Annotated in this window: 51 protein-coding genes and 3 pseudogenes (1 of these 54 cut by a window edge); 34 read left to right on the plus strand and 20 right to left on the minus strand. The window is 70.1% G+C overall.

What is annotated here, in order from left to right:
• Positions 1-1,346: 1,346 nt before the first annotated feature.
• Positions 1,347-2,330, plus strand: a complete 984-nt coding sequence (locus IPK81_24640) for a phosphoglycerate dehydrogenase (protein QQS12606.1) — start codon at positions 1,347-1,349, stop codon at positions 2,328-2,330.
• Complete coding sequence (locus IPK81_24645; protein QQS12607.1) at positions 2,327-3,106, plus strand: hypothetical protein; 780 nt, start codon at positions 2,327-2,329, stop codon at positions 3,104-3,106. The genes IPK81_24640 and IPK81_24645 overlap by 4 nt, the downstream gene beginning before the upstream one ends.
• 23 nt (positions 3,107-3,129) lie before the next feature.
• Here IPK81_24645 and IPK81_24650 read toward each other — a convergent pair whose 3' ends face one another.
• Positions 3,130-3,936: an enoyl-CoA hydratase gene (locus IPK81_24650; protein ID QQS12608.1), complete on the minus strand. Its 807-nt coding sequence runs from the start codon at positions 3,934-3,936 to the stop codon at positions 3,130-3,132.
• A gap of 126 nt (positions 3,937-4,062) precedes the next feature.
• On the opposite strand from IPK81_24650, the gene IPK81_24655 reads away from it, so the two are divergent.
• The 3 genes from IPK81_24655 to rpsI all read left to right on the plus strand — a co-directional run bounded on the left by IPK81_24655 (position 4,063) and on the right by rpsI (position 5,617).
• Positions 4,063-4,488 (plus strand): PaaI family thioesterase, encoded by a 426-nt coding sequence (locus IPK81_24655; protein ID QQS12609.1) that lies wholly within the window; start codon positions 4,063-4,065, stop codon positions 4,486-4,488.
• Positions 4,489-4,652: 164 nt separating this feature from the next.
• Positions 4,653-5,117, plus strand: coding sequence for a 50S ribosomal protein L13 (rplM, locus tag IPK81_24660; protein ID QQS12610.1), 465 nt, complete (start codon positions 4,653-4,655; stop codon positions 5,115-5,117).
• 2 nt (positions 5,118-5,119) lie between these two features.
• Positions 5,120-5,617, plus strand: a complete 498-nt coding sequence (gene rpsI / locus IPK81_24665) for a 30S ribosomal protein S9 (GenBank protein QQS12611.1) — start codon at positions 5,120-5,122, stop codon at positions 5,615-5,617.
• A gap of 71 nt (positions 5,618-5,688) precedes the next feature.
• Here rpsI and IPK81_24670 read toward each other — a convergent pair whose 3' ends face one another.
• Entirely contained in the window at positions 5,689-6,228 is a 540-nt protein-coding gene (locus tag IPK81_24670) for a cysteine hydrolase (protein QQS12612.1), read from the minus strand.
• Between the two features lie 149 nt (positions 6,229-6,377).
• Between IPK81_24670 and IPK81_24675 the strand changes: the two genes are divergently transcribed.
• Complete coding sequence (locus IPK81_24675; protein QQS12613.1) at positions 6,378-9,527, plus strand: S8 family serine peptidase; 3,150 nt, start codon at positions 6,378-6,380, stop codon at positions 9,525-9,527.
• A gap of 243 nt (positions 9,528-9,770) precedes the next feature.
• Positions 9,771-10,901: a FecR domain-containing protein gene (locus IPK81_24680; protein QQS12614.1), complete on the plus strand. Its 1,131-nt coding sequence runs from the start codon at positions 9,771-9,773 to the stop codon at positions 10,899-10,901.
• A 96-nt stretch (positions 10,902-10,997) separates the two neighbouring features.
• On the opposite strand, the gene IPK81_24685 is transcribed toward IPK81_24680, so the two are convergent.
• Positions 10,998-11,435, minus strand: coding sequence for a hypothetical protein (locus IPK81_24685; GenBank protein ID QQS12615.1), 438 nt, complete (start codon positions 11,433-11,435; stop codon positions 10,998-11,000).
• 137 nt (positions 11,436-11,572) lie between these two features.
• Entirely contained in the window at positions 11,573-12,520 is a 948-nt protein-coding gene (gene argC / locus IPK81_24690; GenBank protein QQS12616.1) for an N-acetyl-gamma-glutamyl-phosphate reductase, read from the minus strand.
• A gap of 202 nt (positions 12,521-12,722) precedes the next feature.
• Between argC and IPK81_24695 the strand changes: the two genes are divergently transcribed.
• The 5 genes from IPK81_24695 to IPK81_24715 all read left to right on the plus strand — a co-directional run bounded on the left by IPK81_24695 (position 12,723) and on the right by IPK81_24715 (position 17,866).
• Entirely contained in the window at positions 12,723-13,937 is a 1,215-nt protein-coding gene (locus IPK81_24695) for an acyl-CoA dehydrogenase family protein (protein QQS12617.1), read from the plus strand.
• 92 nt (positions 13,938-14,029) lie between these two features.
• Positions 14,030-14,626: a hypothetical protein gene (locus tag IPK81_24700; protein ID QQS12618.1), complete on the plus strand. Its 597-nt coding sequence runs from the start codon at positions 14,030-14,032 to the stop codon at positions 14,624-14,626.
• A 7-nt stretch (positions 14,627-14,633) separates the two neighbouring features.
• Entirely contained in the window at positions 14,634-16,097 is a 1,464-nt protein-coding gene (locus tag IPK81_24705) for an NAD(P)/FAD-dependent oxidoreductase (protein QQS12619.1), read from the plus strand.
• 343 nt (positions 16,098-16,440) lie between these two features.
• Complete coding sequence (locus tag IPK81_24710; protein QQS12620.1) at positions 16,441-16,725, plus strand: hypothetical protein; 285 nt, start codon at positions 16,441-16,443, stop codon at positions 16,723-16,725.
• Between the two features lie 133 nt (positions 16,726-16,858).
• A complete protein-coding gene (locus IPK81_24715; GenBank protein QQS12621.1) occupies positions 16,859-17,866 on the plus strand; it encodes an aldo/keto reductase in 1,008 nt (335 codons plus the stop codon).
• Between the two features lie 285 nt (positions 17,867-18,151).
• On the opposite strand, the gene IPK81_24720 is transcribed toward IPK81_24715, so the two are convergent.
• The 9 genes from IPK81_24720 to IPK81_24760 form a co-directional block, all read right to left on the minus strand.
• The gene (locus IPK81_24720) at positions 18,152-19,279 is read right to left on the minus strand and encodes a glutathionylspermidine synthase family protein (GenBank protein ID QQS12622.1); all 1,128 of its coding nucleotides are present in this window, start codon (positions 19,277-19,279) and stop codon (positions 18,152-18,154) included.
• A gap of 28 nt (positions 19,280-19,307) precedes the next feature.
• Entirely contained in the window at positions 19,308-19,799 is a 492-nt protein-coding gene (locus IPK81_24725; protein QQS12623.1) for a hypothetical protein, read from the minus strand.
• Positions 19,800-19,822: 23 nt separating this feature from the next.
• Complete coding sequence (locus IPK81_24730; GenBank protein QQS12624.1) at positions 19,823-20,233, minus strand: DUF350 domain-containing protein; 411 nt, start codon at positions 20,231-20,233, stop codon at positions 19,823-19,825.
• Between the two features lie 327 nt (positions 20,234-20,560).
• Positions 20,561-21,556, minus strand: a complete 996-nt coding sequence (locus IPK81_24735) for a phosphotransferase (GenBank protein QQS12625.1) — start codon at positions 21,554-21,556, stop codon at positions 20,561-20,563.
• A gap of 284 nt (positions 21,557-21,840) precedes the next feature.
• Complete coding sequence (locus tag IPK81_24740) at positions 21,841-22,611, minus strand: SDR family oxidoreductase (protein QQS12626.1); 771 nt, start codon at positions 22,609-22,611, stop codon at positions 21,841-21,843.
• Positions 22,612-22,853: 242 nt separating this feature from the next.
• On the minus strand, positions 22,854-23,666 hold the full coding sequence (locus IPK81_24745; GenBank protein QQS12627.1) for an enoyl-CoA hydratase/isomerase family protein: 813 nt from the start codon (positions 23,664-23,666) through the stop codon (positions 22,854-22,856).
• A 214-nt stretch (positions 23,667-23,880) separates the two neighbouring features.
• Positions 23,881-25,137, minus strand: coding sequence for an MFS transporter (locus tag IPK81_24750; GenBank protein QQS15256.1), 1,257 nt, complete (start codon positions 25,135-25,137; stop codon positions 23,881-23,883).
• Between the two features lie 287 nt (positions 25,138-25,424).
• Complete coding sequence (locus tag IPK81_24755) at positions 25,425-26,951, minus strand: anthranilate synthase component I (GenBank protein ID QQS12628.1); 1,527 nt, start codon at positions 26,949-26,951, stop codon at positions 25,425-25,427.
• 9 nt (positions 26,952-26,960) lie between these two features.
• Entirely contained in the window at positions 26,961-28,880 is a 1,920-nt protein-coding gene (locus IPK81_24760) for a peptidyl-prolyl cis-trans isomerase (protein ID QQS12629.1), read from the minus strand.
• 405 nt (positions 28,881-29,285) lie between these two features.
• On the opposite strand from IPK81_24760, the gene IPK81_24765 reads away from it, so the two are divergent.
• The 6 genes and pseudogenes from IPK81_24765 to IPK81_24790 all read left to right on the plus strand — a co-directional run bounded on the left by IPK81_24765 (position 29,286) and on the right by IPK81_24790 (position 36,251).
• Positions 29,286-30,182: a hypothetical protein gene (locus IPK81_24765; GenBank protein ID QQS12630.1), complete on the plus strand. Its 897-nt coding sequence runs from the start codon at positions 29,286-29,288 to the stop codon at positions 30,180-30,182.
• A gap of 93 nt (positions 30,183-30,275) precedes the next feature.
• Positions 30,276-32,006, plus strand: coding sequence for a dihydroxy-acid dehydratase (locus IPK81_24770; GenBank protein ID QQS12631.1), 1,731 nt, complete (start codon positions 30,276-30,278; stop codon positions 32,004-32,006).
• 184 nt (positions 32,007-32,190) lie between these two features.
• Positions 32,191-32,460, plus strand: coding sequence for a hypothetical protein (locus IPK81_24775; protein QQS12632.1), 270 nt, complete (start codon positions 32,191-32,193; stop codon positions 32,458-32,460).
• Positions 32,461-32,707: 247 nt separating this feature from the next.
• Positions 32,708-34,020: pseudogene (locus IPK81_24780) on the plus strand (MFS transporter).
• Between the two features lie 105 nt (positions 34,021-34,125).
• Positions 34,126-34,455, plus strand: coding sequence for a hypothetical protein (locus IPK81_24785; GenBank protein QQS12633.1), 330 nt, complete (start codon positions 34,126-34,128; stop codon positions 34,453-34,455).
• Between the two features lie 113 nt (positions 34,456-34,568).
• On the plus strand, positions 34,569-36,251 hold the full coding sequence (locus IPK81_24790; protein ID QQS12634.1) for a carboxypeptidase regulatory-like domain-containing protein: 1,683 nt from the start codon (positions 34,569-34,571) through the stop codon (positions 36,249-36,251).
• Positions 36,252-36,626: 375 nt separating this feature from the next.
• Here the strand turns inward: IPK81_24790 and IPK81_24795 are convergent, their stop codons facing one another.
• Positions 36,627-36,923 carry a TfoX/Sxy family protein gene (locus IPK81_24795; GenBank protein QQS12635.1) on the minus strand — a complete coding sequence of 99 codons (297 nt, stop codon included), beginning with the start codon at positions 36,921-36,923 and terminating at the stop codon, positions 36,627-36,629.
• A 233-nt stretch (positions 36,924-37,156) separates the two neighbouring features.
• Between IPK81_24795 and IPK81_24800 the strand changes: the two genes are divergently transcribed.
• Positions 37,157-37,315, plus strand: coding sequence for a Flp family type IVb pilin (locus tag IPK81_24800; protein QQS12636.1), 159 nt, complete (start codon positions 37,157-37,159; stop codon positions 37,313-37,315).
• Positions 37,316-37,491: 176 nt separating this feature from the next.
• Here IPK81_24800 and IPK81_24805 read toward each other — a convergent pair whose 3' ends face one another.
• Entirely contained in the window at positions 37,492-38,781 is a 1,290-nt protein-coding gene (locus IPK81_24805) for an acyl-CoA dehydrogenase family protein (protein ID QQS12637.1), read from the minus strand.
• Between the two features lie 163 nt (positions 38,782-38,944).
• Between IPK81_24805 and IPK81_24810 the strand changes: the two genes are divergently transcribed.
• The 7 genes from IPK81_24810 (at position 38,945) to IPK81_24840 (ending at position 45,156) form a co-directional block, all read left to right on the plus strand.
• Complete coding sequence (locus IPK81_24810) at positions 38,945-39,778, plus strand: hypothetical protein (protein ID QQS12638.1); 834 nt, start codon at positions 38,945-38,947, stop codon at positions 39,776-39,778.
• A 367-nt stretch (positions 39,779-40,145) separates the two neighbouring features.
• Positions 40,146-41,123, plus strand: a complete 978-nt coding sequence (locus IPK81_24815) for a tripartite tricarboxylate transporter substrate binding protein (protein QQS12639.1) — start codon at positions 40,146-40,148, stop codon at positions 41,121-41,123.
• A 117-nt stretch (positions 41,124-41,240) separates the two neighbouring features.
• Complete coding sequence (locus IPK81_24820; protein ID QQS12640.1) at positions 41,241-41,750, plus strand: hypothetical protein; 510 nt, start codon at positions 41,241-41,243, stop codon at positions 41,748-41,750.
• Positions 41,751-41,920: 170 nt separating this feature from the next.
• The gene (locus tag IPK81_24825) at positions 41,921-42,688 is read left to right on the plus strand and encodes a glucose 1-dehydrogenase (GenBank protein QQS12641.1); all 768 of its coding nucleotides are present in this window, start codon (positions 41,921-41,923) and stop codon (positions 42,686-42,688) included.
• A 106-nt stretch (positions 42,689-42,794) separates the two neighbouring features.
• On the plus strand, positions 42,795-43,547 hold the full coding sequence (locus tag IPK81_24830; GenBank protein QQS12642.1) for a hypothetical protein: 753 nt from the start codon (positions 42,795-42,797) through the stop codon (positions 43,545-43,547).
• Positions 43,548-43,659: 112 nt separating this feature from the next.
• Entirely contained in the window at positions 43,660-43,905 is a 246-nt protein-coding gene (locus IPK81_24835; protein ID QQS12643.1) for a type II toxin-antitoxin system ParD family antitoxin, read from the plus strand.
• A 363-nt stretch (positions 43,906-44,268) separates the two neighbouring features.
• Entirely contained in the window at positions 44,269-45,156 is an 888-nt protein-coding gene (locus IPK81_24840) for a hypothetical protein (protein ID QQS12644.1), read from the plus strand.
• A gap of 172 nt (positions 45,157-45,328) precedes the next feature.
• Here the strand turns inward: IPK81_24840 and IPK81_24845 are convergent, their stop codons facing one another.
• From IPK81_24845 to IPK81_24855, 3 genes are all read right to left on the minus strand, one after another.
• A complete protein-coding gene (locus IPK81_24845) occupies positions 45,329-46,096 on the minus strand; it encodes a hypothetical protein (GenBank protein ID QQS12645.1) in 768 nt (255 codons plus the stop codon).
• Positions 46,097-46,470: 374 nt separating this feature from the next.
• The gene (locus tag IPK81_24850) at positions 46,471-46,734 is read right to left on the minus strand and encodes a hypothetical protein (GenBank protein QQS12646.1); all 264 of its coding nucleotides are present in this window, start codon (positions 46,732-46,734) and stop codon (positions 46,471-46,473) included.
• A 139-nt stretch (positions 46,735-46,873) separates the two neighbouring features.
• Positions 46,874-47,146, minus strand: a complete 273-nt coding sequence (locus tag IPK81_24855; protein QQS12647.1) for a hypothetical protein — start codon at positions 47,144-47,146, stop codon at positions 46,874-46,876.
• Between the two features lie 370 nt (positions 47,147-47,516).
• Here IPK81_24855 and IPK81_24860 point away from each other — a divergent pair.
• From IPK81_24860 to IPK81_24870, 3 genes and pseudogenes are all read left to right on the plus strand, one after another.
• Positions 47,517-48,277, plus strand: a pseudogene (locus IPK81_24860) (triose-phosphate isomerase).
• A gap of 202 nt (positions 48,278-48,479) precedes the next feature.
• Positions 48,480-48,821 carry a preprotein translocase subunit SecG gene (secG, locus tag IPK81_24865; GenBank protein ID QQS15257.1) on the plus strand — a complete coding sequence of 114 codons (342 nt, stop codon included), beginning with the start codon at positions 48,480-48,482 and terminating at the stop codon, positions 48,819-48,821.
• 117 nt (positions 48,822-48,938) lie between these two features.
• A pseudogene (locus IPK81_24870) lies at positions 48,939-50,568 on the plus strand (CTP synthase).
• A gap of 172 nt (positions 50,569-50,740) precedes the next feature.
• On the opposite strand, the gene IPK81_24875 reads toward IPK81_24870, so the two are convergent.
• Positions 50,741-52,342, minus strand: a complete 1,602-nt coding sequence (locus IPK81_24875; protein QQS12648.1) for a winged helix-turn-helix domain-containing protein — start codon at positions 52,340-52,342, stop codon at positions 50,741-50,743.
• 177 nt (positions 52,343-52,519) lie between these two features.
• Here IPK81_24875 and IPK81_24880 point away from each other — a divergent pair, with 177 nt between their 5' ends.
• Genes IPK81_24880 through IPK81_24895 form a run of 4 tightly spaced genes read left to right on the plus strand, consistent with a single transcriptional unit; the run spans position 52,520 to position 55,397 of the window.
• Positions 52,520-53,335 (plus strand): class I SAM-dependent methyltransferase, encoded by an 816-nt coding sequence (locus IPK81_24880; protein ID QQS12649.1) that lies wholly within the window; start codon positions 52,520-52,522, stop codon positions 53,333-53,335.
• A 14-nt stretch (positions 53,336-53,349) separates the two neighbouring features.
• Positions 53,350-54,579 carry an MFS transporter gene (locus IPK81_24885; protein QQS12650.1) on the plus strand — a complete coding sequence of 410 codons (1,230 nt, stop codon included), beginning with the start codon at positions 53,350-53,352 and terminating at the stop codon, positions 54,577-54,579.
• Positions 54,572-55,129 (plus strand): alpha/beta fold hydrolase, encoded by a 558-nt coding sequence (locus IPK81_24890; protein ID QQS12651.1) that lies wholly within the window; start codon positions 54,572-54,574, stop codon positions 55,127-55,129. Before IPK81_24885 ends, IPK81_24890 begins: the two co-directional genes overlap by 8 nt.
• Positions 55,130-55,169: 40 nt before the next feature.
• Positions 55,170-55,397: an alpha/beta hydrolase gene (locus tag IPK81_24895; GenBank protein QQS12652.1), complete on the plus strand. Its 228-nt coding sequence runs from the start codon at positions 55,170-55,172 to the stop codon at positions 55,395-55,397.
• Between the two features lie 240 nt (positions 55,398-55,637).
• Here IPK81_24895 and IPK81_24900 read toward each other — a convergent pair whose 3' ends face one another.
• Positions 55,638-56,141 carry a hypothetical protein gene (locus tag IPK81_24900; protein ID QQS12653.1) on the minus strand — a complete coding sequence of 168 codons (504 nt, stop codon included), beginning with the start codon at positions 56,139-56,141 and terminating at the stop codon, positions 55,638-55,640.
• 151 nt (positions 56,142-56,292) lie between these two features.
• On the opposite strand from IPK81_24900, the gene kdsA reads away from it, so the two are divergent.
• Positions 56,293-56,523: the beginning of a 3-deoxy-8-phosphooctulonate synthase gene (gene kdsA / locus IPK81_24905; GenBank protein ID QQS12654.1), read on the plus strand. 618 nt of this gene lie beyond the right edge of the window; only the first 231 of its 849 coding nucleotides appear in the window; its start codon is at positions 56,293-56,295; the stop codon falls past the right edge of the window.

Raw genomic sequence — 56,523 nt, forward strand, 5'->3', positions numbered from 1 at the left:
GATTCCAGACGGCTCGTGGCTGTTCGCTCTCCGGATCTTCGCGGCCTCGACCGCCGCGTCGATCCTGCTGGCGCTGCTGATCTGGTTGCTGACGCTCTACAACGCCAACGAGGTCTCGCCGCACTCGTTCTACCGCGACCGCCTGAGCAAGGCGTTCATGTTCGGCGTCGTGAACGGCGACCGGACGGAGCCGCGGGACTCGTTGAAGCTGGGGGACCTCGCGCCGCGGCCCGGCGCGCTGCTTCCCTATCCGCTGTTCAACGCGGCGCTCAACCTCGGGCCGTGGCGTCGGGCGGAGTACGACAACCGCGGCCGCGTCGCGGATTTCTTCGCGCTGACCCCGCTGCGCGCCGGCAGCGACTCGACGATGTACTGCGCCACGCGCGGCCTCGAGGCGATCAACAAGCGCATGACGCTGGCGTCCGTCGTCGCGGTGTCCGGCGCGGCGGCGGCGTCGGCGGCGGGTCGCGTCACCAATCCGGTGCTGCGTTTTCTGCTCGCCATGTTCAACGTCCGCCTCGGCTACTGGACGCCGAATCCCAGGCGCGTGGCGGCGGGCGAGTTCGCCACGGCGTCCGCCAGGCTGTTGAAGCGGGCGGACCCGGGCACCCTCTACCTGCTGAAGGAGATGACCGGGCTGGTCCACCAGGACGGCTGGCTGGTGAACCTGTCCGACGGCGGCCATGTCGAGAACCTCGGCGTCTACGAACTGCTGCGCCGCCGCTGCCGGTTGATCGTCGCGGTCGACGCCGAGCAGGACGCGGCCATGAGCTACGCCAGTTTCGGCGACGTCGTGCGCTTCGCCCAGATCGACATGGCGCTCAAGATCGAGATCGACCTCGACGGGCTGCGCCTGCGGGAGGAGGCGGACGGCTACGTCGACAAGACGCCCGTCAGCCGCCGCCACTACGCCATCGGCACCATCGAGTACCCGGAGCGGCCCGGCGATCCGCTGGAGCCGCGCGCCTTCACCGGCGTGCTGGTCTACGTGAAGACGAGCCTGTGCGCGGACGATCCGGAGGAGATCTGGAAGTACAAGGCCACGCACCCCGCGTTCCCGCACGATCCCACGGTCGCCGACCAGTTCTTCGACGAGGAGCAGTTCGAGGCCTACCGCGCGCTCGGCTACGAGGCCATCGCCAGCCTGCTGTGGGACATGAAGGACCGCGGAATCTGACATCGCCGCCGCGCCCGGACGGTCGACACCGCCGAGCCGAGGTCCTTCGCTGGCGCACGCGGTCGACGCGCGTGGCCGCGTCCATGCGTGGCGATGACCTGTGACGTAATTGCCGCGCGACCGGGCCGGGCCCATCATCGGCGCATCGGTCCACGCGGAGCGCGCGTCCATGTTGAGAGTGGCTTTCGCCGGCGGCTTCGCGGCGACCTTCGCGCCGCTGGTCCGGCCGTCGCTGAAGATCCCCTGCGAGATCGTCGTCGTCGCCGACGAGGCGGAGGCCGCCGGGAGCCTCGGCGATATCGACGTCCTCGTGACTCTGGCGTTCACGCCGGCGATGGGCGCGGCGGCCGGATCGCGCCTCAAGCTCGTGCAGTTGCCCGCGGCCGGGCTCGACCGGATCGACCGCGCGGCGCTGCCGGCCGGCGTGGCGCTGGCGAACGCCTACGGCCACGAGGCGGGCATCGCCGAGTACATCATGGGCGCCATGGTGGCGCTGACGCGCGACTTCCGGGCGCTCGACGCGGGCCTGCGGGCCGGCGACTGGCCGGGCCAGTGGGCGCCAGGCAGGCCACGTTCGCCGCTGTCGCCGGAGCTGGCCGGCGCGACCCTGGGGATCCTCGGTCACGGTCATATCGGCGCGGCGCTCGCGCCCCGGGCGCGGGCCTTCGATATGGAGGTCGTGGCGATCCGGCGCGACACCGCGCGTGGTGCCGGGGGCGGCGCGACGCTGCTGGGCGGCCTCGACCGTCTCGACGAATTGCTGCGCGCCAGCGACTACCTCGCCATCACCTTGTCGTTGAACGAGCGCACCCGCGGATTGATCGGCGCGCGCGAGCTGGCGCTGATGAAGCCGGGCGCGCGTCTGGTCAACGTCGCGCGCGCGGAGATCGTCGATGAGGCGGCGTTGTTCGACGCGCTGTCGAGCGGCCGCCTCGCCGGCGCCGCGCTCGACGTCTGGTACCGCTACCCGCGCGACGACCGGCCGACCGCGCCGGCCGCGCTGCCGTTCCACACGTTGCCGAACGTGTTGATGACGCCGCACGTCTCCGGCGCGACCGAAGGGATGGCCGCGGCGCGCGCGGCCGTCGTGGCGTCGAACATCGAACGGATCGCGCGCGGCGAACGCCCGATCAACGAAGTGACCACGCCATGAACGTTTCGGCCGCCGTCTCTCCGTCCGATGCCGCGGGCTGGTTCGCGCGCTTCAAGGCGTTCGGTCTGGCGCCGGGTCCGGACACCTACGCGGCGCTGTTCCACCCCGAGGGCGAGGTCGCCGATGCGGGCATGGCGGCGCCGACGCCGGCGTCGGCCGTGCGCGAGGCGATCGCGCACGTGCTGCGGCTGATGCCCGACCTGCGCATCGACATGCGGCGCTACCGCGGGCGCGGCGCGGCGGTGTTCGTCGAGGCGGCCAACTCGGCCACCATCAACGGCGTCGCGGTGGCGTGGGAGTCGGTCTACCGCGTGCATCTGCGTGACGGCGGGGTGTTCCGCGGCCGGCGCTTCTACGACCAGGCCGCCGTGTTCCGCGCGCTGCGGCCCGATCTGGGATGGCTGGATCGGCGTCCCGCGTCATCGGGCGCGCCGCCGCCGCGCTACGCCGACATCGTCCCCGGCGCGCCCGTCGACGCGGCGTTCACGGCGGAGACGATGATCGGATCTCCCGACCGGCATGACGGGATGGTGCCCGCCGAGCTCCGGCGGCATCTCGGCGACGCGCCGTTCGAGCTGGTCGACTGGGCGGGGGACGACGGGCTCGCCTTCGTCGAGTGGCGTCATGGCGACCTGCTCGGCGTCGACCGGCTCGATCTGGCCGACGGCGTCGTGACGTCCATGCGTCGCCACTTCGACACGCTCGGCCTGTTGGCCGCGCGGGATCCCTCGGTCGCAGCGCTGCGCGCGTCGCTGCTATCGAACGCCGCGCGCTGAGCGCGGCCGCCTGCCGGCGCGACCTACCGCCCCGTCCATTCCGGCTGCGGCCTCTTCCCGACGAAGGCGTCGATGCCGATGCGGGCGTCCTCCCGCATCATGGCGCCCGCCATGTAGGCGCTGGCGTAGGCGTAGGCCTGCGCCAGGTCCATCTCCATGTGCTTGTGGAACAGCTCCTTGCCCTGGGCCAGCACCAGCGGGCTCTTGGTCGCGATGTGCCGCGCCAACGCCATCGCCGCGGCGTCGAGCTCGGCGGCCGGCACGACGCGGCTCAGCAGCCCGTCGCGCAGCGCCGTCTCGGCGCTCACCGGCTCGCCGGTCAGCAGCATGTCCAGCGCGCGTTTGGCGCCGACGTTGCGGCCCAGCGGGACGGACGGGGTGCCGCAGAACAGGCCGATGTTGACGCCCGGCGTCGCGAACTTGGCGTCGTCCGCGGCGATCGCCAGATCGCACGCCGCCACCAGCTGGCAGCCGGCGGCCGTCGCGATTCCGCGCACTTTGGCGATGACCGGCTGGGGCAGGGCGCGGATCTTCAGCATCATCGCGCTGCAGGAGGTCACCAGCGCGTGGTGGAAGCCGTACTCCGAGCTTGAGCGCACCTCGCGCAGGTCGTGGCCGGCCGAGAAGGCGCGGCCGTTGGCCTGGATGACGACGACTCGGATCTCCTTGTCGGCGGCGAGCCGGTCGAACTCCTGGTCGAGGGCCGCGATCAGGTCGCTCGAGAGCGCGTTCATCGCCTTCGGCCGGTTCAACGTCAGCACGGCGACGCGGCCGCTGTCCTCGCGCAGCAGGACGGGCTCGTTCACTTCGGCGGTGGGGGCGGCGGTCATCGCTTCGTCCTCGGTTCGTGGGCGCGATCGGCGGGCAGCATAGCACCGCTGCGGCGCGTTGTGCGCCGGCGGAGGGGGTTCTATACGGAGCGCCGCGCGCGGGGTTGGATGATCGGGAGCGGGTCGATGCCGGTGATGGGACCGACGGAGTTGCGGGCGTTCCTCGACGAGGCGTTCCCTCAGGCCGGGCACCTCGATCTGCGCATCGAGCATGTCGACGACAGGACGATCCGCGTGCGCATGCCGACCGGTGAGCGGCACCTGCGGCCGGGCGGCACGGTATCGGGACCGACGCTGATGTGGCTGGCGGATTGCGCGACCTATCTGCTGATCCTCGCGCAGATCGGGCCGGTGGCGCTGGCGGTGACCACCAACCTCAACATCAATTTCCTGCGCAAGCCGGTGCCGGGCGACCTGGTCGGCGAGGGAAGGCTGATGAAGCTGGGCAAGCGTCTGGCGGTCGCCGAGTTCACGATCTTCAACGACGGCGATCCCGACGCGGTGGCCCATGTCACCTGCACCTATTCGATCCCGCCGGCGCGCGGCGGCTGATGCCGATGTGGGGTAAAATATTACCTATATTTCAAGTGATTGATTTAAATGACTATTTCTGGAGGTCGATGCGCGTCGACGCTTGACTTCGCGAACTCGCGCCCGTACATCAGCGCCCGTCCGGGCGGCCCCAGGCCGGCCCGTGTTTTATTTGGACGGAACAGATGGCCACCTTCAACCTCAAGCCTGCCGACGTGCGGAAGAAGTGGGTGCTGATCGACGCCGACGGCCTCGTTCTCGGCCGGCTGGCGACGATCATCGCGACCCGCCTGCGCGGCAAGCACATGCCGACCTACACCCCCCACGTCGATTGCGGCGACAACATCGTCGTGATCAACGCCGAGAAGGTGAAGGTCACCGGCGACAAGCTACGCGACAAGAAGTTCTACTGGCACACCGGCTATCCCGGCGGCATCAAGGAGGCCAGCCTCGGCCTGCGGCTCGGCGGCAAGTACCCCGAGCGGGTGATCGAGAAGGCGGTCGAGCGCATGATCTCGCGCGGCCCGCTGCAGCGCCAGCAGATGAAGAACCTCAAGATCTACGCTGGCGGCGCGCATCCGCACGAGGCGCAGCAGCCCGTCAAGCTCGACGTCCGGGCGATGAACCGCAAGAACGCGAGGACCGCGTAACCATGGCCACCGAACCTCTCTCCGCCGCCGCCGGCCTGCGCAAGGCCGCCGCGAACATCGCCGCCGCCGCCCCGGTCGAGCCGGCCGGTCCGCGCACCAAGCAGATCGACTCCAAGGGCCGCTCCTACGCCACCGGAAAGCGCAAGAACGCGATCGCGCGCGTCTGGCTGAAGCCGGGCAGCGGCAAGGTCACCGTCAACGGCAAGGACCAGGAGGTCTACTTCGCCCGTCCGACGCAGCGCATGCTGATCCAGCAGCCGTTCCTGATCGCCGGTCGCATCGGCGCCTACGACGTCGTGACGACGGTGCTGGGCGGCGGTCTGTCGGGTCAGGCCGGCGCCGTGCGCCACGGCATCTCGAAGGCGCTGACCCTGCACGAGCCGGAGCTGCGCGGTCCGCTGAAGGCCGGCGGCTTCCTCACCCGCGACAGCCGCGTGGTCGAGCGCAAGAAGTACGGCCGCGCCGGCGCCCGCCGCAGCTTCCAGTTCAGCAAGCGCTGAGCCTCGATCCCATCATCGACGCGAAGGGCGCCCGGCGACGGGCGCCCTTTTTCGTGGGCCGACGGCGCGGCTCAGGCCGGCGCCACCGCCGCGCAGGGCACGACCAACGCCGGGCCGGCCGGGGCGATGAAATCGGCCCAGAGCGCGTTGTGGTGCGCGATGATCTTCACGGCCGGCAGATGAGGGCGGTCCATCGTGGTGTGGCCGTCGCTGGGCACGACGGTCGCGTAGCGCCGCGCCAGCGCGCTGCGCACGGTGGTGTCGACGCAGTAGTCCGTGGCGCAGCCGGTGACGATCAGGCGGACGACGCCGCGCGCCGCCAAGGTCGCCGCGAGATCGGTGTCGAGGAACGCGTCGCACGCCGTCTTGCGCACGACCGGATCGTCGGGCCGGGCGTCGAGGCCGGGCAGCAGGTGCCAGCCGGGGGCGTCGGGGTGGTGCGGATCGCCCGGCGGGCCGTCGTGCTGGACGAAGACGACCACGCCGCCGGCGGTGCGCACGGCGGCGGCCAGGGCGTTGATGCGCCCGACCAGAGCGTCGGCGTCGTGTCTCGGCGTGGCGGCGGTGAACGAACCGCGTTGCATGCCGATGACGAGGAGCGCGGTGCGCATCGGCGGCCGTCCTTCCGGGGAGCGCCAGGGTAGTCCGGACGGCCCGTGAAATCCACGCCGCCGCCGCACGGCCCGCGCGACAATCCTCCCGCGGAGTGCTAAAATGAGCCTTCGCGCGCCTTCCGTGCCAACGTCGAACGAGACCACTAATGCCCGCTCCGACCGACACCCTCTACAATACCCAGTGGCACCTGTTCGGCACTTGGGGCGTCAACGCCCAGGTGGTGTGGGACGGAGCGGGCGGCGCCGCCTACACCGGCGAGGGCGTCTCGGTCGCGGTGTTCGACAGCGGCGTCGACCGTCTCCATAGCGACCTCGCGGTCAACTACGACCTCGCGCATTCCATCAGCACCAACGCCGGCGGCGGCGACGGCACGCCCGGCGGCACGGCGTTCGCGGATTTCCACGGCACCGCTGTCGCGGGCCTGATCGCGGCCGCCCGCAACGGCACCGGCGTGGTCGGCGTCGCCTACGATTCGTCGATCATCTCGATCTACCAGCAGTTCGGCGGCAGCAACGGCCCGCCCGGCGTCGACAACATCCAGGCGTTCAACCACGCCGCGCAGTACGCCGACATCATGAACAACAGCTGGGGCTACAGCGGCATCGCGTTCTTCCTCAACATCGACCCGGCTGCGATGGCGCCGGACATCGCCGCCGTGCGCGACGCCGCCGAGGACGGCCGCGGCGGGCTCGGCACGATCATGCTGCATGCCGCCGGCAACTCCCGCGCGTCCGGAGCCGACACCAACGACACCGGCTTCGGCAACAACCGCTGGGAGGTCGTGGTCGGCGCCACCGACATCAACGGCAACATCGCCAGCTTCTCGACGCCCGGCGCCTCGATCCTGGTGTCGGCGCCCGGCGTCGGCCTGCCGACCACCGACCGCACCGGCGCGATCGGCTACAGCTCCGACGACTTCGACATGGCGTTCGGCGGCACCTCGGCGGCGACGCCGGTGGCCTCGGGCGTGGTGGCGCTGATGCTGGAGGCGCGCGCCGGGCTGGGCTGGCGCGACGTGCAGGACATCCTCGCGCTGTCGGCGCGGCAGACCGGCGTGACCGCCGGCTACCAGTACAACGGCGCCTCCAACTGGAACGGCGGCGGCACGCACTGGAGCCACGATTTCGGCGCCGGCCTGATCGACGCGCGCGCCGCCGTGCGGTTGGCGGAGACCTGGATCCTGCCCGCCGCCACCTCGGCCAACGAGGTGGTGCTCGAATCGGCGGTGACCGCGTCCGGCGCGGCGATCACCGACGGCAACACGGTCAACTCGAACATCGTCTGGTCGACGGCGATGGACATCGAGCACGTCGAGGTCGACATCAATCTGACGCATACCTTCCGTGGCGATCTGGAGATCCGCCTCACCTCGCCCTCCGGCGTGACGGTGTTGCTGGCCGACAATCCGCTGGGCGGGCAGGACGCCACCGACAACATCAGCTTCACCCTGTCGAGCACGTTCTTCCGCGGCGAGAGCGGCGTCGGCACCTGGACCCTGAGCATCACCGACAACCAGGGCGGCGACGTCGGCGTCTTCACCAACTGGCAGCTCCGGATCACCGGCGACCTGGCGACGACCAGCGACGTCTACTACTACAACGACGAGTTCAACGAGATGTTCGCGCGCGACCCCGCCCACGCGGCGCAGCGCGGCACGCTCAACGACACCGATGGCGGCACCGACGTGGTCAACGCCTCCATGCTGTCGACGGCGGCGATCATCGACCTTGGCGGCGGCGCCTCCAGCATCGACGGCCACGCCCTGGCGATCGTCTCTGGCGTCATCGAGAACGCCTATGGCGGCGACGGCGGCGACACGCTGCGCGGCTCCGGCTCGGTCAACGTGCTCTACGGCCAGCGCGGCAACGACCTGATCGAGGGCATGTCGGGCAACGACGAGCTGCACGGCCACTGGGGCATCGATTCGCTCTACGGCGGCCTCGACGACGACACGCTGTTCGGCGAGACGGAGGTCGACTACCTCTACGGCGGCGACGGCAACGACCTGATGTTCGGCGGCACCGGCATCGACACGCTGAACGGCGGCTACGGCGACGATTTCTACCGCCTCGACGACGCCGACATCGTCGACGAGAACTCGCCCGGCACCGCCGGCCTCGACACCGTCTGGGTGTCGTTCACCAACTACACGCTGACCTCGGGCACCGAGGTCGGGGCCGTGAACTTCGCCGGCGCCGCGATCCTCACGGGCGAGGGCGACCGCAACACGCTGTTCGGCGACCTCAGCGCCGACACGCTGTTCGGCCTGGGCGGCAGCGACTACCTCTACGGCTTCGCCTCGGGCGACTCGCTCTACGGCGGCGCCGGCGACGACTTCCTGTTCGGCGGCACCGGCGGCGACACGCTGGTGGGCGGCGCCGACAACGACTACTACCGGCTCGACGACGGCGGCGCCGACACGGTGATCGAGGGCGCCGGCGGAGGCACCGGCAGCGCCGATCAGGTCTGGGTCGGCTTCTCCGGCCACACGCTGGCGGCCAACGTCGAATGGGGCGTCCTGAACTTCGATACCGCCGGCGACCTCACCGGCAACGCCAGCGACAACACGCTCTACGGCACCGACGGGGTGAATACGCTGAGCGGCGCCGACGGCAACGACAACCTGCTGGGCTACGCCGGCGTGGACGTGCTGTACGGCGGCAACGGCAACGACGTGCTGCAGGGCGGCCTCGACACCGACACGCTCTACGGCGGCGACGGCAACGACGCCTTCATCGGCGGCACCGGCGCCGGCAACACGTATTTCGGCGGCGTCGGCGACGATTTCTACCGCGTCGACGCGGGCGCCGACGTGGTCGACGAGACCGGCGGCTCGGGCATCGACACGGTCTGGGTGTCCGTCACCATCGACTACGTCGCGCCGGCCGGCATCGAGAACCTCGCCGCCAACATCGGCACCGCGCTGAACCTCACCGGCAACACGCTGGACAATTTCATCCAGGGCAACGACGCGGTGAACACGCTGAGCGGCGCGGCCGGCAACGACACGCTGCAGGGCTTCGGCGGCGCCGACCGGCTGGTCGGCGGGACGGGCCGCGACGTCCTCAGCGGCGGCACCGGCGCCGACATCTTCGCCTACAGCGCGGGCGACGGGAACGATGTCATCGTCGACTTCAACTTCGGCGACGGCGACCGGATCGACCTGACGGGCATCGTGTACATCGGCAACGGCGCCACCGCCGACGTGGCGCTGCTGTCGGCCGATGGTGGGGTCACCACGTTCACGATCAGCGCCAACAACGGCTACAACTGGACCGGCGCCGAGTTCATCTGAGCAGACTCACTCCGGCAGGCCGGCGAGACGCCGCGCCTCGACGTACCGCACGGAATCCTCGGATCGCCGACGGGCGTCCGCGACGGCCGCGAGCCGTTGCGGGCGGGTCCGCGCCGGCGTATACATCCATCACGCCGCTGAAAATTGTCGTGACGTAACGGCGACACGCGGTTCGACGCCCCTCTAAGGCGGAACTTGTCCGTCGATTTCGTCTACGCTTTTTGGCTGGGCCGGGGGGCCGATATGAGAATTCTCGATACCACTAGCCGCCTTGCGGGCGCGCTGGCGCTCGCCGCCGTCGCGGCCGGCATCCTTCCTGTGTCGGCGCAGGAACGCGTCGCCAACATCCGCCGGCTCGACCCGGCCGGCACGCGGCAGCCGCCGGAGGGGCCGGCGACCGTCCTGACCGTGAACGGGGCGTTGTTCCAGCGCGACCTGATCACGACCGAGGCCAAGGGCCGGGTCGAGGTGATCTTCGAGGACGGCACGCGCATGGACGTCGGCCCGCTCAGCCGCGTCACCCTCGACGACTACGTCTACAAGCCGGGTGGCGGCGGCGCGAGCGTGCTGCTGGGCGTCACCAAGGGCACGATGCGGTTCCTGTCGGGCAACGTCCGGCGCGAGGCCGTCAACATCCAGACGCCGACCGCGTCGATCGGCATCCGCGGCACCGACTTCGTGATCCACGTCGACGGCAAGGGTCAGACCCAGGTCGACGTCCATTCGGGTCACGTGCTGGTCTGGCCGTGCAACGCGCCGCGCCAGCGCGACAAGGCCTATCTGACCGAGGCCGGCTACACCATCAGCGTCGACTCGGCCTGCACCGTCTCGTCGTCGCCCGGCACCAGCAGCAGCAGCACGGCGTCGCAGTCGGCGGCGGTGTCGGCGCCGGCGGCGGCCGCGCCGGGGCCGGCTCCCGGGCCTGCGCCCGGACCCGCACCCGGACCTGCGGGCGGCGCCGGCAACGGCAACGGCAACGCCGGCAACGCCAATGGCGGCGGCAACACGGGCGGCAGCGGTCCGGGTACCGGCAATGGCGGCAGCAACAACGGCCAGGGCGCCGGCGCGGCCAACGGCGGTGGTGGCGCCGGTAACGGCGGCACCGCGAGCGCGTCCGCCGCAGGTGCTGGTGGCGCAGGCGCCGGTGGTGCTGGTGGCGCAGGCGCCGGTGCTGGCGGCGCCGGTGGTGGCGGCGCCGGTGGTGCTGGCGGCGGCGGTGGCGGCGCCGGTGGTGGCGGCGGCGGTGGCGGCGCCGGTGGTGGCGGCGGCGGTGGCGGCGGCGGTGGCGGCGGCGGTGGCGGCGGTGGCGGCGGTGGCGGCGGTGGCGGCGGCGGTGCCGGTGGCGGAGGTGGTGCGGGCGGCAGCGGGAGGTAGCCACCAACAGTGGCTCCTCGGCCCGATTGCCCGGAAGACCCTCGTCGCTCGTACTAGGGCTCGCCGGCGGTTTCGTCCGAGCGGCCGTCCGGGCCGCTAGTTCCGGATCAGGTCCTGCACCGCGTCGACGACCATGCGCGTGCCGATGGCGATCAGCAGCACGTCGTTGGCGACCTGCGCGTACTGGTAGCCGGCCGGCGCGGGGATCATGACCGCGAGCAAACCTTGGGGCAGCGCCACGTAGGCGACGGCCCCCGGCAATGGTCGACCCATCGCCCATTTCTTAGCCTGGCCCGGCGGTAGGCAGCCGTTGTTCTTCTTGGCGAGGCCGGGCGGGCAATGGCCGCCGGCGGCCTGCCGCGTGTAGTATTGGCGGATCGCCGTCTGGTTCGGCGCCGGGATCGTGATCGAGACGGTCACCGAAGGGCCGGGTGCCGCCGCGGCGGGCGGTCCGCCGCCCTTGCCGTGGGGTTGCGCGACAGCGGGCGCCACGAGCAGGGCCGCGCACAGCGCCGCCAAGACGATCGTACGCATGTCGATGACCTCCAGGGCGAATGACGTTCCGCCCCTATCTCACTCCACGGTGTGGCGCGACCATGGCGCGCGGACGCCCATGAAAAAGCCCCCGTCCGGGCGGACGGGGGCTTTCCTTTGGCGGGTGGCCGCGGCGCTCAGGCCGCGAGGTCGAGCATCACCTGCAGGTTCTGCACGGCCGCGCCCGAGGCGCCCTTGCCGAGGTTGTCGAGCCGCGCCGACAGGATGACCTGCCCGTGCTTGGCGTTGCCGTAGACACGCAGCTCCATCTTGTCGGTGTCGTTCAGCGCCTCCGGCTCGAGCCGGTCCGACGCCTTGTCGGCGCTGTCCACCGGCACGACGGAGATCCGGTCGCTGCCGGCGTAGTGCGCCGACAGGGCCGCCTCGAGATCGCGCGTCGACGGCTTGCCGACCAGCGTGTCGAGATGCAGCGGCACGTTGACGATCATGCCCTGGCGGTAGTTGCCCACCGACGGCACGAAGATCGGACGCCGGGTCAGGCCGGCGAACTTCTGCAGCTCCGGCACGTGCTTGTGCTCCAGCCGCAGGCCGTAGACCTCGAAATGGGGGGCGTTGCCGCCCTCCCAAGCCTCGATCATCGACTTGCCGCCGCCGCTGTAGCCGCTGACCGCGTGCACCACGACCGGGTAGTCGCGCGGCATGATGCCGGCGTCGACCAGCGGACGCAGCAGCGCGATCCCGCCCGAGGGGTAGCAACCGGGGTTGCTGACCTTGCGGGCGGCGCGGATCGCCGCCGGCTGGGCGCGCGTCAGCTCGGGGAAGCCGAAGGTCCAGCCCTCGGCGACGCGGTGCGCGGTGCTGGCGTCGAGCAGGCGGGGCGCCTTGTTGCCCAGCGAGTCGGCCAGCGCCACCGATTCCCGCGCCGCGTCGTCGGGCAGGCACAGGATCACCACGTCGACATCCGCCATCACGGCCCGTCGCGCCTCGGGGTCCTTTCGTCGCTCGACGGGGACGCTCTTCAGCTCCACGCCCGGCACCGCGCGCAGACGCTCGCGGATGCCGAGGCCGGTGGTACCCGCCTCGCCGTCGATGAACACCGATGCCTTCCGGACCGTCGCGGTCATGTCATGGATCCTCCTTCGCCGCCCGGAATCGGGCGCGGGCCGATAGATACGCCGGCGCGGCCCGGGGTCAAGGGGCGGCGGCCGCGCCGCTCCATTTCGCCCGGCGGTGTGTCGCCGGCGCCACACCCGGACCCGGCTTGCCGCGACGCGCGCGCTGCCCGAAAATCGCCGCCACGCCACGATCCGCCCGAGGGAGCGCGCCATGCGTCTAGGATTCACCGCCGAGGAGCTGGCCTTCCAGAAGGAGGTCCGCGACTGGATCACGGCCAACATGCCGGTCGAGGTCGCCGAGGAATCGCGCCGCAGCCGCAGCAGCCACGTCTCGCGGGAGAGGCTGATCCAGTGGCAGAAGGCGCTGGCGGGCAGGGGTTGGCTGGTGCCGAACTGGCCCAAGGAGTACGGCGGCACCGGCTGGAACTCGACCCAGAAATTCATCTTCGAGATGGAGATGGCGCGCGCCGACTCGCCTTATCTCTCCTCGTTCAGCCTCAAGATGGTGGCGCCGGTCCTGATGAAGTACGGCAGCGAGGATCAGAAGAAGCGCTTCCTGCCGCGCATCGCCAACGCCGACATGCTGTGGTGCCAGGGCTATTCCGAGCCCGGCTCAGGCAGCGACCTTGCCGCGTTGAAGACGCGGGCGGTGCGCGACGGCGACCACTACGTGGTGAACGGGCAGAAGATCTGGACCACCAACGCCCATTGGGCCGACTACATCTTCTGCCTCGTGCGCACCTCGACCGAGGGCAAGCCGCAGGAGGGCATCTCCTTCCTGCTGATCGACATGACCACGCCCGGCATCAAGGTCGAGCCGATCTACCTCGGCGACGGCACCCGCGTGCCCGGCCGCCACGAGGTCAACCAGGTGTTCTTCACCGACGTGCGCGTGCCGGTCGCGAACCGCGTCGGCGAGGAGAACAAGGGCTGGACCTACGCCAAGTTCCTGCTGGAGTTCGAGCGTGGCGGCCAGGCGCACGGCCCGCGCCTGCGCAAGGCGTTCCGCCATCTCGAGGAACTGGCGGCGCTGTGGACCAAGGACGGCAAGCCGCTGCCCGAGGACGAGTCGTGGCGCGACAAGGTCGCGGCGCTGGCGCTGGAGATCGACGCCGTCGAGATGAACGAGCTGATGTTCTACAGCTCGCTCAAGACCGGCGACGCGCCCGGCCTGATGGCCTCGGTCGTCAAGATGCGCGGCACCGAGGTCGGCCAGAAGATCACCGAGCTGGCGGTCGAGGCGGTCGGCAACTACGGCCAGCCGTTCACCGAGATGCGCAACTACGACTCCAACGTCGTGCCGGTCGGCCCCGGCTACAGCGACGACGTCACCCCGCGCTACATGAACCAGCGCAAGAGCACGATCTACGGCGGTTCCTCCGAGGTCCAGCGCAACGTGCTGGCCAAGGCGCTGCTGGGGTTGTGAGCGGAGTCGTCTAGCGCGTTCCGCCCTCTCCGCCCGCTCGCGGGGGGAGAGGGCCGGGGTGAGGTGGGCGCCCGCCGGAGAGGAGTCGCGGAATGGTGGAACTGCGGCCCTGCGGAACCCGGACCTGGGCACACCTCGTATTGCGCGGCGTCGGCCTTCTCGCGCTCGCGTCGGTGCTGTTCGCGGCGACGCCGTCGCCGGCCGACGCCTGCATGCGCTACCAGTTGGCGTACTTCGGTTATGGATCCGCCGACTTAACGGATGCCGCCCGTATAACGGTAAAACAAGTCGCGATCCGGGTGCACGACTATCCGCCAGGATGCCAGATCGTGAGGATCGTCGCGCATATCGACGGGGCCGAGGCTGCCGCCGGGTTCTCCGATCTCGACATGCGAAGGGCGCTCGCTATCCGCGCCTACTTGGAGCGCTTGGGCATCGATCAAGTTCACGTGAGGATCGGAACGCGCGCTTTCAGCAATCCATACCTGCCGACAGAGGCGGGTGTCAGGAGCCCGCATAACCGTAGGGCCGAAGTCGGGCGTGAGTCTCCGACAGGCACGTATTCAATCGCGCTACCTGGCGCCAGGACCGAGAGGTTCAATGGCACTTGCCCGGGTGCCTCGTCGATCGGCGTACGGGTGTTCCTCCGCGACGGGACGGAGTGTGTTCGCGTCGACGATGAGGAGTGACCCGCCTATGCCTCCCGAACACCTCGACGTCCTGATCGTCGGCGCCGGCCTGTCGGGGATCGGGGCGGCGTACCATCTGCAGCGCGACTGCCCGCGCCGCAGCTACGCCATCCTCGAGGGCAGGGAGCGCAGCGGCGGGACGTGGGATCTGTTCCGCTATCCCGGCGTGCGTTCGGACTCCGACATGTACACGCTGGGTTACGCCTTCAAGCCGTGGCGCGAGGCCAAGGCGATCGCCGACGGGCCGTCGATCCTGCGCTACATCCGCGAGACGGCGGCCGAGAACGGCATCGAGGCGAAGATCCGCTACCGCCACCGCGTCGTCGCGGCCTCGTGGTCGAGCGCCGATTCGCGCTGGACGGTCGAGGTCGAGCGCGGCGCCGACAAGGAGCGCGTGACTCTCACCTGCGCCTTCCTGTTCGTGTGCAGCGGCTACTACGACTACGCCCGCGGGCACGCGCCGGAATTTCCGGGCGCGGTGGATTTCAGCGGCCGCATCGTCCATCCGCAGTTCTGGCCCGAGGACCTCGACCACGTCGGCAAGCGCGTCGTCGTGATCGGCAGCGGCGCCACGGCCGTCACGGTGGTGCCTGAGATGGCGCGCACGGCGGCGCACGTCACCATGCTGCAGCGCTCGCCGACCTACGTGGTGGCGCGGCCGGCCGAGGACTCGATCGCCAACCGCCTGCGCGCGTGGCTGCCCGCGAAGCTCGCCTACGGGCTGACGCGGTGGAAGAACGTCCTGCTGGGCATGTGGTTCTACCGCCTGTGCAAGCGCAGCCCGGCGCGCGTGAAGAAGCTGATCCTCGGCGGCGTGCGCCAGGCGCTGGGCCGGGACTACGACGTCGCCACGCATTTCGCGCCGCGCTACGACCCGTGGGACCAGCGGCTCTGCCTCGTGCCCGACGGCGACCTGTTCCGCGCCATCCGCGCCGGCACCGCCTCGGTGGTGACCGACCGCGTCGAGCGTTTCACCGCCGGCGGCGTCAAGCTTGCCTCCGGCGCCGAATTGCCGGCCGACATCATCGTGACCGCGACCGGGCTGGAGCTGCTGCCGCTCGGCGGCATGGCGTTGACGGTCGATGGCGCGGCCGTCCGGCTGGGCGACACGTTCGGCTACAAGGGCATGATGTTCAGCGGCGTGCCCAACCTCGCCGCCGTGTCGGGCTACACCAACGCCTCGTGGACCCTGAAGGCCGACCTGATCTGCGGCTACGTCTGCCGGCTGCTCAACCACATGGAGCGAGGCGGCTTCAAGCAGTGCGTGCCCCGCGTCGACGATCCCGCGATGGCCGCCGAACCGTGGATCGATTTCTCCTCCGGCTACATCCAGCGCGCGCTGCACCTGTTCCCGAAGCAGGGGTCGCGCAAGCCGTGGAAGCTGCGCCAGAACTACATCCGGGACCTGATCGACCTCCGCTTCGGCTCGGTCGAGGACAAGGCCATGGTCTACTCCAACCCGCCCGCCTGAGCCCTCTATCCCGTCATCCTGAGCGGAGGCGCGCAGCGCCTTAGTCGAAGGATCTTTCCGCGTCGTAGGCAGAGACAGGATCCTTCGACTGCGCGCCTTCGGCGCTTCGCTCAGGATGACGAACAGGGTGGTGGTTAAGGGGGCATGAGGAGAGTGCATCAGCCATCCACCTCGTCGTCCCGCGCGGAGCCGCCCGGCGCCGTAGTCGAAGCGCCCTTCCGGGCCGGAAGCCGCATAGCTTTCCTTCTCCCCTCATGCGCGGGGAGAAGGGAGGACACGCGGGATTGGCGCCGCCACCGCCGCCCCGATATACCGGAGGCGCCCTGAACGAGGACCGCCGCCCATGTCCCGCGCCCAACGCCGCCGCGCCGCGCGGCTCGGAGCCCCCGTCGAGAAGCCGCGTCCGACCGGCGGGATCACGCTGCCGCCGAAGCGCTGGAGCGTGGCGCAGGCCGCCGGCTACGGCACGCTGGCCGGCGCGCCGCTGCTGGCGGTGCGCGACATGATGCGCGGCGTGCCGATCCCGACCGAGACCGCGGCGCTGCTCGGCTACGCCGCCGGCGGCGCCGTGATCGGCGCGTTCCTGTTCATGGTCGTGGCGCTGACCCGCAACGCCTTCGTGAAGTGACGCCGGCGCTGGACGAGCGCACGGCCTTGGCGGCAGGATCGCGCCGGCGCGCGTTCCGGTGGAACGGGAGCCGCGGCGCGAGGGCGCCGCGCCGCGCGCACCGGGAAGGGGACGAGGGATGCAATATCGCCGCATGGGCCGCAGCGGCCTGAAGGTCTCGGAGATCTGCCTCGGAACGATGACGTTCGGCAACGGCGCCGACGCGCCCGAGGTCTCGCGCCTGGTCGGCGCGGCGTTCGACCACGGCGTCAATTTCTTCGACACCGCCAACGCCTACAACGGCGGCGTGTCGGAGACGATGCTCGGCGACGCGCTCAAGGACCGCCGGCGCGAGGCGGTGCTCGCCACCAAGTTCTTCAATCCCATGGGGCCGGGGCCGAACGATTCCGGCATGTCCCGCGCCCACATCGTGCGCGCGCTCGAGGACAGCCTGCGCCGCCTGAAGACCGACTACGTCGACGTCTACTACATCCACCACGTCGACATCCAGACGCCGCTGGAGGAGATGCTGCGCGCGCTCGACGACCTCGTGCGCCAGGGCAAGGTGCTCTACACCGCGTGCAGCAACTACGAGGCGTGGCGCCTGATGGAGTCGCTGTGGATCAGCGACACCAGGGGCTGGACCCGGTTCGACGCCTACCAGCCGCAGTACAGCCTCGTCGTGCGCGACATCGAGCAGGAGATCGTGCCGGTGTGCGAGCTCAAAGGGCTGGGCGTGGTGGTGTGGTCGCCGCTGGCCGGCGGCTTCCTCGCCGGCCGCTACAAGCCCGGCGAGCGCCGCGTCGAGGGCTCGCGCTCGGCCACCAACTGGGCCCTGCCGTCGCGCTTCTTCGCCGCCAATTGCGACGAGACGCTGAAGGTCCTGCTGGAGGTGTCGCGCGAGCTCGGCCGGCCGGCCTCGCAGGTGGCGCTGCGCTGGGTGCTCGACCGGCCCTTCATCACCAGCGCCATCGTCGGCGCCCGCGACGCCGCCCAGCTCGGCGACACGCTGGGCGCCGCCGGCTGGACCCTGCCGGCCGACGCGCGCGCGAAACTCGACGCCGTGTCGACGCTGCCGCACCGCTACCCGCGCTCGTTCGAGGAGGACATGCACGTCCGCCGCGACGCCGCCGTGAAGATGCCCGGCGGCGCGGGGCGGTAGGGGAAGGGAAGCGGGGCTAAGCGCGGTCTCTTCCCTTCTCCCCTCGTAGGAGGGGAGAAGGTGGCGCGAAGCGCCGACGGTTCCCTTCTCCCCCGTCATCCGGGGAGAAGGTGCCCGAAGGTACGCCGCGGCAGCCGCGGCGGGGATGAGGGGCTTCACGGTCGTCGAACAAGGGCGACGGCCGGTGAGAGACGCACCGCCGCGAAGCCCCTCATCCGCCGCGAAGACGCGGCACCTTCTCCCCCTCGCCAGGGGGAGAAGGGGGAAGGCGCGCCTGCCGGACCCTCAAAAATAATGCGGCACGAAGCGGCTGGCGTTGTGGGTGATGGGCGAGGAGTCCTCGCGCACGCACATGCCGGCGGGCTGGCCGGCGACCACCCAGGAGCCGATCACCGCGTGGTAGCCGTCGAAGCGCGGCAGCTCGTGGTACTTCTGGTAGATGAAGCCCTCGGCGCCGTAGGTGCCGCCGGCCTTCTGGCCCAGCCCCGGTCCGATCAGCTCGACGTTCGAGCCCTCGCGGCTGAAGAACGGCTTCTTGACGATGCGCGATTCCGGCCGCGGGTCGGGCTCGAAATGCGCCTCCAGCAGGTTGGGATGGTTCGGGAACAGCTCCCACAGCAGCGGCAGCACGGCCTTGTTGCTGAGGATCATCTTCCACGCCGGCTCGATGAAGGCCGTGGTGTCGGTCAGCACGTGCCGGCCGAACTGCTCGCGCGCCATCCACTCCCAGGGATAGAGCTTGTGCATCACCTGGATCGGCATCTCCTGCATGTCGGTGAAGCGCAGCCCGTTCCAGCCGATCTCCGCCACGGTCAGCGCCTTGGTCGCGAGCCCGGCCTGGGCGCAGGTGTCGCGCAGGTACTCCGACGTGGCGTAGTCCTCGGGCTGGTCCTCGAAGCGCGAGAAATGCACGGTGGCGCCGGGCGGCAGCTTGTCGCGGATCGCCTTCCAGGCGTCGATCAGCTTCTCGTGCGCGCTGTTGAACTGGTCGGCGCCCTTCACGACCTCCTGCACCCAGTGCCACTGCGCCACCGCAGTCTCGAGCAGCGCCGTCGGCGTGTCGGCGTTGTACTCCAGCAGCTTCGGCGGATTGCGGCCGTCGTAGGCGAGGTCGAAGCGGCCCAGCAGGGTGGGATCGCCGCGCCGCCAGACGCGCGAGATGTAGGCGCCGAACTCGGCGGGGATCGCGAGCTTCTCCCACAGTCCCTTGCTCACGACGTGCTCGACCGCCGCGAGGCACAGCCTGTGCAGCTCGGCGGTGGCGTCGTCGAGCTCGTCGACCTCGCGCGACGTGAAGCGGTAGCGGACCTCCTCGGCCCAGTACCGGATCCCGTCCATGTGGTGGAAGTCGACGCCGACCTCCTCGAGCTTGCGCTGCCAATCCAGACGCTGCGGCGAGGACTCGCGGATCATGAAGGCACTCCGGACCGGCGCGGCGGGACTAGCTGGAGGAGGACGAGCCGTGCGACGAGGCCGACGAGCCGAAACCGCCGCGCGAGCTGGTGCTGGTCGACCCCGATGTCGAGGACGAGCTCGAGCCCGAGCCCGGCGTGCCGGAGCGGAAGCCGCTGGTCCCCGGATCGGTCGAGCCGGACGGGCTGCGCGTCGTCGTGGTCGAGGGTGACGACCAGCCCCACCAGCCGCTGGAACCGCCGTAGGAGCGGTAGGAGGAGCTGCTCGACGACGACGTGGTCGGACAGCCCGGCGTGCCGGCAGGAAGCTGCGGGCAGGGCACGCCGTTGACCATCGCCGGCGGGCTGTAGAAGGGGTTGCGCATGCCCATCAGCGTCTGCGAGTTGCGCATGGCGCTGGAATTGGGGATGGCGGCGCAGGAGTAGAGCGCGGCGGCGCCGGCGGCGCCAACGAGGCCGAGCTTCACCGTGCGCGACATGCGCGAACCGGTCGGCGGCTGCTGCTGGACAGGTTCGTCCATGGCGGTGCTCCTCGGATCCGGCGTCAGTAGGTCAGGCAGGCGGCGTTGAGCAGCCCGAAGCCCAGCGACAGCGCGGCGGCGAACACCGCCGAGGCCATCACGCCCTCCTCGATGTGCTTGATCAGGTCCCCGATCAGCAGGCGCACCGAGACGTGGACCACGACCTGCACGATCAGCGCGACCAGCGCCCAGAGCAGGAAGTCGAGCACGTTGGTGGAGTGGGCCATGACGTTGGCCACCGGCATGCAGAAGCCGATGAAGGCGCCGCCGAAACTGACGGCCGCCGCCGCGTTGCCCTCGCGGATCAGCTTCATCTCGTGCCACGGCGTGATCCGGGAATAGATCCACAGGAACGCCAGCGCCGACACCGTGGCCGCGACCGCGTGCTGCGCGAAATTCGGCAGTCCGCGCACCAGTCCAAGCAGCTCTTCCATCCGCTCCTCCTCGCGGCGCCGCCTTGTTCCCGGCCACGCCTGTCACCGCTGCGATGATGCCACAAAATGAGCGGGCGCTCTAGCGGCGATCCGGGCGCCCCGCCGCCGCGTCGCCGCCGCCATCGATCTCCCGCAACCGCTCGACCTCCGATGTCATCCCGAGCGGAGGCGCGCAGCGCCGCGGTCGAAGGATCGTGTCGCGGCGCCGGACGCGCAAAGATCCTTCGACTGCGCGCCTACGGCGCTCCGCTCAGGATGACCTGGGAAGGCAGCGGCGCGCGGTCGTGGCGCGAGGGCGACAGCTCACGCCGCGCCGGAGCGTCCCAGCTACTCCGCCGCGTCCAGCCCCGGCGGTTCGGCGCCGGTGAGGAACGCGGCGAGGTACATCTTGCCCATGACGTGCCACGCCGCGCCGGGCGCGAAGGTGCGATCGGCGCGTCCGTGCTGGAACGCCGCGACGGTCGGCGCCGACAGGTCGGAGTCGCCGCGCGCGCCATGGGCGACGGCCGAGCCGCTGAGGAACACCCCGGCGAAGTACAGCCGCGTCAGCGCCCGCACGGTGGCGAGCCGGTCGAGCGTGGCGGCGTCCGGCGCGCGGCCGAGCCAGCCAAGCAGCAGTTCCGCCGCCAGCGCCGGTCCCATGCCGTGCGTGTCCAGCGCGATCGCGACATCGACCAGCGGATCGTTGCGGTAGGCCGATTCCCAGTCGATCAGCCACAGGCGTTCGCCGTCGAACAGCACATTGCCGGGGGTCGGGTCGTTGTGGCTGGAGACGCGCGGCGGCGCGCCGGCGTCGTAGGCGGCGGTGATCCGTTCGAGGTGCGCGACATGGGGATCGAGCACGCCGTCGGCGAACAGGCCCGTCCGCCGGACATGCGCGAACAACCGCGCGACGATGGCGGGATACGTGACGAAATGCGGGAACGCGTCGGTCGTCTGGAGTCGCGCCAGGAGCTCCCCGAGCGCCCGTGCCAGAGCCGGTGGCCCACCCGGAAAGGTGGCGAGTGGCCGTCGTTCGATGAAGTCGGTCACGACCACGCGCGACGTCTCGTCGACGTGATGGACCCGGGGCGCCAGACCGGCCGCCGCCGCGATGCGCAACGACTCGTACTGGTGGGGATTGCGCAGCGGGCTCGGCACGCCCTCGACGCGGGCCATGTAGGCGCGGCCGCCGATCTCGACGCGGAACGGAAACGCCCCCGACACGCCGCCCGCCAGCGGCGTGGCCGACTCGACGCGCGCCGCGCCGAACGCCGCGCGCAGCGCCGCGCGCAGGGCGTCGCGGCGGGCGGGGGAGAGGGCGTCGAATTCGTCCATCGCCATCGACACTCGGCCTCCGCGCGCCGTGGTGTCGCCGCCACGACACATTGGTGCGCTGCGGCGCCAAGCTGTCATCCCGAGCGCAGCGAGGGATTCAGGGACGGCGCCTGGATCCCTCGCCGCGCTCGGGATGACAGGGGAGCCGTGGCAGCTGCGCGCGCTTGCTCTCGGCATTGGACCGCCGTGCGGGTCCGCCCCTGTTCAATCGCCCGCGGCGTTTGGCGCCGGACCGCTCACCCCGCAAGCGGGGTGAGGGGCAAAGCCCGCGCTGATCGGCGCCGGACCGCTCACCCCGCCATCGTCAGCCCGCCGGACACGCTGATCGTCTGGCCGGTGATGAAACCGGCGTCGTCGGACGACAGGAAGCAGACGATGCCGGGGATGTCCTCGGGCTGGCCGACGCGCTTCATCGGCACGGCGCTGACCAGCGCGTCGCGGATGCGCTTGCCGCGTTCGTCGGCGCCGGCCACGGCGGCCAGCAGCGGCGTGTCCGTCGGGCCGGGGCAGACGCAGTTCAAGGTCACGCCCTTGCGCGCCACCTCGCGCGCCACCGTCTTGGTGAAGGCGATGATGCCGCCCTTGCAGGCGGAATAGACACCCTCGCCGGAGGAACCGACGCGGCCGGCGTCCGAGGCGATGTTGACCACCTTGCCGGCGCCGCGCTTGAGCATGCCCGGCAGCACGGCGTGGTGCAGGTGGATCGGGCCGCGCAGGTTGATGGCGATCACCGTGTCCCAGAACTCCGGCGTGGTGTCGACGAAGTTGATGAGACGGTCCCAGCCGGCGTTGTTGACCAGCACGTCGGTCGGCCCGACCTCGCGCTCGAACGCCTCGACGGCCGTGCGCACCGCGTCGTTCGACGTGATGTCGACGCCGAACGCCTCGGCGCGGCCCGGTCCCAGCGCGGTGGCCTCGCGCGCGACGCGGCCGGCGCCGTCCATGTCCTTGTCGAACACGCCGACATTGGCGCCGTAGCCCGCGAAGCGCCGCACGATCGCGCCCCCGATCGCGCCGCCGCCGCCGGTGACGATGACGTTCTTCACCGATAGTCCGCGCATGTCGTGTCTCCTTGGTGTTCTATTGCGGCGTTCGCCCCTCTCCGCCGCGTAGCGGGGGAGAGGGAGGGGCCCGCGCGCAGCGCGGGAGGGTGAGGTGGTGGTTGGAACGGTCGAGCCGACGCGGGTGGCGCACCACGCGTCAGGCTCGGCACCATTGGCGGAGCAGCCACCCACCTCACCCCAACCCTCTCCCCCCGCTGCGCGGGCGGAGAGGGGGCATGAGACGCGTCGGCCGCCGTCGCCTACAGCGGCGAATGCGGCGGGAATTTCGGCTTGCGCTTCTCCAGGTGCGAGGCCAGCCCTTCCTTCACCTCCGGCCCGAGGAAGCCCAGCATCTCCAGACCCAGCGACGTGTCGAACGTCGGACCCATCATGCGGATCCAGTTGTTCAGCGCGTACTTGGTGAAACGGATCGCGGTCTGCGCGCCCTCCGCCAGCTTGGTCGCGACCTCCAGCGCCTTGGCCTCGAGCTCGGAATCCTCGCAGCACATCGACACCAGCCCGATGCGCTCCGCCTCCTCACCGTTCACCGCCTCGCACAGCAGCAGGTAGTACTTGGCCTTGGCCATGCCGCACAGCAGCGGCCAGATGATCGCGGCGTGGTCGCCGGCGGCGACGCCCAGCCGCGTGTGGCCGTCGATGATGCGCGCCGTCTTCGAGGCGATCGACACGTCCGCGAGGATGCCGGCCACCAGCCCCGCGCCCACGGCGGGCCCGCGGATCGCGCTGACGATCGGCTTGGAGCAGTTGATGACGTTGTAGACGATGTCGCGCGCCTCCTTCCAGACTTTGAGCAGCTGGTTGAAGTCCTTCATGTTCTTCTCGATCAGGTCGAAATCGCCGCCGGCCGAGAAGGCCTTGCCGCCGGCGCCCTGCAGGATCACGCAGTTGATCGTGTCGTCGCCGTCGATGTCGCGCCACACGCTGACCAGCTCGGAGTGCATCGCCTCGTCGGTGGCGTTGAGCCGCTCCGGCCGGTTCATGATCACGCGCAGCACGCGGGGATGCGGCCGCTCGAACGCCAGCCGCGTGTACCTCTTCTCCCAGTCCGACATCCGTTCCCTCCATCTTTCCGCGCCAGTGTAGGGGAGGAGGGGAGCGGGGCAAGGGGGCGTGGGGCGCATGATGGTGTTGCGAAGCTGCGCGAGGCCCAATTGCCGGAACGGCGTGGGGAGGATGAATCTACTTGGTGGTTCCGCCTCCGCGTCCGCGCTCTTCCGGACAGTTGAGGGAGAGGGAGCGCGAGTGAGCCGGCCCCGAGGTTCTGGTTCATTTCCGACGGCCGACCAGGAACGCCGCGATCGCCAACCCCTGTGCCAGCGCGGCGAGGACGAAGAGATATGGTGCGTCGCCGGGATGGGCCTCTGATCGCGGAGCGACCTCGCGGACGAGCCCGAAGACTGCAGGCGCGAACGCGTAGGCGGCCTGCGCCATCGCGACGATCAGGGCAACGACGCGCGGAACGTCCTCCTTCGCGAATTCCGTCTGGGCGATCAACGGCGGCAACCAGGTACCGTTTCCGAACGCGAGGCCGAACAGCACGACGCCCAGCAGCAGCGCGGCGGTGTCGACCCCGGCGCCGGCTATGAACACCACCGATGCCGCGATCTGCACAGCGTAGCTGGCGCTGGCGACCAACCGCCGATCGGCGGCAGCCGGCAACAGCCATCCGATACAGGTCCGCCCCGCCACGGCCATAGCCGGCACCAGCGCCATCGCAAGACCGGCGTCGCGCGCCCCGAGAGCGGGGACCATCAGCGAGTACAAATGGGCGATCACGCCGATCTGCGCGAACAATCCGAGCGCCATTGCCGCCGCAAGCGTCTGGAACTTCGCATCATGCCATAGCTGCGATCCCGGCAAGGGCCGCGGTGACGACGACGCGTTCGGGGCCGCCGCCGCGCCGGCGACGTCACCATCCGGCGCCATCCCCATGCCCTCCGGTGTGCGCGAGAACACGCGGTCGGCGAGTATCCAGATCACCAAGACCATCGCGGCGCCGATCATTGCCGCCGCGGCGGGAAAGCCGACTTGACCGATGGCGACTGCCCAGAGCGGCGCGAACACCACACCGCCGATATTGGCGCCGTTGTATGCCATTGCCAAAGCCGCCGGCCGTGCGCGCACGAACCACGGCGAGACGATGGCGTTGATCGCGGCCACTCCCATCGTCACCCAACCCGCGCCGCTCAGCAGCGCGGCGACAAACAATTGCCAAGGCGACACAACAGTCGCCCATCCGAGCACTCCGAGCGCCAGGGCCAAGGCGCCGACTTTCGTCGTGCGCGCGATGCCGAATCGTCGATGAAAGGCGGGTAGGCAGGCCGTGACCGCCGCACCGACCAGGAAATGGACAGTGATCGCCGTCGAGACGAGCGGAAGCGACCAGCCGCGGGTCTCCCGGACGGCGTGAAGATAGATCGGTGGTCCGTGGAAGCCCATGCCGAGGCCGAACATGGCCAGGACGAAGGCTGCTGCGACCACGCGCCAACCGTAGAAGGTCTCGTATTGCCGCGCATCCGGCATAGGTGGCTCGACCGCTGGGACAACCGGCGCCCACTGTGCATTGGAGGATGAAGCCGAAGGTTCGACGACGACCGAACAATTGCGATCCGTGATTCCAGGGAGAACGCGCCGCCGGATGACCGGCACCGTCAGGCGCATCGCTAACCTTCGGTCGAACCAGCTCGCGTGGATGCGTCAGCGGTGGATGCAGTGAACGAACACGACGCCACGGGCCTCCATCCGGTGGACTGGAGAGGGTGGAAAATCTGCTGACAGGCGCATGCGCGGTCGACGCGGCCGCCGCGACCCTATCCCGGCAGGTTCCCCGACCGCCGCGTGGTCGCGAACCGCACCGCCTCCTCGGCGGCGTCGACGAGGGCGCGCGCCTTGTGGACGGTCTCCATGTATTCCGACTCGGGGTCGGAGTCGGCGACCACGCCGGCGCCGGCCTGGGCGTACATCACGCCGTCCTTCACCAGCGCCGTGCGCAGCCCGATGCAGGTGTCCATCGTGCCGTTGGCGGCGATGTAGCCGGCGCAACCGCCGTAGATGCCGCGGCGGACCGGCTCCAGCTCCTCGATGATCTCCATCGCGCGCACCTTGGGCGCGCCCGACAGCGTGCCGGCGGGGAAGCCGGCGGCCAGCGCGTCGATGGCGTCGAGCCCGTCCTTGATGTCGCCCTCGACGTGGCTGCTGATGTGCTGGACGCGGCTGTACTTCTCGATCGTGAACTGCTCGCGCACCTTGACGCTGCCGATCTTGGCCACCCGGCCGACGTCGTTGCGCGCGAGATCGAGCAGCATCAGGTGCTCGGCCCGCTCCTTCGGGTCGGCCAGCAGCTCCTCCGCCAGCGCCTTGTCCTGCTCCGGCGTCTCGCCGCGCCGCCGCGTGCCGGCCAGCGGGCGGATGGTGACCACGCCGTCGCGCAGCCGCACCAGGATCTCCGGCGAGGAGCCGACGATGGCGTAGTCGCCGAAGTCGAAATGGATAAGGAACGGCGAGGGGTTGATGCGCCGCAGCGAGCGGTACAGCGACAGCGGCGGCAGGGTGAACGGCGTCGAGAAGCGCTGCGACGGCACGATCTGGAAGGCGTCGCCGGCGCGGATGTACTCCTTGCAGCGCTCGACCATGGCGAGGAAGTCGGCCTTCGGCATGTTGGCCTCGGGCGGCGGCGAGGTGTCGGCCGTCGTGGCGCCCTCGCGCTGGTGCGGCAGCGCGCGCTCGAGATCGGCCATCGCGTCGCCCAGCCGCTCGCGCGCCAGATCGTAGGCGCCCTCGGCGTCGACGCCCTCGGCCGGCCACACCGGCGTCACCAGCGTGGCGCTGTCGGCCAGGCGGTCGAACACGCAGATCACCGTCGGCCGCAGCATCACGGCCTCGGGCAGGCCCAGCGGATCGACGTTCTTGTTCGGCAGCCGCTCCATGTAGCGGACCATGTCGTAGCCGAGGAAGCCGAACAGCCCGGCGGCCATCGGCGGCAGCTCGGCCGGCATGTCGATGCGGCATTCCTGCGCCAGCGCGCGCAGCGTGTCGAGCGGCTGGCCGGGCACCGGCTTGAACGCGTGCGGCGCCGTCCGCGCGGTGCGGTTGATCTCCGCCCGCCCGTCGACGCAGCGCCAGATCAGGTCGGGCTTGAAGCCGATGATCGAGTAGCGGCCGCGCACCGTGCCGCCCTCGACCGATTCCAGCAGGAAGGCGTTGGGCCGCCCATCGGCCAGCTTGATGAAGGCCGAGACCGGCGTCTCGAGGTCGGCGACCATCCGCGTCCAGACCAGGCCTGGGCGTCCGGCGGCGTAGTCGGCGGCGAAGGCGTCGTAGGCGGGGAACACGCTCATCGGCCGCGCCTATTGCTGCTCGGGCCGGAACAGCGCCGCGAACGCCGCCGTGTCGCGGGTGATGCCGTAGCGACGCTCCAGCGAGGCGACGTACTGCGCCGCCAGATCGTTCGACATCGCCGAGTCGAGGTCCTTGCCGAGCTTCTCCAGGTCGGCGGCCGCCGTCGCGGGGTCGGCGGCGACGATCTCCTTGAGGCGCACCACGGCGGCGCCGCTGTCGGTCGCGACGCTCGCCGTCTTGCCGGGCGTCAACTGGAACAGCGCGCCGACCAGCGCGTCGGTCAGCCCCGCCGGGCCGTCGTTCTCGGCCCGCGTGATCGGCTTGGCGGTCTTCACCTCCAGCTTCGCGGCGGCGGCCAGCGACGCCAGCTCGGCGACGGCGCCGACGCGGTCCGCGATCTCCTTGGCGCGGGCCACCGCCAGACGGCGGCGCTCGGCCAGGGTCCACGCCGTCTTGACCTTGTCCTTGACCTCGTCGAACGGCGGCGTGCGGGCCGGCGCCACCTTGTCGGCGCGCACGACGTAGAACACGCCGGCCTTGGTCTCGCCCAGCGCCCCGGTCTCGCCCTCCTTGAGGCGGAACGCGGCCTGCAGCATGTCCTGCGTCCACGGCCCGGCCAGCCGCGCCATCCCGTCGGGACCGGCGCCGGCGGCGTCGACATCGGCCACCGTCCGGATCGTCGCGTTGACCGTCTGGGCGGCGTCCTCGAGCTTATCGAGACGGCCCAGCGCCTTCTCGAAGGCGCGCGCCTGCTTGTCGAGCAGGTCGGGGGCCGCCTGGGCGCGGAACTCCGCCTCCAGCTTGGCGCGCGCGGCGGCGAAGTCCGGCGCCTCGCCGGCGTCGATGCGGTTGACCCGGGGCACGTGCCAGCCGAACGGCGTCTTGACCGGGGCGATGGCGGCGCCGGGTTTGTCGGAGGCGAAAACGGCCTCGGCGATCTCCGGCGGCAGCTCGCGCTTCTCGACCACGCCCAGCTTGATCACCGCCTTGCCGGCGATCTCCTTGGCGGCGTCGTCGAGCGATTTGCCGCCCGCCACGGCGTCGGCGATCTTGCGCGCGGTGGCCTCGTCGTCGACCAGCACCTGGTCGACGTCGCGCTTCTCCGGCCGGCCGAACTCGTTCTTGCGGTCCTCGAACACGCGCTTGAGCTCGTCCTCGGACACGCCGACCTGGGCGGTGAAATCGTCGGCCGACATCACGACGAAGGACAGCGAGCGCCGCTCCGGCAGCTCGAAGCGCCGCGGGTTCGCGTCGTACAGCGTCTTGAGCTGGGCGTCGGTCGGCTCCGGCACGTCGGTGATCTTGGCGGCGTCGATCGACACGACCTCGGCGATCCGCTTCTCGTTGCGGAAGCGGAACATCGCGTCGCGCACCACGGCGGGCGCGCGGGCGCCGGCCGCCGTGGCGCCGAGAAGCTGCTCCAGCGCGATCTGGCGGCGCATGTCTGCCACGAACCGCGCCTCGGTGGTGCCGGTCTGGCGCAGCGCGTTCATGAACACGTCGCGGCTGAACTTGCCGTCGACGCCGGCGAAGGCGCGGGTGTCGGTGATCGCCTGCCGCACCTGCTGGTCGGACACCACGACGCCGTGGTCCTGGATGGCGCGGTCCAGCAGCAGGCGCTGCTCGATGGTGCGCAGCGTGCGGCTGGGCACGCCCATCCGCACGGCCTGGTCGGCGGTGATCTGGCCGCCGAAGCGCTCCAGGTCGCGGTTGAACTGGTCGCGCACCTCGCGGCCCTTGATCACCGTGCCGCCGAACTCCAGCGGCCCCAGCCGCCAGCCGCCGACCCGCGCCACCACGGGGTCGCGCCCGGCCGCCTGCAGCGCGCCGCCGACGCCGGCGATGTCGCCCAGCACGAAGGCCACCAGGATGATGCCGAGCACCAGCGCGAGGACGATCGAGGCCGCGATCTTGCGGAAACTGTTCATGACGAATCCGGTCGGCGGCGCCACCGGAAGGGCGGCGCGCGGGGAGGGCGATAGCTACCACCGCCCGCCCGTCCCCGGCAACGCCGCAAACCGCGCGATTCCAGCGGGTTCGGGGGGTGCCGGCGGGTTCGGACGGGGAGGTGGACGAGACCTGTCCCAGGCCTCCGCCCCGGTCGGGGGCGCTCCGATGGCGCCGTCGCGTCCCCGCCGCGGCGTATGGCGCCTGTCCGTCGGGCGGCGGCCGCCGTCGGCGCCGGGACGCCCCGGGGAACCCCGCGAACGGCGGCGCGGGACGGGGCTCCGGTATGGTATGATGGCTTGACGCCACGCTCGACCCGTTCCCCGCACGAGGGAGTACTGGAAATGGGCAGTCCCCGGGACCTGAAGGAGCTGCTCGAGGAGATCGTGGCCGAGACGATCATCTACGATCAGGCGCATTCGTTCCTTCAATGCGCGACGCAATGCGTCCGCGAATATCAGGAGATCATCGTCCAGCAGGAGGCGGCGTGGACGAAGCGGAACATCGCCCAGGCGTGGATCGACGTGGGCGCGCTGGCGATCTCGCTCGTGCTGACCTGCGGAGGGGCGATGGTGGCGCAGGGGGTTCTGCGCGGCCAGGGCCTCTACGCGCGGTTCGCGTTGACGTCCTTGCAGAGGGCCCAGTCCGCCGCCCGGTCGACGCGCGCGGTGCGGACGGCGCAGATCGCGTTGAACAACCCGGCGATCCAGGTCGGCAAGCAACTCGCGGTCCCGCAGTTCATCATCCGGTCGATCCAGGAGCTTCCCGTCCGCCTCGCGATCTCCATTCCCCGGACCGCCGCGGCCACGGTGCTGTTCGGCCCGCTGGTGGCCGCCAGCGCCTACGAGCAGGGCGACCCCAACTTCGTGATCGCGGGAATCGTCGGAAAACTCGGCGCGTTGCGACGGCCGATCCAGCACGCTGCCGCCATCCGCGACACCGTGCCGGAGGTCGTCGTCTCCGAGGAGGCCATCCGGCGCAAGTACGACAACGCCCTCAAAGCCATGGGCGCCGAACTGTCGGCGCTGGTCACGCTCGCCGAGCCGGATCGCGCCCGCTTCATCGCCGCGCTCGACCATTCGGTGCTGACGGCGATCGACAAGGATCCGCGGCTTTCCGAGCTGGCAGACGAGCAGCAATTGTACCTGCGCTCCAAAGCGCTTCTCGACCGGTGGTTCAGCCACATGCAGGACGCCGAGAAACTCGAAGGCCAGCAGCGTCAGAAGATCACCGCGCTCGGGCAGCGGGTGGTGGCGGTGAGCGGCGCGGCGCAAGCACGGTAGGCCGCGTCTCGCGGGCGCTGGCGACCCGGCGCGTTTGCCCATCCGCGCGGCGGGCGCCATCATAGGGCGCCTCACCCCAACAAGGACCCGCACATGACCGACGTCACCGCGCAGGACAGCAGCGCCTTCTGGAAGAAATCGCGGGTCGAGCTGCGGGCGGCGGGGTTCGAGCCGGACGGGCCGGCCAAGACCGGCGCCGTGGTCACGATCGCCGCCGCCCACACCAACGCCCACCGCTGCAACAACCGCGTGCGGACCATCTCCGACCTGCTGATCGAGCTGCTCAAGGAGCGGGGCGGGCAGGGGCTGGTGGTCGGCGCGCCGGCGGTGTCGGACGCGCTGACCCAGGGCACGCCCACGGCCGGCTACAGCCTGGTGTCGCGCGACGTCGTGGCGGACTGCTTCGAGATCGGCCACCACGCCCACCACGGCGACGCGATGATCGTGATCTCCGGCTGCGACAAGACCGGCGCCGCGGCGCTGATGCCGCTGGCGCGGACCAACGCCTTCGGTCTCGTGCTCTATCCCGGCACCAGCTCGCCGGGCCAGGTGTCGTTCGCGCCCTACGCGGCCAAGGGCGGCAACCTCACGATCATGGACTACGCCGAGGGCCGCGCGGCGCACGAATCCGGCCGGCTGTCGGCCGAGCAGCTCGTCGAGCTCGAGCGCAACGTGATGCCGGGCAGCGGCACCTGCGGCGCCATGTTCACGGCCAACACGATGAGCACCATCGCAGAGGCCATCGGCATGATGCTGCCGCGCGGCGCCTCGCATCCCGCCGACTACGACGCCGCCAGCGACATCCACGCCGACGTCCGCGCCCAGGCGCGCGCCACGGTCGACGCGCTCTACCGCCTGATGGAGGCCGGCATCCGGCCGCGCGACATCATGACGGAGCGCGCCTTCGAGAACGCGATCACCACGGTCTACGCCATGGGCGGCTCGACCAACATGTACCTGCATCTGATGGCCATCGCGCGCGAGGCCGGCGTGCCGCTCACCGTCGAGCGCATCCAGGCGATCGGCGAGCGCGTGCCGCTGATCGGCAACCTCCAGCCGCACGGGCCGTTCGCCATGACCAGCCTGCACGCCATCGGCGGCGTGCCGGTGGTGATGAAGGAGCTGCTGCGCGCCGGTCTGCTGCATGGCGACGTCATGACGGTCAGCGGCCGGACGCTGGCCGAGAACCTCGCCGACGTGCCGACGCTCGACCGGCTGCCGGCGCAGGACGTCGTGCGTCCCGTGGACCGGCCGACGGCGCCGGCCAACAACCACATCAGCGTGCTCAAGGGCAATCTCGCGCCGGAGAGCTGCGTGCTGAAGCTGTCCGGCAAGACCTTGGAGAAGGGCGAGTTCCGCGGGCCCGCGCGGGTGTTCGAGTCCGAGGCCGAGACGATGGCGGCGATCCGCGCCGGCAAGGTCGTGAAGGGCGACGTCGTCGTGGTCCGCAACGTCGGCCCGGTCGGCGGGCCGGGCATGCCGGAGATGGTGATGCTCACGATCCAGCTCCAGGGCCGGGGGCTGGGCGAGGACGTGGCGTTGATCACCGACGGCCGTTTCTCCGGCGTATCGCACGGCATCCTGATCGGGCACATCTCGCCGGAGGCGGCGCGCGGCGGACCGATCGCCGCCGTGCGCGACGGCGACACCATCGTCATCGACCCCGGCGCCCGCACGCTCACCCTCGAGGTGCCGGCGGCCGAGATCGCCAAGCGCATGGAGTCATGGCGCGCGCCGGAGAGCGCCGGCCGCGTGCGGCCCGGCTCCGTGCGCGACAAATACATCCGCCTCGTGTCCTCGGCGCACTATGGCTGCGTGCTGTGACTTCCGCGCCATTGTTGTCGAGCGGCGCGTTCGGCTGTGACCGCCGGCCGGCGGCGCGGGTTCCCGCATTCCGACCGCGCCGCGGATCGATTTGGTGGCGGGCGGGCGAATAACATGGCGCCGTGGTCGCGCATCCCATAGGGCTGGTCGGCCGCGATCATGCGGCGACAGGGAAAATGACGAAATGAACAACAAAAACCACGCCGGCATGGCCGCCCGAGCGGCCATCGGCGGGCTCTGCGCCGTGTGCCTCACGCTCGCGTTCGCGGCGGTGGCCTGGAACAAGCCCGCGAGCGCCAACGCGTTCGCCCAGCAGGCGACCGGCTACGACTGCGCCGTCTGCCACGTCAACGTGAGCGCCAACGTCACCCGGGCCGGCCTCACGCCGTTCGGCACGCAGTGGCAGGACAACAGCTGCCCGACCAAGTCCGGAAACCTGTGCGCGCCGAAATAGCGCGCGCGCGCCTTGAGATACTGAAGCCGCGCCGCCGGGCTGCCGTCGACGGAGTCAAATCCGCCGGCGGCGCCCTACGCCGGTTCGGACGGCGCGCCACTCACTACCTCGAGCGTAATTGATCGCCGCCGCCGACGCCGGGATAGTGGTGGCGTGACACGAGGCTGCGGGGCAGGACGATGGACGTCGAATCAGCTGGACCTTCCGCGCCACCGCGCATCGGGCCCCTCCCGGCCGGATGCGTCCGATGACCGATGCTCCTCGCCCCTGGCAGGCGCGGCTGCCGCTGTACTACGGCTGGATCATCGTCGCCGTCGCCTTCGTCACCATGGCGGTCGCGGTCAGCGCGCGCACGGCGTTCTCGCTGCTGCTGCCGCCGCTGATCGGCGAGTTCGGCTGGGACCGCGGCCTGGCCGCCGGCGCGTTCTCGTTCGGCTTCCTCGTCTCGGCGTTGATCAGCCCGCTGGTCGGCCGGTTCATGGACACGCACGGGCCCCGGCTCGTGATCGAGGCCGGCGTCGTGCTGCTGTCGGCCGGGCTGCTGCTGGCGGCGTGGATCGAGACGCCGTGGCATCTCTACGCCACCCTGGGCGTGCTGGTCGGCGGCGGCGCCAACCTGATGACCTTCACCGCGCAGTCGCTCTACCTGCCGCTGTGGTTCACGCGCCGCCGCGGGCTGGCGATCAGCCTCGCCTTCTCCGGCGTCGGCTTCGGCGCGATCGCGCTGCTGCCGTGGCTGCAGTCCATCATCGTGCGCGACGGCTGGCGCGACTCGTGCTGGGTCATGGGCCTGCTGGTGCTGTGCGCGCTGGGTCCGCTGAACCTGCTGGTGCGCCGCCGGCCGCAGGATCTCGGCCTGCTGCCGGACGGCGACTCGACGGCCACCGCCGCGGCGGCGGCGCGCGGTCCGTCGAACGTCGTCGACCCCGCCTGGGCCGCGATCGAATGGACCCTGCCGCGGGCGCTGCGCACGGCGCGGCTGTGGTGGATATCGCTGGCGTTCTTCTGCCTCACCTTCGTCTGGTACGTGGTGCAGGTGCACCAGACGAAATACCTCGTCGAGACCGGATTCACGCCGATCCTCGCGGCGTGGTCGCTGGGCATCGTCAGCGTCGTGGCCATCCCCGGCCAGATCGGACTCGGCGCGCTGTCCGACCGCATCGGCCGCGAATGGGTCTGGGGCATCTCCTGCGCCGGCTTCGCGGTCTGCTACATCGCGCTGATCGCGCTGGAGTCCGGCCCGTCATTGCCGCTGCTCTACGTGATGGTGGTGGCGCAGGGCTTCCTCGGCTACGCCGCGACCTCGGTGATGGGCCCGATCGTGGCGGAGATCTTCGAGGGGCCGCGCTACGGCGCGATCTTCGGCGCCATCACCGTTTCGCTGATCGGTGGCGGCGCGGCAGGCCCGTGGGTCGCCGGCGCCGCGCACGACGCCACCGGCACCTACCGCCACGCCTTCCTGCTGGCGATCGCGCTCTGCGCGCCGTGTCGGCCGCCGCCATCTGGATCGCCGCCCCGCGCAAGGTGCGGGTCGTACCGGGGCGGATGCGCAAGGGCTGAGGCGCCGTCCGGGCGCGTGACACGCGCCGGTGGCGTGTCGACGCCGCGGCGCGTAGGATCGCGGGGTGTTGCGTAGTCCGGGACCCACCGCCGGAGCGTCGACCGATGCGCGCCGATCACGTCGTACGAACTCTCGCCGCCGCCGCGTTCGCGGCTCTGCTCGCCGCGCCGGCCGCCGCCCAGGCGCCGCCGCCGATCGGCCACTGGCGCAGCGGCACCAGCGCCTCGCAGCTCATCGTCTACCCCAACGGCGCCTGCGCCTTCCTGGGCGGCCGGCCGGTGCAGGGAAGCTGTAGCTGGAACCCGTCGAGCCGGGGCGGGATCCTGACGCTCGTGTATCCGATGCCGCTCGAGCCGGGGCGGATCTACTTCAACGTCGTCTGGGTTAACCAGCGCGCGATCACCGTGTTCGGCGAGCCGTTTTACTTGCAGTAGACATGCCAATTGCCGGCGCGCCCGGGTCGCGGTACGCTTCCAGCCGACGATCCAGCGGTCAGGTCGGGGGCCAGATGCCGGCATCATCCTATCGCGTCGCGTTAGCGTGGTTCGTGGGTTTGTGGGTCGCGCTCGCCGCGGTGACGCCGCTCAGCGCGCAGCAGATCAACGTCAGGGTCACGAATGCCGACGGCTCGCCGGCGGTCGGGCTCAAGGTCGGGGTAACCAACGACGTGAACGAGGAGACGCTGTCCGGCGGCTCGCGGGCCGTCACGGACGCCGACGGACGCGCCATCATCCTCCTGACGGAGCCCGGCCGGTACTCGATCAACGTCCAGAGCAACACCGGCAGGGGATTTCGCTACAATTTTCGGTCCGTGACGCTCACGGTAGGCGGCTCGGTGTCGGTGGAGTTCAATACCGCGCACGCGTTCAACGTGAATGACCAATGGCGGACCGATATCGGAAGCGAGCAGGTGGCGGCCGCCAACGCGGCGGCCGACGCCTGCGACCGAGCCGCGTACGACGCCGCGGTCGGCGAGCTGGCGACGCTCGAAGCGTCGCTCCAGCAGAAGCTGCACCTGGCGCAGCGCCGGTTCGACGCCTACCGCGCCGCGAACGGTCTCCAAGGCATCTCGACGGAGCGCGAGTTCCGGCAGATGCAACGCACCATCGAGAGGATCGCCGCCTCTCCGGTCGCCAACGAGGAGGCGCGCAAGCGCGTCGAGGAGATGGCCCGGCTCAAAAAGGGGTTCGATGACGGGCTGCAAGCGGTCGAAAAAAGCCGCGAGCGACTCGCGCCGCTAGCCCGCGCCCGCGCGCAGATCAAGGAGCTGAAGACCTCCTGCGGCCCGGGTCTCGGCACGACGGAGTTCTACGCCGGCTTCGGGGCGGGTCCATCGCACCTCCAGCGGGCCGGCGGCTCGTTCTTCCGCACCGAGGCCGGCGGCGTCGCGCTCGCGATCCCGGCGCTGCGCTTCGCCAACGACCGCACCGTGCTCAACATCGAGGGCGCGCTGGGCGCGCGCTTCCAGGCGCCGGTGCTCGGCGCCACGCGCGAGGTCACGGTCGAGCTGCGCGGCTGGCACATGGACAGCCGGGGCGACGCCGGCCTGGCGCTGTTCACGCCGCCGGGCGGGGCGACGACCGGGCTGTTCTCGCCGACCGCGCCGTTCGCGCCGTTCGGCGGCTACTTCACCGGTTCGCCGCTGAGCGACATCCGCTACCGCTCGACCTTCCAGGAGTTCGGCGGCACGCTGACGGCGGCCGTGGCGTTCAACGCCGGCGGCGTGACGATCGCGCCGTTCGCGGGCGTGCGGCTGGCGCGCACCACGGTCGACGACAAGCTGTCGATGGGCATCGGCAATCCGGCGTTCACCACGTTCGAGCAGCGCTCCGACATCGGCGGCACGGCGTTCGGGCCGCTGGTCGGGGCCAGCGTGCGGGGCGACATCGGCGGCGGGTTCTACGGCTTCGGCGCGGCGTCGGCGGGGCTGAGCTTCGCGCGCGCGCGGGGCCACTGGCAGACCTTCGTGCCGGCGGTCGATCCCGAGGCGCGGGTGGGGAAGTTGTCGGGCAACAAGACGGCCTACCAGCTCGACGCCACGGCGGGCGTGGGCTTCAGGCTCACCGGCCTGGCGATCGAGCTGGCGGCGCGGGTGAGCCACGGCAACGGCAGCCCGCATCTGGCGTTCGAGACGCCGGAGGGCACGGCCGACGGCACCGGCGGCGCCCGCATCGGCTTCGCCCGCCAGACCACGCTCGGCGTCACCGCGCGCGGCGTGGTGGTGTTCTGACGGCGGGGCGGTGGCGTGATCGTATGACGACGCACGGGAGGGCGCACGCCAAGGTCCCGCTCTCGAATTTCCAGCACGCCGCTTGATCCCGTCATCCCGAGCGGAGGCGCGCAGCGCCGTAGTCGAGGGATCCTGGCGCGGTGTTGGACGCGGAAAGATCCCTCGGCGGCGCGCCTGTGGCGCTTGCACGGGATGACGGGAGCGGGGGCGTGCCCGGTGTGCAGGCGGCGCGCGAGTCCACGAACGGCGCGCCGGCCCGTCCGCGAGCGGAGGCGTCATCGCCGGGACGCCGGCCGCGCCGGCGTGTCCACGCGCGGTGCCGTCAGCGCCGGGAGGCCGCCCGCGGCCGCGCCGGCGTCTCCACGCGCGGTGGCGTCATCGCCCGGCGGCAGCCGGCGGGCGCCTCGACCGCGTGCGCTTCGCCGACGCCCGCCGCGCCGCCGCCAGCGCCAGCCGGGCCCAGTCGAGCAGCTCCTCTGGATCGTCGAACAGCCGCTCCGGGGCGCGCCAGAAGGCGAGGTCGATGGCGCGGCCGCCTTTCCGGTAGTTCAGCGGCGCCGCCGCCTCTGCGAACGCCTCGCGGTTCAAGTCGTCGACCCGCAGATAGAAGGTGTCGTCGGCCACCATGCCCGGCACGCGGCCGTCGCGGAACACGCCGGTCTTGCCGAACATCCGGCGCAGCCCGGCGCGGCCCGGCGGCGCGCGCTCGTCGCGCAGGAAATCCGCGAAAGCCGTCGCTGGCGACCATCGCCGCTCCCTCGTCCACCACCACCGGGCGCGCCGGCCCCAAAAAAAGCGCGTTGACGATAAATTAACGATTGAACGACGCTTCGGGTTTGGCTATATTGCTCAAGTTAGTTCTGTATCTGATTGAATTTATTAAGTTTTATATATTGAGGTTGGTTATGAATATCTTCAAGCGTTTTATGAAAGACGATTCCGGCACCACGCCCATCGAGTACGGCCTGATCTGCCTGCTGATCACCATGCCGATCGTCACCTACGCCCAGGATATCGGCGTCAAGGTGATGGACTTCTTCAACTCGGCCGCCGCTCCGCTCTGATCCGCGTCCCGACCGGGAATCCGGCCGGGAAGGGGTGAGGCGCGAGGGCCGGCGACGGCGGACCCGGACCGGGTTCCGCCGCCGGAGAAACGCGCGCCCCGTCCCGCCGAGCCCCGTCCCCGGGGCCCTGTCTTCCGGGCCGCGTCCCGCGGGCTCCCGCCCGCGCGCGCCGCGTCCTAGTGCCGGCTCATCTCGGCGCGGCCGACGACCATGTGGTGGACCTCGTCGGGGCCGTCGGCGAAGCGCAGGTGGCGCTGGTTGGTGTACATCTCGGCCAGCGGCGTCCATTGCGAGATGCCGGTGGCGCCGTGGATCTGGATCGCCTGGTCGATGATCTGGCAGACGCGCTCCGGCACCATCGCCTTGACCATGCTGACCCACACGCGGGCCTCGCGGTTGCCCAGCACGTCCATCGCCTTGGCCGCCTTCAGCACCATCAGCCGCATCGCCTCGATCTCGATGCGCGCCCGCGACACGGTCTCGAGGTTCTTGCCGAGCTGGATGATCGGCTTGCCGAACGCCACCCGCTTGGCGCCGCGCTTGACCATCAGGTCGAGCGCCTTCTCGGCCTGGCCGATCGAGCGCATGCAGTGGTGGATGCGGCCCGGCCCCAGGCGCAGCTGCGAGATCTCGAAGCCGCGGCCTTCGCCCAGCAGCATGTTCTCCTTCGGCACCCGGCAGTTCTCGAACTTCAGGTGCATGTGTCCCCTAGGCGCGTGGTCTTCGCCGAAAACATGCATCGGCCCCAGGATCTTCACGCCGGGCGTGTCCATGGGGACGAGGATCTGAGACTGCTGGAACTGGGTTGCTGCGTTCGGGCTGGTCTTGACCATGCAGATCATGATCTTGCAGCGCGGGTCGCCGGCGCCGGAGATGTAGTACTTCTCGCCGTCGATCACCCACTCGTCGCCCACCAGCACCGCGCGGGTCTCGATGTTCTTGGCGTCCGACGAGGCCACGTTGGGCTCGGTCATGGCGAAGGCCGAGCGGATCTCGCCGTTCAGCAGCGGCTTCAGCCACTTCTCCTTCTGCTCCGGCGTGCCGACGCGCTCCAGCACCTCCATGTTGCCGGTGTCCGGGGCCGAGCAGTTCAGCGTCTCCGACGCCAGCGGCTGCTTGCCCAGCTCGGCGGCGATGTAGGCGTAGTCGAGGTTGGTCAGCCCGCGGCCGACCTCGGAGCCGGGCAGGAAGAAGTTCCACAGCCCCGACGCCTTGGCCTTGTTCTTGGCGACCTCCAGCAGCTCGAGCTGGCCCGGCGCCCACGTCCAGCGGTCGGCGCGGCCCTCGCCCAGACGGAAGAACTCCTCCGCCATCGGCTCGACGTTCTCCTTGATGTGCTTGACGACCGCGTCGAACAGCGGCCGTGCCTCCTTCGACATGGCGAGGTTGTTGAGCTCGGCCTCGACGTCGAGATCGGACTCGGGACGGCGGGCGGCGGGCGTGGTGGCGGCTGCTTTCAGGCTCATGGGCGTCTCCTCGGTCCCGGTCGATCCGGCGACTTCGCGGCCCGCATCCCGACAGGCCGCGCGCGCCGGGTCAATGGCGGATTGGACGGGGCGGGGCGGGGTTGCGGCCGCCGCGGTCTGGACCCGCCGCGCGATTCCGGCATCATGGCGGTGGAGGCGGTCCATGGCCGAGTCGATACCAATCGCTCTCAAGCGACATCGAGCCGACATTGCGGCAGCCCGCGGTATCTTCGCTCGACTGCGGCTGCAGTATCGCCTGAGGCAATCTGCGCTCGGCTGCGGTGCCATCGGCGCAGCCATGTTGGGATGTTCGGCGCGGGCGGACGATACCATTCCCGAGCGGCTCGCAGTGCTCGCCGCCGAATTCTATTCCACAGCAGGTCAGAGTGTGCCCATCGCGGGCTCGCTCAACTGGACGTACTCGATCGTCTCAGGCGGCGACCTCCGCCGCGAAACTCTTGTGAAGATCAAGGACCGCTTCGCCTCCGACGCGCGATCTCTCACGCAGCGCTATGGGATTACTTTGCGGCCCTCGGCCAGTCCGTGCGACGCGACTATCCTTCTGGGCATCGGTGAAGGATTCCGCGAGCTGACATGTCCCAAAATCCGCTTGCCGAGCGATCCACGAGCCGACCGAGTGGGTGCGTTTCCTTGGAGCAGTTTCAGCGCACGTCAAATCCTCGTTGATGATGGCGCGAAGATCGAGCAAACCTTGATGTACATTAGTCCAAATGAGGCGGAGCGCGAGTGTGCCCAGGACAATTGCGCCTTCCTTGGCTCGTCGCGATGGGCCGGGTTCACCTTGGCATTCGGCGTAAGTGGCTGGGGGGAGACGATCGCAAAAGAGGTGCTGCCGCGTCTTTCAAACGACCAAGTGACCCATTTTGAGACTCTGCTCGGGCTGCGGATTGTAAAAGGCCTTGCGGTGCATGCGGCCGACGGGCACCAACTCTGTCGTTTCCTCTCGGCGACTGCGAGGTGCGAACCTCGGAAATGAGGGTGTCAGGCCTGCCAGCCGGTATTTTCGAATGCGCTAGCCCGGCGCCGCCTCGTCCCTGTCGACCTCCCGACTCCTAGATCGCGATCTCCTTTCCGATCTTGCAGCTGAGCGCATGCGTGAGCGCATGCGGGGTCAGGCGTGCGATCCGGCATTTTCCGATCGGCGGCCCGCGCGGCGAACTCGTCGGTTTGAGGGCCTGACGCCACCACCGACCGGATGCCGCGCCGCAACAAACGCCACGGCGCTCCAATCGACGGCGCCGGCCCCTTCCGCCCCGCCTCGGCGCCGGTGTAGCCTTTTCCCGTCGAGCGCGCAGTCGGACGCCAAGTCCGCGACGTGGCGCGACCCGTCGGGAGGAAACAGCATGAAATTTCAACGTCGCGCGCTCGCGCATCTGGCGGCCGGCGCGGCCGCGTCGTCGGTCCTCGGCGGCGCCGCCCGGGCGCAGGCCTATCCGTCGAAGACGGCGCGCATCGTCGTCGGCTTCCCCGCCGGCGGCGCCACCGACATCCAGGCGCGCCTGATGGGCGAGTGGCTGACGACGCGGCTGGGCCAGCAGTTCATCGTCGAGAACAAGCCCGGCGCCAGCGGCAACATCGGCACCGAGACGGTCGCCCGCGCCGCGCCCGACGGCTACACCTTGCTGCAGGTGGTGACGCCGCACGCCATCAACTCGGCGCTCTACACCAACCTCAGCTTCAACTTCGTCCGCGACATCGCGCCGGTCATCTACTCGGCGCGGCTGGCCTACGTCGTCGTGGTGCATCCCTCGGTGCCGGCCGCGACGCTGCCCGAGCTGATCGCCTACGCCAAGGCCAACCCCGGCAAGATCAACTACGGCTCGGCCGGCGCCGGCACGCCGCAGAACATCGCCTGCGAGCTGTTCAAGATGATGGCCGGGGTGAACCTGGTGCACGTCCCCTACCGCGGCGGCGCGCCGGCGGTGGTCGATCTGATCGCCGGCCAGGTGCAGGTGATCTTCGCGCCGGTGTCGGAGGCGATCCAGCACATCAAGGCCGGCAAGCTGCGCGCGCTGGCGGTGACGACCGCCAGCCGCCTCGACGTGCTGCCCGACGTCCCGACGGTGGCCGACGCCGTGCCCGGCTACGAGGCCAGCGGCTTCGCCGGAATCGGCGTGCCCACCGGCACGCCGCCCGAGGTCATCGCGCTGCTCAACAAGGAGCTCAACGCCGGCCTCGCCGACCCCAAGATCAAGACCCGCATCGTCGAGCTCGGCGGCACCCCCATCGGCGGCACTCCCGCCGAGTTCGGCAAGATCATCACCGACGCCACCGAGAAATGGGCCAAGGTGATCAAGTTCGCCGGCGTGAAGGTGGAGTAGGGGGCGGCGCCTGTCTTTCCTTCTCCCCCGTCATCGGGGGAGAAGGTGCCCGAAGGGCGGATGAGGGGTCTTCGTCTTCGCCGTCCCCGCGCTTAGCGCGCTCAAGCCGAGGTGACGATGCGCGCATACATCTTCATGATCGGGCTCTGCCTCGCGTTGACGACAACGGATCGAGCCGCAGGGCAGCCGGCGGAGTTGCGGCCCTGCGGGCTTGAGCAGTACAACGACATCGAAAAGGCCGTGCTGTTCGAGCCGGAGCGCGAGCGGGCCTTGTCGATCGCACGGGATGCGATCGACCTTCGGTTGCGGATGCCGACGGGAGTCGATTCGACTGTTTTCATTCCGCTGTACCGCGAGCTGCCGGTCTTTTGCCTCACCGACTTCGACGCCAGGGTCCAGCGATGCTCGTACCTCGTCTACGAGCGCGCGTTCCGGTCGACATGCGAGAGCCTCGTCGACCGCCAAAGAGCGTTCCTTCTGCGGTTCTCCGTCGTCGGGACCGGCGCGCCGGGGCAGGACACTGCGCGAGACCTCTCCATCGAAGCGCTTGGCGCGAGCCGCATGCCGCTGTGGCCGGGTTGTCAGGAATGGGACCTCGTTTGCCGCAATCGACATCCTCGGTTCTAGCGAGGCCAAGACGGAGGGAGGCCTGCAATCGCCATTTCATGCTGCGGCCTGCAAATTTTGCGACCTTGCAGGCCTGACGCCATTTTCGCGACTCCGCTTTCGATCCTGCCCGCGTCGGGTAGACTCCCGCCGGGCCCGTCGGAACCGGCGGCCGGTGACTGGAGGAAACGATGACCGGAATTCTCGCAGGCAAGAGCGCGCTCGTGACGGGCGGCGGCTCGGGCATCGGGCGCGCGACGGCGCTGGCGATGGTGCGCGAGGGCGCCCGCGTCGCGGTGGCCGACCACACCGAGGCGATGGCGGCGGAGACCGTGGCGATGATCAACGCCGCCGGCGGGCAGGCCATCGCCGTCGGCGCCGACGTGGCCGACGAGGCCCAGGTCGAGGCGATGGTGGCGCGCGCGGTGGCGGCGTTCGGCCGCCTCGACTGCGCCTTCAACAACGCCGGCATCGCGCCGCGCCACGTCGGCCCGGCCGGCCAGCGCACGCACGAGATGAGCCGCGCGTCGTTCGACGGCATGCTGGCGGTGAACCTCACCGGCGTGTTCCTGTGCATGAAGCACGAGATCGCACGGATGCTGGGGCAGGGCGGCGGCGCCATCGTGAACACCGCCTCGATCGCCGGCCTGGTCGGGCTGCCGACGGCGACCAACTACGTCGCCGCCAAGCACGGCGTGGTCGGCATCACCAAGACGGCGGCGATGGAGTACGCCCAGGACGGCATCCGGGTGAACTGCGTGAACCCCGGCTATATCAAGACGCCGATGACCGATCCGACGATGGCCGAGCGCTACGCGCAGCTCATGACCAAGGTGCCGATGAACCGCCTCGGCGTGCCCGAGGAGATCGCCGAGGCCGTGGTGTGGATGTGCTCGGACAAGGCGAGCTTCATGACCGGCGCCTCGCACATCGTCGATGGTGGGTATTACGCGGCGTGATGCGGTCGGCGGGCGCGCTTCGCGGCGGCCACGCCCCGCCGGGCGCGGAGGCGGGACGATGACGATCTCCGTGTGTCCGCTCCGGTCGGCGGTTTTCGCCGGCGCGATGGCGCTGGCCGCGACGTGCCACGCGCAGGGCCACCGCCCGGCGGACGAACCGCCCACGCCGACGTGCGCCGTCGAGCTCACCGGCGGCGGCTGCATGTATCTCGTCCCCGCGTATCCCGACGACGGAAAGCGGGTGCGTTTCGAGTTCGCCGATCGCGCCGTCGATCTCCCGCGGGCCTTCCTGTTCGGCGGCGTCCAGTCGCGGCACCCCAACGGAACGCTCAGGTCCGCGGCGCTTCGCGCCTATATCGTGCCGCGCGCGCGGAATCTTCCGAACGAGGTGATCGAGGAGATGGTCAAGTGGCAGCGGGCGCGGTCGCTTTCGTGGCCGCACTACCTCGGCATCTTCGTCGAGAGCGAGCCGTGGCCGCGCGTCTGGAAGGTATCGGAGTGGTTGGCGTTCCAGGCGTCCCACTCGCACTTCGGGCCGCCGCGATGCACGGGGTTCGGGTTGCTGGAGGTGGATGCCTTCACCGTCTCCGTCGCGGGCGAACGCGATGTGGCGCCGCGCAGGCGGTACTATTTCCCGGGCTCCTGCGCCGCGCCGGCTCCCGCCATCGACGCCGGCGCGAGGCTGATCGAGCTCTCATGCGACATCGAAGACGCCAACAGCGCGTTCTCGTCCAGCGCCTGCACCTTGGAGTACAACCACGAGGGCAGGCGGACCAGGATCGGTATGCCCCGGCACCTGCTGCCCCATTGGTCGGCGGTGAAGGGCGCGGTTGACGCCATCTTTAAGGAGCGGCGGTGAAACGGGGTCAGGCCTGCAAGCCGGCCGATTTGCGCCGGCTCGCCGAGCCGACGTCGGCCGCTGCGGTTGGACAAAATACCCAATTTTGGTATCATGGCTGCGGAGACCGGCCATGACCAAAAGCACATCCTTCAGCCTCGGCCCGCATTTCAACGCCTTCATCGACGCGAAGGTGACGGAGGGCCGCTATGGCTCGGCGAGCGATGTCGTGCGCGCCGGCCTGCGGTTGCTCGAGGAGCGGGAGGCCGGATTAGAGGCCCTGCGTGCAGCGCTGGTCGAGGGCGAAGCGAGCGGTCCGGCCAAGCCGTTCGACTTCGACGCCTTCATCGCCGCCAAACGCAAGCCGCGCGGTCGTTAGGCGTGGCCGCTCTGGTCCTGAGCCCGCGTGACGGGGTCAGGCCTGCAATCGTGCATTTTTTCGCGCCGCGGCCCGAGAAGTTTGCCGTTTTGCAGGCCTGACCCAGTCACATGCTGTTGCGGTTCATCCGCTCACGTGCGGACGCCGACGCCCGACGACGGACGCCGCGTGGCGCTCGTATGGCCGACCGGCGGGCATCGGCAATTCGCGTGTTAGGCACGAGCTTCGGTGATCCACCGGTGCAGTGGCAGCGTTGACCTGGTCGTCCCAAGCCGGAGTCAGGCCTGCGATCCGGCCTTTTCGAGTAGACTGGCCGGACGGATTTGCCGATTTGCAGCCTGACCCGACCTCGGGAGACCGCTTGTGTCCTACGCGCCCGCCGCCGCGTCGCCGTCCACCGGTCTCGACCGCGCCGTCGCGGTCGGCCATCGGACGTCGCGCCGGTGGAACGCCACAATCTGTAAGTCGCTGGTCCTTATCCTCGCGCTCCTCTCGGCGCCCGTCTCGGGTTCGCCCCGCGCGCAGCCTCTGACCGAGGTCTTGCGCCTCGCGCTCGCCGACGGCTTCACCATCGACCAGTTCGCTCGCGCGCTGGACGGCGCGCCCTCGAACCGCGCCTTCGACGGCGAGTCGTTCCGCATCCTCGCGCTCTTCGGATCGCACGTCGAGCCGCGCTGCCGCGCGGCGCTGGGCGAGGCGATCAAGGCGACGCTGGGTCCGGTGCTGGGCCGTGCCGAGCCCTTTGCCGAGGATCCGGCATGGGACGGCCGCTTGGGGACCCTACCGCTCCCGGATGCCCCCGGCTCGCGCCACCGGAGCCTCGTCGTGATCGTCGGCGAGTCGAGACAGGATGATGGCCGCAAGCTTTTTGGCATGCTGGACGACGACGGGGCGGGACGGCCGGGTTACTTCAACGGCTCGAGGCTCTGGTTCTACCGCGCGAACTACGGATACTGGCATCGCCACGACAAGGGGGAAAAGTATTCGGAGACGATATTGATTCTCCTGCCGATGAACCCGGACGGCGCCATCATGCGCTGCGACGACGTGGGAACGAGAGCCGCCGACCTCGCCGACGCGATGCAGTCGGATCGCGCCGCGGTGCTCCAGGCCGAGCAGGAAGACGAGGTACCGTTCGAGAGACGTACGTCGTTTCTGATGCACCAACTGCGCATCACCAGCCTGCTGGCGGACGTGCCGCCATCGGAGCGAGGCGCCTTCTTACGCATCTTCAAGGCTGGCTCTCGTTAGTGGAGGGGTCACCAATGGCCGGGCCAAAAGTAAAGACTATGACGGGGTCAGGCTGAGCTGCCCCGGGGTCTCGCGGACACCTTGAAGAGGGGACAATGGTTCCCCGCAGGACGGGGTCAGCCTGACCCCGTCAGGCCTGACCCCGTCACAAGTATGAATCGCCAACCGCCGCTCACTTGGAAGCTCCCGGCGCGTAGGCGCGCAACTCCGATTCCGGTGGAAGGTGCAGCTTGATGCGCGTTCGCTCGCGCGTGATCCTGGCCCTTACGAAGTACTGGCTCGGGCCGTGCGCGGTATGGAACCGCAGGATCAGTTCAATCTCGCCGTTGCTTTCGACCCGCAGGCATGACGCGGTCTTCGCGTAGCTGTGCTGAGGGGGGCTGGCCGGCCGCACGTTCGTGAACTCGCGCAGATACGCCGCGTAAGCCTCCGAGATGTCCCAGTCGCAGGGGCGATTGAAGCCGGCGAGCAGCGCCCCGAGATATCCCTCGACAGAGAGCGCGTCGAGCGGCGCCGCCATCGTCGCGCACGCATGGTTGGCCACTGACCGAGCGGAGCACTCGTTCCCAACCGTACGCGCATGGACCGGGAATACGCACCGTATTCGCTCGCGCGCCCGGACCACCCCCACCCTGCCGTCGCCGACATCGGCATCGTTCGTGTGCACGCGGTCGACGGCGATCATGTGGTCGCAGCCGATGTCCTCGCCCGCCCGCCGAAGACGCGCTAGGATCTTTACGGCGTATTCGTCGGCGAAATTCGTTCGGATTTCAGACTGCAGGAACGGCAGGACGACGTTCTCCCGCGTCCAGCGGTACGAGATGACGGACAGGCCGGACACGACGGCGAGCGCGCCGACGCCGGCCGCGATCCACGGCCATCGCGGCCGTCCCGGCCGCGCCGAAGCGCGCTGGATCGAAGCGTCGGGTCGGTCGTTCATGGACCGGCTCCCGCGTATGACGGGGTCACGCGTGTGACGGGGGCAGGCTTGCGATCCGGCATTCGCCGCGATGTCCGCGCGGTCTCGCTCCGCTTGGTGTGACGGGGTCAGGCTTGCAATCCGGCATTTTTCACGCAGCGCCCCGGGCAACTTGCCGTTTTGCATGTCTGACCCCGTCACTCCCAGCTACGTGGAACACGTTGAGTGACGGTGTCAGGGCATGCAAAACGGCAGTTTTCCCGCGCAGCGCTCCGAGAAGTTTGCCGTTCTGCAAGCCTGACCCTGTCACGTCACATGACCCTGTCACGTCACATAGATTGGGATTCGGTCGGTCCAACTCGGCAGAGACATGTCAAACTCCGTGTCTGGTTTGGCTAGAAACAGAGCTCAGGGTCGTTGTTCCGATGGGGGTTTTCTTTACAGCTGTTAAAATTGGGGAAGATAATATTGAGCAAGGTGATCGGACGTATCCACCCTGCGCTCACTGCAATGGAGTGGAGGAGGAGCAACTGCGCCGACAGCACCACGACGACCAACAGACAGGCCGCAGTGGCTTTGCCGGCATCCGCGCAGCAGGCGACAAATCCAGTGCGCGATTTCGCCGGACGTTCGATTCCGTTTGGTTTGTCTTTCGTCATTTAGTCCGCCTCGCGCGTCCCTAGGCTCAGGGCTCATTGATCATAGCCAGAAGATGACGGTATCGGGGTCAGGCCTGCAAACCGGTGTTTTTGATCACGCGGCGCCCCGACGAATTTGCGCTTTGCAGGCCTGACCTCGTCACACACCGCGCCTAACTTGCGTGGCTATCTCGGTCACGAGGTCAAAGAACTGATTGCCGTCAATTTCGGGACGAAGGCCACGAACGATCGGATCGGCCACAACGGCGAGTTCATCCAGAGTGGCGCCTTGAAAAGCACACGCCGCCGCGGCTTGCCGAACCTCGCGCACGTCCAGCAGGTGTGAGACCAACGCCATCATATCGGCGTCGGCCAGCGGCTTCAGTTCTCGATATCCGATCTCGTTCAGCCGGCTTCCAAGTGAGTTCGTCATTTCCGCCCCACGGAGAAGCCAGCGCGCTGGAAGCGCGGTTGAGGGTCCGCGCCGTCAGCATGGCAAGGCTCATCACTCTTCGGCAAATGCGCAACAGCGAATCGTTGTGTGACGGAGCAGTCACAGAAGCGCCGGAAATGAGCGCGCACTGCCGCGAAATTGGCCATTTTGTATATTGTATACAAAATACAATATACAAAACGCGAATCCGGCGAATCCGGGGGTACAAGGAGGCTCGATTCCGCCCGTCGTTACGGCATCGAGGAATCCGCCCGCCGGATTCCGACACGCCGAAAATCGCGTTTTGGCGAATGTCCGGGGGGGGTGATATGGAGGCGCCCCGCGCCACCTCGATCGATGGACTCCCGCCATGCCCAACCCGCGCCGCACGCTGATCGCCGGCAACTGGAAGATGAACGGTCTGGCCGCCGACGGGCTGGCGCTGGCTGGGGGCGTCGCGGCCGGGGCGGGCGCGCGGGCCGACGTCGAGCTGCTGGTCTGTCCGCCGGCGACGCTGGTCGCCGCCGTGGCGGCGGCGCTGGCCGGCTCCGCCGTGGCCTGCGGCGGGCAGGACTGCCACGCCGACGCCGCGGGCGCCCATACCGGCGACGTGTCGGCCGAGATGCTGCGCGATTGCGGCGCAAGTACGTCATCGTCGGCCATTCCGAACGCCGCACCGACCACGGCGAGGACGACGCCGTCGTGCGCGCCAAGGCCCAGGCGGCGTGGCGGGCGGGGCTGGTGGCCATCGTCTGCGTCGGCGAGACCCTGGCCGAGCGCGAGGCCGGCCGCACCTTGGCCGTGCTCGACGCGCAGCTCGCCGGCAGCGTGCCGGACGGCGCCACGGCGGCCACTCTGGTCGTCGCCTACGAGCCCGTCTGGGCCATCGGCACCGGCAAGACGCCGACCACCGCCGAGGTCGACGCCGCCCACCGCCATATCCGCGCCGTCCTGCGCGCCCGCTTCGCCGGCGCCGCCGATTCGATGCGGCTGCTGTACGGCGGCTCGATGAAGCCGTCCAACGCCGCCGAGCTGCTGGCGGTGCCCGACGTCGACGGCGGCCTGATCGGCGGCGCCAGCCTGAAAGCCGCCGATTTCCTCGCCATCTCGGCCGCGGCACCCGCGGCCTGACGGCCGCCGCGCCAGCCGCCTGACAGCCGCCACGCCCGCGGTCTGACAGCCGCCGCGCCCGCGGTCTGACGGCCGCCACGGCCGCAGCCTGACGGCCGCCGCGCCGGCCGGTTCGGGGCTGGCGTCCCGGCGGCAAAACCTCTACATACGCCGCGCGTCCGGCAGCCTCGGGCGCGCCGAGAGTCCCCGCGATATGCAAGCGATCCAGTACGTCGTCCTGACCATCCACGTGATGATCGCCATCGCCCTGGTGATCGTCGTCCTGCTCCAGCGCAGCGAGGGCGGCGGACTGGGCATGGGCCGCAGCGACTCCTTCATGAGCATCCGCGGCCAGGGCACCGTGCTGACGCGCGGCACCGCCATCCTCGCGGCCGGCTTCTTCGTCACCAGCATCGGCCTGGCCTTCATCGGCGGCACCCACAGCCGCGGCGCCTTCATGGACGGCGGCAAGGCCCCGGCCGGCAAGAGCGGGCCCGCCACGCCCGGCGCCGCCCCCGGCGCGTCGCCCGCCACGCCGCCGGCGCCGACCACGCCCACTCGCTAGCGTTTTTCTCGCGACGCCCGCCGCGCGCCGGCCGCCGCCGCGGACGGCGTCGCTTTTCCACAGCGCGGCCGCGCATCGGGGTGACCGGGGCCCCCACCCGTAGTAGGTGGAAGGTCCATGACGCGCTTCATCTTCATCACCGGCGGCGTGGTTTCCTCGCTCGGCAAGGGTCTCATGGCGGCAAGCGCTCGCGGCGTTGCTGCAGGCGCGCGGCTATCGCGTGCGGCTGCGCAAGCTCGACCCCTACCTCAACGTCGATCCGGGCACGATGAGCCCGTACCAGCACGGCGAGGTGTTCGTCACCGACGACGGCGCCGAGACCGACCTCGACCTCGGCCACTACGAGCGCTTCACCGGCGTCGACGCCCGCCAGAGCGACAACATCACGACCGGCCGCATCTACTCGACGGTGATCGCCAAGGAGCGCCGCGGCGACTACCTCGGCGCCACCGTGCAGGTGATCCCGCACATCACCGACGCCATCAAGGAGTTCGTGCTGGCCGACACGGCCAAGGAGGATTTCGTCCTCGTCGAGATCGGCGGCACGGTCGGCGACATCGAGGGCCTGCCGTTCCTGGAGGCGATCCGCCAGCTCGGCAACGAGCTCGGCCGCGACCGCACGATGTACGTGCACCTGACGCTGCTGCCATGGGTGCCGACCGCCGGCGAGCTGAAGACCAAGCCGACGCAGCACTCCGTCAAGGAGCTGCTCAGCGTCGGCATCCAGCCCGACCTGCTGCTGTGCCGCAGCGACCGCGAGATCCCGCCCAACGAGCGGCGCAAGATCGCGCTGTTCTGCAACGTGCGGCCGGAATGCGTGATCGAGGCGCGCGACGTCTCGACGATCTACCAGGTGCCGATCGCCTACCACGACCAGGGACTCGACCGCGAGGTCTGCCGCCACTTCCACCTGCCGTTCGAGGCCGAGCCGGACATCGACCGCTGGCGCGCCCTGGTGAGGACCATCCGCGAGCCCGAGGGCGAGGTCAGCATCGCCATCGTCGGCAAGTACACGGTGCTGCTCGACGCCTACAAGTCGCTGGGCGAGGCGCTGGCCCACGGCGGCGTGGCCAACGACGTGAAGGTGAAGCTGGAGTGGATCGACAGCGAGATCTTCGAGCGCGAGGACGCGGTCGTGCATCTCGAGAACGTGCACGGCATCCTCGTGCCCGGCGGCTTCGGCGAGCGCGGCGCGGAGGGCAAGATCCAGGCGGCCAAGTTCGCGCGCGAGCGCAAGGTGCCGTATTTCGGCATCTGCTTCGGCATGCAGATGGCCGTCATCGAGGCGGCCCGCAACCTCGTCGGCATCAAGAACGCCTCGTCGACCGAGTTCGGACCGTGCGACGAGGCCGTCGTCGGCCTGATCACCGAATGGCTGAAGGGCAACCAGCTCGAGCGCCGCATGGCCGGCGGCGACCTCGGCGGCACGATGCGGCTGGGCGCCTACGACGCCAAGCTGGCGGCCGGTTCGCGCATCGCGGAGATCTACGGCGCTACCACGATCTCCGAGCGCCACCGCCACCGCTACGAGGTCAACACCGGCTACGTCGAGCGGCTGGAGCAGGTCGGCTTCCGCTTCGCCGGGTTCTCGCCCGACGGCGTGCTGCCGGAGACGGTGGAGATCGCCGACCATCCGTGGTTCATCGGCGTGCAGTACCATCCCGAGCTGAAGTCGCGCCCGCACGCGCCGCACCCGCTGTTCACGTCGTTCATCGCCGCCGCCAAGAAGCAGAGCCGGCTGGTGTGAGCGGCCGCCGGGGGGCCTCGCTATCTCCGTGGGATCTTGGTGCGTTCGACCTTGTAGCGCTCGACCATCGGCAAATCGTTGAGAGGTGTCGCTCCGCTCCGGCCAAGGCCGTCGAATCCGATCGAGGAGGTCAGAACTGGACCAGGTTAGGTGGCGCCGGCGCGGCGCGAGGTCACGGCGGGATCCCGATCAGTTTGAAGCCCTCGCGGAACATCGCGATGTGCGCCTCGGATTGGAACGGAAACGCGTCGAAGAAGTCCGCGCTCGTGTAGTCCGTACGGATTCCGCGCAGGCGCCGTAGATGGCGCCCGGCGTCCTGCCGCTGCCCGGCGAGAGCGCCGCACAGAGCGGCTATCGCGAAGATGTGGTAGTGCGCGTTCGGCTGCGCGGCCGCCAGCCGCGCGAGGTCCGCGGCCCGCTCCGGTTCGCCCGAGCGGACGCAGTTGAAGGCGTGTGTCGCGAGCATCGCGAACCGCATGGGATCGATCGGGCTGAGCCGCAGAGCCTTCGCCAGCGCTTCGTCGCTCGTCCCCGTCGTGCCAGCCATGGCGTGGGCGAAGCCCACCGAATATTGGCCGATGGCAAAGCTCGGATTCAACGATGTCGAGGTTTCGAACGCCTGTCGGGCCGCCTCCACCTCGCAGCGCAGCATCAACGCCCGTCCGAACGCCCAGTGGGATTGGGGGTCCTGCGGGTCGAGTGAAAGACTGTGCCGGGCGAGGTCGACAGCCCGCTCCACCTCGGCTCCGCGGTCGGTGGTCAGGTTCAGAAAGGCGCGCTGGCGGTGCACGAAGGAGAGGCCGGCGAATATCCGCGCCGCGGTGGGATCGAGCCGCGCCGCCACGCCGAGGAGACCCTCCGCCTCGTCGTAGTCGCGCGCGGTGTGGCGGTCGAGATGCCAGCGGGCGCGGTAGTAGGCGCTCCACGCGTCGAGCCGCGCGATCGGCCGCCGCATCGCCTCGCGACGCTCGGAGTCCTCGATCCGCGTCTGCACCCGGCTGACGATCAGCTCGGAGACCTCGTCCTGGAGGGCGAGAATGTCGTCGACCGCGCGGTCGAAGCTGTCGGCCCAGACCTCGAACGGTTCCACCGCGTCCGCCAGCGAGGCGCTCAGGCGGATGCGACGACCGTCGTAGCGGAGGCTGCCACTGAGTATGTAGCGGACGCCGAGCGAGCGGGCGACGTCCCGAGGGTCGCCGGCCCGGCCGCGCAGCGCGAATGCCGTGCCGCGGCCGATGACGAAGAATCTGCGCGTGCGGCCCAGGCCCGTGATGATGTCCTGGACGATTCCGTCGGCGACGGTGCCAGCACCCTCCGTGGCGCTCAGAATCTCGATCGGCAGCACGACGATCGACGGCTCGCGCGGTGGCGTCAGATCCTGGTGCAATGCCATGCCGGGCGGCGGGGCGCCCCCGGGATCGTCGCCCGGCGCGACGCCACTTCCCGGTGCCGCGACGGGTGGCGCATCCTCCGCGACCGCCCCGATGAAACGGAATCCCCTGCGATGGACGGTGCGGATGACGCTCTGCGCTCTGCCGTCGTCTCCCAGCGCCCGGCGAGCGGCCTTCACGCAGCTCGAGAGCGCGGCGTCGGAGACGGCGCGCCGGGCCCATATCCGCTCGACGATCTCGTCCTTGGCGAGCACGCGATCGCGGTGGGCGATCAGGAACAGCAGGAGGTCGAACACCTTCGGTTCGACCGCGATAGGCCTCCCGGCGCGCCTGACCTCGCGCGTCGCCGTGTCGATGACGTGGGAATTGACCGACAGCAGCATGGGATCGGACCAGTGACCCGCCTGATTCGTCGCCTCGGGAAAATCCGAAAATTCTCCAGAGAAACTCCAAGGTTCCGCCAAGCAGCGTAGTGGGGCCGCTTTCAGAATCCAAGCGTCCCCGGCTCAATCCAGCGCCAGCCCCACGCGGCGCGGCCCGGCGGCCTTGGAGGAAGGCTCATGACCACCACCGCTTCCGCACCCGACTTCGCCGCCATCAAGGGGCGCCAACAGGCGACCTGGGCGGCCGGCGACTACAGCGTCGTCGGCACCACGTTGCAGATCGTGGGCGAACGTCTTTGCGAGGCGTTGGATCTGCGCGCCGGCGAGCGGGTGCTCGACGTCGCCGCCGGCAACGGCAACATCTCGCTGGCAGCCGCGCGCCGCTGGGCCGTGGTCACATCCAGCGACTATGTCGGCGCGCTGCTGGACCGCGGCCGCGAGCGCGCCGCCGCCGAACGCCTGACCATCGCGTTCCGCGAGGCCGACGCCGAGGCGATGCCGTTCGACGACGGCGCGTTCGATGTCGCGCTGTCGACGTTCGGCGTGATGTTCACACCCGACCAGGAGCGCGCCGCGCGCGAACTGGCCCGCGTTTGCCGCCGGGGCGGGCGGATCGGGCTCGCGAACTGGACGCCGGACGGCTTCATCGGCCAGCTGTTCAAGACCATCGGCCGGCATGTTCCGCCGCCGGCCGGCGTCGCTTCCCCGGCCTTGTGGGGAACCGAGGCTCGGCTACTGGAGCTATTCCCCGGGCACCACGTCGAGGCCACGCGGCAGATCTTCAATTTCCGTTACCGGTCCGCGGACCACTGGCTTGAGGTTTTCAAGGCCTACTATGGCCCCACGAACCGCGCGTTCGCGGCGCTCGACGCCGGCGGACAGGCGGCTCTGGAGGCCGACCTCGTCGAGCTTCTCCAGCGGATGAATCGCGGCGGCGCGGACTCGCTCGTCGTGCCGAGCGCGTACCTCGAGGTCGTGGTTACGCTGCGGTAGGCGGGATCGGCCGGATGTCCCCGACCGCCCCCGCGCGGCGGACGCCGTCGTTGTGGACGTTGATCGTCGCCTGCGGGGTGATTGTCGGCCTGACGCTGGGCCTGCGGCAGGCGACCAGCCTCTACATGCCGCACGTGACGCGGGCGTTGGGGACCGGCGTCGAGCCATTCTCGACCGCCATGGCGGTCGCGAACCTGATCTGGGGCGCCGTCGGGATCGCCGCGGGCGCGGCGGCCGACAGGTACGGCGCAGGCCGCGTCGCCGTCGCGGGTATCTGCCTCATGATGCTCGGATACTTCCTGATGCAAGCGGCCTCCAGCGCGGGCGACCTGATGTGGAGCGGCGTGTGCATCGGCGTCGGCGCCGGGAGCTGCGGCATCGGCGTCATGGTCGGCGCGATCGGCCGCGCCGCCGCGCCCGACGATCGGACGGCGGCGATCGCGGCCCTGGGCGTCGCCGGCGGCATCGGCAATTTCGTGATCTATCCGTACACGCATCTGTTCATCGAGGTCCTCGGCTGGAAGGGCAGCGTCCTCGTCATGGTCGCGACCCTCGGCGCGGCGTTGCCGCTCGCGTTCGTCATTGCCGCGAAGGACCAACGCGCGATCGGGCAGGAGAAACCGCAGCCATTCAAGGCGGCCGCCAGGGAGGCCTTCGGCCTGCGCAGCTACTGGCTCCTGATCGCGGGCTTCTTCGTGTGCGGATTCCAGGTCGCTTTCTACGCCGCCCATCTGCCGGCCTACGCCGCGAGCCTCGGCATGGCGGGCTGGGTGGCGGCGGCCGCGCTCACGGCCGTCGGCGCGGCCAACATCGTCGGCACCTATCTCGCCGGCCGTTCGACCCGCCACATGCAGCGTAGACACGCCCTCGCCCTGATCTACCTGGGCCGCGGCGCCGTGTTCGGCGGCTTTCTACTGCTGCCCATGAACGATCCGACGCTCGTCGTCCTGAGCGCGTTGCTCGGCCTGTTCTGGCTGGCGACGGTGCCGCTCACCAGCGGCCTCGTCGCCACGTTCTTCGGCGCGACATGGCTGGCGACGCTCTACGCCGTCGTCTTCTTCGCGCACCAGGCCGGCGCCTTCCTCGGCGTCTGGATGGCCGGCGTCCTGTTCGACGCGACGGGCTCGTACGCGGCGATGTGGTGGATATCGATCGCGCTGGGTCTCGCCGCGGCGCTGGCGCACTGGCCGATCCGGGAGGAGCCCGTGCCGCGGCTCCGGGCGCAGGAGGCGTCGCATGCGTGAGATTGTCTTCAACGGCGCGCTCGTCCGCTACCGGACGTGGGGCGAGGGCGCGGCGGTCGCTCTCCTCCATTCCGGCGGTTCGTCCAGCGCGCAATGGGAGCGGATCGCGCCGGCCCTGGCACCGGTACGCACGGTGATCGCGCCCGACCTCCTGGGGTTCGGCGCCACCGAGGCGTGGCCGGCGAAGGGCGCGTTGACGCACGATCTGCAGGCCGACATGGTTGCCGAGGTCGTCCGCGCCGCCATAGGTGCCGGCGCCATCGACATCGTCGGCCATTCCTATGGCGGCGCGACCGCCACCCGGCTGGCCCTGCGCCACCCCGAGCTCGTCCGCTCGCTCGTGCTGATCGAGCCGGTCATCTCCCATCTACTGCGCGACGCTGGTGATCCGCTCTATCCCGCCAGCGTCGAGGTCGCGCACCTTCATCGCGGCCGTCGACGAGGGGCGCCCCGAGAACGGCTGGGAGGCCTTCATCGACAGCCGCAATGGCGTGGGCACGTGGTCAAATCTACCGCGGTCGAGACGTCAGAGGTTCCTCGAGCAGTCTGACCAGACCAAGGAAGCGTTCATCTCCAATCTGAACAACCGCATGGGGCTCGCGGAGTGCCGGCGCATCGGCGTTCCGGCGACGATGGTCTACGGCCGGGGGACGACGGCCGTCGACCGGAGGACCACCGAGCTGCTTCGAGAGGCGGTCCGGGGCGCGCGTCAGATCGTGATCGACGGCGCGGGCCACATGTCGCCGCTCACGCACCCCGACGCCGTCGCCGCGGTGATCCAGAACCACCTGCGCTGGGCAGAGGACAGGACGGGTTGATGAGGCTAGACGGGGATCGACGGCGGCGGTGACGGCGGACATGAAGGTGCGCGCATATCGGTCATGGCTGGTGTTGGCTGGCAGCCGGCCGTTGAACCAGCCGGAGATACTCTCGATCCCGTGGCGTTGGCCGTGACGCGCTCTGTCGTGGTCGGGCGCGACCTCGCCGTCGATCCTCGGCGGGTGCCTGGAAAGACGCCTCGCCCGGCCAGCGCCTCGAGGGAGCGGTCCGCCGCTCGCCTACGCCGGCGGCGCGCAGAGCCTGAGGTTGAGCTCGTGGCGGTCGAGCATGTCGCGCAGGAAGGCGGCGAGGTCGGGATCGGCGACGCGCGGCAGCTTCTCGCGGATCTCGCGCGCCACCCAACCTTGGCCCTTGTCGAGGAAGCGTAGCCGGTCGGGCCACGCCGCCATCGTCATCGCCTTGTCGTAGAATTTCCCCGTCGCGGCCGACGGCGCCATCCCGAGCCGCCGCATATGCGCGCCGAGGCCGGCGCAGAAGCGGCCCTCGTCGTCGCGCACCGCCGCCAGGACGGCGGGATCAACGCCGGCGCCCTCGGCGCCCTCGTGACACCAGCGCGCCAGCACACGGGCGCCGGCCCGTTCGCTCTCCACCAGCACGTCGAGGAACGCAGCCAGCTCGGTGCCCTCCAGCGGCGCCGGAGGCGGCGCGTCGTATTCGCCCGCGTAGCAGACGGGGGAGGAGACCTCGAGGATCTCCTCGGGATCGCGTTCGTCGGGCGGCATGGGCGGTTCCTCCGGCCGGGGTGGCGCCGGCCGCGCCACGACATCACCACGATCAGGTAGTCACATGGGGCGGCCGAGGCCAGAGGCCGCCGTCTTGGCAAGCCGGCGCGTACCGCCTATCACCCATGCCGTAGCCACGGAGCGCCCAAGCATGTCGAGCACGTCCCCGCGCACGGTCCGCGTCGGCACGGTGGAGATCGCCAACGACCGGCCGCTGGCGGTGATCGCCGGGCCCTGCCAGATCGAGAGCCGCCAGCACGCGCTCGAGGTCGCGGCGGCGCTGAAGGAGATATCCACCGCGCTGGGCATCGGGCTGATCTACAAGAGCTCGTTCGACAAGGCCAACCGTAGCTCCGGCGCCACGGCGCGCGGACTGGGCATG

The sequence above is a fragment of the Rhodospirillales bacterium genome, assembly GCA_016699855.1.
Lineage (GTDB): Bacteria > Pseudomonadota > Alphaproteobacteria > Reyranellales > Reyranellaceae.

Bases quoted from the DNA above. Each gene is read 5' to 3' on its own strand.
- IPK81_24820 (QQS12640.1), top strand. From the start codon at position 41,241: ATGCGCGCATACATCTTCATGATCGGGCTCTGCCTCGCGTTGACGACA.
- IPK81_24885 (QQS12650.1), top strand. From the start codon at position 53,350: ATGTCCCCGACCGCCCCCGCGCGGCGGACGCCGTCGTTGTGGACGTTG.
- IPK81_24700 (QQS12618.1), top strand. From the start codon at position 14,030: ATGGTGGAACTGCGGCCCTGCGGAACCCGGACCTGGGCACACCTCGTA.
- IPK81_24685 (QQS12615.1), bottom strand. From the start codon at position 11,435: ATGCGTACGATCGTCTTGGCGGCGCTGTGCGCGGCCCTGCTCGTGGCG.
- IPK81_24760 (QQS12629.1), bottom strand. From the start codon at position 28,880: ATGAACAGTTTCCGCAAGATCGCGGCCTCGATCGTCCTCGCGCTGGTG.
- argC (QQS12616.1), bottom strand. From the start codon at position 12,520: ATGACCGCGACGGTCCGGAAGGCATCGGTGTTCATCGACGGCGAGGCG.
- IPK81_24655 (QQS12609.1), top strand. From the start codon at position 4,063: ATGCCGGTGATGGGACCGACGGAGTTGCGGGCGTTCCTCGACGAGGCG.
- IPK81_24855 (QQS12647.1), bottom strand. From the start codon at position 47,146: ATGACGAACTCACTTGGAAGCCGGCTGAACGAGATCGGATATCGAGAA.
- IPK81_24890 (QQS12651.1), top strand. From the start codon at position 54,572: ATGCGTGAGATTGTCTTCAACGGCGCGCTCGTCCGCTACCGGACGTGG.
- IPK81_24695 (QQS12617.1), top strand. From the start codon at position 12,723: ATGCGTCTAGGATTCACCGCCGAGGAGCTGGCCTTCCAGAAGGAGGTC.
- IPK81_24645 (QQS12607.1), top strand. From the start codon at position 2,327: ATGAACGTTTCGGCCGCCGTCTCTCCGTCCGATGCCGCGGGCTGGTTC.
- IPK81_24815 (QQS12639.1), top strand. From the start codon at position 40,146: ATGAAATTTCAACGTCGCGCGCTCGCGCATCTGGCGGCCGGCGCGGCC.
- IPK81_24705 (QQS12619.1), top strand. From the start codon at position 14,634: ATGCCTCCCGAACACCTCGACGTCCTGATCGTCGGCGCCGGCCTGTCG.
- IPK81_24715 (QQS12621.1), top strand. From the start codon at position 16,859: ATGGGCCGCAGCGGCCTGAAGGTCTCGGAGATCTGCCTCGGAACGATG.
- IPK81_24845 (QQS12645.1), bottom strand. From the start codon at position 46,096: ATGAACGACCGACCCGACGCTTCGATCCAGCGCGCTTCGGCGCGGCCG.
- IPK81_24670 (QQS12612.1), bottom strand. From the start codon at position 6,228: ATGCGCACCGCGCTCCTCGTCATCGGCATGCAACGCGGTTCGTTCACC.
- IPK81_24650 (QQS12608.1), bottom strand. From the start codon at position 3,936: ATGACCGCCGCCCCCACCGCCGAAGTGAACGAGCCCGTCCTGCTGCGC.
- IPK81_24785 (QQS12633.1), top strand. From the start codon at position 34,126: ATGCGCGCCGATCACGTCGTACGAACTCTCGCCGCCGCCGCGTTCGCG.
- IPK81_24680 (QQS12614.1), top strand. From the start codon at position 9,771: ATGAGAATTCTCGATACCACTAGCCGCCTTGCGGGCGCGCTGGCGCTC.
- IPK81_24880 (QQS12649.1), top strand. From the start codon at position 52,520: ATGACCACCACCGCTTCCGCACCCGACTTCGCCGCCATCAAGGGGCGC.
- IPK81_24850 (QQS12646.1), bottom strand. From the start codon at position 46,734: ATGACGAAAGACAAACCAAACGGAATCGAACGTCCGGCGAAATCGCGC.
- IPK81_24900 (QQS12653.1), bottom strand. From the start codon at position 56,141: ATGCCGCCCGACGAACGCGATCCCGAGGAGATCCTCGAGGTCTCCTCC.
- IPK81_24725 (QQS12623.1), bottom strand. From the start codon at position 19,799: ATGGACGAACCTGTCCAGCAGCAGCCGCCGACCGGTTCGCGCATGTCG.
- IPK81_24755 (QQS12628.1), bottom strand. From the start codon at position 26,951: ATGAGCGTGTTCCCCGCCTACGACGCCTTCGCCGCCGACTACGCCGCC.
- IPK81_24895 (QQS12652.1), top strand. From the start codon at position 55,170: ATGGGGCTCGCGGAGTGCCGGCGCATCGGCGTTCCGGCGACGATGGTC.
- IPK81_24805 (QQS12637.1), bottom strand. From the start codon at position 38,781: ATGAGCCTGAAAGCAGCCGCCACCACGCCCGCCGCCCGCCGTCCCGAG.
- IPK81_24830 (QQS12642.1), top strand. From the start codon at position 42,795: ATGGCGCTGGCCGCGACGTGCCACGCGCAGGGCCACCGCCCGGCGGAC.
- rplM (QQS12610.1), top strand. From the start codon at position 4,653: ATGGCCACCTTCAACCTCAAGCCTGCCGACGTGCGGAAGAAGTGGGTG.
- IPK81_24720 (QQS12622.1), bottom strand. From the start codon at position 19,279: ATGATCCGCGAGTCCTCGCCGCAGCGTCTGGATTGGCAGCGCAAGCTC.
- IPK81_24810 (QQS12638.1), top strand. From the start codon at position 38,945: ATGGCCGAGTCGATACCAATCGCTCTCAAGCGACATCGAGCCGACATT.
- IPK81_24775 (QQS12632.1), top strand. From the start codon at position 32,191: ATGAACAACAAAAACCACGCCGGCATGGCCGCCCGAGCGGCCATCGGC.
- IPK81_24800 (QQS12636.1), top strand. From the start codon at position 37,157: ATGAATATCTTCAAGCGTTTTATGAAAGACGATTCCGGCACCACGCCC.
- IPK81_24710 (QQS12620.1), top strand. From the start codon at position 16,441: ATGTCCCGCGCCCAACGCCGCCGCGCCGCGCGGCTCGGAGCCCCCGTC.
- IPK81_24770 (QQS12631.1), top strand. From the start codon at position 30,276: ATGACCGACGTCACCGCGCAGGACAGCAGCGCCTTCTGGAAGAAATCG.
- IPK81_24675 (QQS12613.1), top strand. From the start codon at position 6,378: ATGCCCGCTCCGACCGACACCCTCTACAATACCCAGTGGCACCTGTTC.
- rpsI (QQS12611.1), top strand. From the start codon at position 5,120: ATGGCCACCGAACCTCTCTCCGCCGCCGCCGGCCTGCGCAAGGCCGCC.
- IPK81_24735 (QQS12625.1), bottom strand. From the start codon at position 21,556: ATGGCGATGGACGAATTCGACGCCCTCTCCCCCGCCCGCCGCGACGCC.
- IPK81_24640 (QQS12606.1), top strand. From the start codon at position 1,347: ATGTTGAGAGTGGCTTTCGCCGGCGGCTTCGCGGCGACCTTCGCGCCG.
- IPK81_24795 (QQS12635.1), bottom strand. From the start codon at position 36,923: ATGTTCGGCAAGACCGGCGTGTTCCGCGACGGCCGCGTGCCGGGCATG.
- IPK81_24750 (QQS15256.1), bottom strand. From the start codon at position 25,137: ATGCCGGATGCGCGGCAATACGAGACCTTCTACGGTTGGCGCGTGGTC.
- IPK81_24875 (QQS12648.1), bottom strand. From the start codon at position 52,342: ATGCTGCTGTCGGTCAATTCCCACGTCATCGACACGGCGACGCGCGAG.
- IPK81_24740 (QQS12626.1), bottom strand. From the start codon at position 22,611: ATGCGCGGACTATCGGTGAAGAACGTCATCGTCACCGGCGGCGGCGGC.
- IPK81_24825 (QQS12641.1), top strand. From the start codon at position 41,921: ATGACCGGAATTCTCGCAGGCAAGAGCGCGCTCGTGACGGGCGGCGGC.
- IPK81_24745 (QQS12627.1), bottom strand. From the start codon at position 23,666: ATGTCGGACTGGGAGAAGAGGTACACGCGGCTGGCGTTCGAGCGGCCG.
- IPK81_24835 (QQS12643.1), top strand. From the start codon at position 43,660: ATGACCAAAAGCACATCCTTCAGCCTCGGCCCGCATTTCAACGCCTTC.
- IPK81_24730 (QQS12624.1), bottom strand. From the start codon at position 20,233: ATGGAAGAGCTGCTTGGACTGGTGCGCGGACTGCCGAATTTCGCGCAG.